This window comes from Negativicoccus succinicivorans, assembly GCF_018372215.1.
Taxonomy (GTDB): domain Bacteria; phylum Bacillota; class Negativicutes; order Veillonellales; family Negativicoccaceae; genus Negativicoccus.
This window is the reverse complement of the sequence record NZ_JAHAJN010000002.1, coordinates 115,344-171,770: the sequence shown is the minus strand read 5'-3', so window position 1 is coordinate 171,770 and position 56,427 is coordinate 115,344. Positions and strand designations below refer to the sequence as shown.

Annotated in this window: 55 protein-coding genes, 1 tRNA gene and 1 riboswitch (2 of these 57 running past the window's edge); of the genes, 29 read left to right on the top strand and 27 right to left on the bottom strand. The window is 53.8% G+C overall.

Annotated elements, in window-relative coordinates; all coding sequences use genetic code 11:
- On the top strand, positions 1-465 hold the 3' portion of the coding sequence (locus KIB08_RS02260; RefSeq protein WP_303989035.1) for a methylated-DNA--[protein]-cysteine S-methyltransferase. The gene continues 69 nt to the left of window position 1, outside the view; 465 of the gene's 534 nt are visible here — the last part of the coding sequence; its start codon lies off the left edge, out of view; the stop codon is at positions 463-465.
- 175 nt (positions 466-640) lie between these two features.
- On the opposite strand, the gene KIB08_RS02255 is transcribed toward KIB08_RS02260, so the two are convergent.
- A complete protein-coding gene (locus KIB08_RS02255) occupies positions 641-1,561 on the bottom strand; it encodes a LysR family transcriptional regulator (RefSeq protein WP_303989032.1) in 921 nt (306 codons plus the stop codon).
- Between the two features lie 125 nt (positions 1,562-1,686).
- Here KIB08_RS02255 and KIB08_RS02250 point away from each other — a divergent pair, with 125 nt between their 5' ends.
- The 8 genes from KIB08_RS02250 (at position 1,687) to dcuC (ending at position 11,008) form a co-directional block, all read left to right on the top strand.
- Positions 1,687-2,061: a CidA/LrgA family protein gene (locus KIB08_RS02250; protein WP_303989028.1), complete on the top strand. Its 375-nt coding sequence runs from the start codon at positions 1,687-1,689 to the stop codon at positions 2,059-2,061.
- Positions 2,058-2,747 (top strand): LrgB family protein, encoded by a 690-nt coding sequence (locus KIB08_RS02245; protein ID WP_303989026.1) that lies wholly within the window; start codon positions 2,058-2,060, stop codon positions 2,745-2,747. The genes KIB08_RS02250 and KIB08_RS02245 overlap by 4 nt, the downstream gene beginning before the upstream one ends.
- A gap of 233 nt (positions 2,748-2,980) precedes the next feature.
- Positions 2,981-4,384: an NAD(P)/FAD-dependent oxidoreductase gene (locus KIB08_RS02240; protein ID WP_303989024.1), complete on the top strand. Its 1,404-nt coding sequence runs from the start codon at positions 2,981-2,983 to the stop codon at positions 4,382-4,384.
- Complete coding sequence (gene purB, locus KIB08_RS02235; protein ID WP_303989021.1) at positions 4,377-5,669, top strand: adenylosuccinate lyase; 1,293 nt, start codon at positions 4,377-4,379, stop codon at positions 5,667-5,669. The genes KIB08_RS02240 and purB overlap by 8 nt, the downstream gene beginning before the upstream one ends.
- A gap of 18 nt (positions 5,670-5,687) precedes the next feature.
- Positions 5,688-6,974 carry an adenylosuccinate synthase gene (locus KIB08_RS02230; RefSeq protein WP_303989017.1) on the top strand — a complete coding sequence of 429 codons (1,287 nt, stop codon included), beginning with the start codon at positions 5,688-5,690 and terminating at the stop codon, positions 6,972-6,974.
- 495 nt (positions 6,975-7,469) lie between these two features.
- Positions 7,470-8,729 carry a dicarboxylate/amino acid:cation symporter gene (locus tag KIB08_RS02225; protein WP_303989014.1) on the top strand — a complete coding sequence of 420 codons (1,260 nt, stop codon included), beginning with the start codon at positions 7,470-7,472 and terminating at the stop codon, positions 8,727-8,729.
- A 344-nt stretch (positions 8,730-9,073) separates the two neighbouring features.
- Positions 9,074-9,418, top strand: a complete 345-nt coding sequence (locus tag KIB08_RS02220; RefSeq protein WP_075939330.1) for an ArsR/SmtB family transcription factor — start codon at positions 9,074-9,076, stop codon at positions 9,416-9,418.
- Positions 9,419-9,625: 207 nt separating this feature from the next.
- Entirely contained in the window at positions 9,626-11,008 is a 1,383-nt protein-coding gene (gene dcuC / locus KIB08_RS02215) for a C4-dicarboxylate transporter DcuC (RefSeq protein ID WP_303989010.1), read from the top strand.
- A gap of 199 nt (positions 11,009-11,207) precedes the next feature.
- Here the strand turns inward: dcuC and thiT are convergent, their stop codons facing one another.
- On the bottom strand, positions 11,208-11,729 hold the full coding sequence (thiT, locus tag KIB08_RS02210; RefSeq protein WP_303989008.1) for an energy-coupled thiamine transporter ThiT: 522 nt from the start codon (positions 11,727-11,729) through the stop codon (positions 11,208-11,210).
- Between the two features lie 318 nt (positions 11,730-12,047).
- Here thiT and KIB08_RS02205 point away from each other — a divergent pair, with 318 nt between their 5' ends.
- The 3 genes from KIB08_RS02205 to KIB08_RS02195 all read left to right on the top strand — a co-directional run bounded on the left by KIB08_RS02205 (position 12,048) and on the right by KIB08_RS02195 (position 16,644).
- Positions 12,048-13,181, top strand: a complete 1,134-nt coding sequence (locus KIB08_RS02205; RefSeq protein ID WP_303989005.1) for a betaine/proline/choline family ABC transporter ATP-binding protein — start codon at positions 12,048-12,050, stop codon at positions 13,179-13,181.
- Entirely contained in the window at positions 13,178-14,755 is a 1,578-nt protein-coding gene (locus KIB08_RS02200) for an ABC transporter permease/substrate-binding protein (protein WP_303989002.1), read from the top strand. Before KIB08_RS02205 ends, KIB08_RS02200 begins: the two co-directional genes overlap by 4 nt.
- Before the next feature lie 305 nt (positions 14,756-15,060).
- Entirely contained in the window at positions 15,061-16,644 is a 1,584-nt protein-coding gene (locus KIB08_RS02195) for an ABC transporter permease/substrate-binding protein (RefSeq protein ID WP_303988999.1), read from the top strand.
- Between the two features lie 80 nt (positions 16,645-16,724).
- Here the strand turns inward: KIB08_RS02195 and KIB08_RS02190 are convergent, their stop codons facing one another.
- From KIB08_RS02190 to KIB08_RS02180, 3 genes are read right to left on the bottom strand one after another with little or no spacing between them, the layout of a single operon-like run.
- On the bottom strand, positions 16,725-17,684 hold the full coding sequence (locus KIB08_RS02190; RefSeq protein ID WP_303988996.1) for a mechanosensitive ion channel family protein: 960 nt from the start codon (positions 17,682-17,684) through the stop codon (positions 16,725-16,727).
- 60 nt (positions 17,685-17,744) lie between these two features.
- A complete protein-coding gene (gene cobN, locus KIB08_RS02185; RefSeq protein ID WP_303988994.1) occupies positions 17,745-21,407 on the bottom strand; it encodes a cobaltochelatase subunit CobN in 3,663 nt (1,220 codons plus the stop codon).
- A gap of 25 nt (positions 21,408-21,432) precedes the next feature.
- Positions 21,433-21,894, bottom strand: a complete 462-nt coding sequence (locus KIB08_RS02180) for a hypothetical protein (RefSeq protein ID WP_303988992.1) — start codon at positions 21,892-21,894, stop codon at positions 21,433-21,435.
- Positions 21,895-22,042: 148 nt separating this feature from the next.
- Here KIB08_RS02180 and KIB08_RS02175 point away from each other — a divergent pair, with 148 nt between their 5' ends.
- The 5 genes from KIB08_RS02175 to KIB08_RS02160 all read left to right on the top strand — a co-directional run bounded on the left by KIB08_RS02175 (position 22,043) and on the right by KIB08_RS02160 (position 24,269).
- The gene (locus KIB08_RS02175) at positions 22,043-22,183 is read left to right on the top strand and encodes a hypothetical protein (protein WP_303988990.1); all 141 of its coding nucleotides are present in this window, start codon (positions 22,043-22,045) and stop codon (positions 22,181-22,183) included.
- Between the two features lie 4 nt (positions 22,184-22,187).
- Complete coding sequence (locus KIB08_RS06930; protein WP_368487376.1) at positions 22,188-22,295, top strand: hypothetical protein; 108 nt, start codon at positions 22,188-22,190, stop codon at positions 22,293-22,295.
- 9 nt (positions 22,296-22,304) lie between these two features.
- Positions 22,305-23,273 (top strand): flotillin-like protein FloA, encoded by a 969-nt coding sequence (gene floA, locus KIB08_RS02170; RefSeq protein WP_075939319.1) that lies wholly within the window; start codon positions 22,305-22,307, stop codon positions 23,271-23,273.
- Positions 23,274-23,424: 151 nt separating this feature from the next.
- Positions 23,425-23,550: a hypothetical protein gene (locus tag KIB08_RS02165; protein WP_273259450.1), complete on the top strand. Its 126-nt coding sequence runs from the start codon at positions 23,425-23,427 to the stop codon at positions 23,548-23,550.
- A gap of 68 nt (positions 23,551-23,618) precedes the next feature.
- On the top strand, positions 23,619-24,269 hold the full coding sequence (locus tag KIB08_RS02160; protein ID WP_303988982.1) for a hypothetical protein: 651 nt from the start codon (positions 23,619-23,621) through the stop codon (positions 24,267-24,269).
- Positions 24,270-24,344: 75 nt separating this feature from the next.
- On the opposite strand, the gene KIB08_RS02155 is transcribed toward KIB08_RS02160, so the two are convergent.
- Both KIB08_RS02155 and nrdJ read right to left on the bottom strand, forming a co-directional pair.
- Positions 24,345-25,217 (bottom strand): HAD family hydrolase, encoded by an 873-nt coding sequence (locus KIB08_RS02155; protein ID WP_303988979.1) that lies wholly within the window; start codon positions 25,215-25,217, stop codon positions 24,345-24,347.
- Between the two features lie 15 nt (positions 25,218-25,232).
- Positions 25,233-27,284, bottom strand: a complete 2,052-nt coding sequence (gene nrdJ, locus KIB08_RS02150; RefSeq protein ID WP_303988976.1) for a ribonucleoside-triphosphate reductase, adenosylcobalamin-dependent — start codon at positions 27,282-27,284, stop codon at positions 25,233-25,235.
- Between the two features lie 275 nt (positions 27,285-27,559).
- On the opposite strand from nrdJ, the gene KIB08_RS02145 reads away from it, so the two are divergent.
- From KIB08_RS02145 to KIB08_RS02130, 4 genes are read left to right on the top strand one after another with little or no spacing between them, the layout of a single operon-like run.
- On the top strand, positions 27,560-28,327 hold the full coding sequence (locus KIB08_RS02145; RefSeq protein ID WP_303988974.1) for an alpha/beta hydrolase family protein: 768 nt from the start codon (positions 27,560-27,562) through the stop codon (positions 28,325-28,327).
- A complete protein-coding gene (locus KIB08_RS02140) occupies positions 28,324-28,839 on the top strand; it encodes a pyridoxamine 5'-phosphate oxidase family protein (protein ID WP_303988971.1) in 516 nt (171 codons plus the stop codon). Before KIB08_RS02145 ends, KIB08_RS02140 begins: the two co-directional genes overlap by 4 nt.
- A gap of 20 nt (positions 28,840-28,859) precedes the next feature.
- On the top strand, positions 28,860-30,131 hold the full coding sequence (gene larA, locus KIB08_RS02135) for a nickel-dependent lactate racemase (RefSeq protein ID WP_303988968.1): 1,272 nt from the start codon (positions 28,860-28,862) through the stop codon (positions 30,129-30,131).
- Between the two features lie 9 nt (positions 30,132-30,140).
- On the top strand, positions 30,141-30,398 hold the full coding sequence (locus KIB08_RS02130; protein WP_303988965.1) for a DUF951 domain-containing protein: 258 nt from the start codon (positions 30,141-30,143) through the stop codon (positions 30,396-30,398).
- A gap of 41 nt (positions 30,399-30,439) precedes the next feature.
- Here KIB08_RS02130 and KIB08_RS02125 read toward each other — a convergent pair whose 3' ends face one another.
- On the bottom strand, positions 30,440-32,401 hold the full coding sequence (locus KIB08_RS02125) for a heavy metal translocating P-type ATPase (RefSeq protein WP_303988962.1): 1,962 nt from the start codon (positions 32,399-32,401) through the stop codon (positions 30,440-30,442).
- Between the two features lie 213 nt (positions 32,402-32,614).
- Here KIB08_RS02125 and KIB08_RS02120 point away from each other — a divergent pair, with 213 nt between their 5' ends.
- Positions 32,615-33,184 (top strand): TetR/AcrR family transcriptional regulator, encoded by a 570-nt coding sequence (locus tag KIB08_RS02120; RefSeq protein ID WP_303988959.1) that lies wholly within the window; start codon positions 32,615-32,617, stop codon positions 33,182-33,184.
- A gap of 173 nt (positions 33,185-33,357) precedes the next feature.
- On the opposite strand, the gene KIB08_RS02115 is transcribed toward KIB08_RS02120, so the two are convergent.
- The 4 genes from KIB08_RS02115 to rpsF form a co-directional block, all read right to left on the bottom strand.
- Positions 33,358-34,617: a YadA-like family protein gene (locus KIB08_RS02115; RefSeq protein ID WP_303988956.1), complete on the bottom strand. Its 1,260-nt coding sequence runs from the start codon at positions 34,615-34,617 to the stop codon at positions 33,358-33,360.
- A gap of 433 nt (positions 34,618-35,050) precedes the next feature.
- Entirely contained in the window at positions 35,051-35,281 is a 231-nt protein-coding gene (gene rpsR, locus KIB08_RS02110) for a 30S ribosomal protein S18 (protein WP_075939308.1), read from the bottom strand.
- A gap of 25 nt (positions 35,282-35,306) precedes the next feature.
- A complete protein-coding gene (locus tag KIB08_RS02105) occupies positions 35,307-35,771 on the bottom strand; it encodes a single-stranded DNA-binding protein (protein ID WP_075939307.1) in 465 nt (154 codons plus the stop codon).
- Positions 35,772-35,786: 15 nt separating this feature from the next.
- Positions 35,787-36,077 (bottom strand): 30S ribosomal protein S6, encoded by a 291-nt coding sequence (gene rpsF / locus KIB08_RS02100; protein WP_303988950.1) that lies wholly within the window; start codon positions 36,075-36,077, stop codon positions 35,787-35,789.
- A gap of 229 nt (positions 36,078-36,306) precedes the next feature.
- Here rpsF and KIB08_RS02095 point away from each other — a divergent pair, with 229 nt between their 5' ends.
- From KIB08_RS02095 to KIB08_RS02085, 3 genes are all read left to right on the top strand, one after another.
- Positions 36,307-37,263 carry a magnesium transporter CorA family protein gene (locus tag KIB08_RS02095; protein WP_303988947.1) on the top strand — a complete coding sequence of 319 codons (957 nt, stop codon included), beginning with the start codon at positions 36,307-36,309 and terminating at the stop codon, positions 37,261-37,263.
- A 51-nt stretch (positions 37,264-37,314) separates the two neighbouring features.
- Positions 37,315-37,403: transfer RNA gene (locus tag KIB08_RS02090), tRNA-Ser, on the top strand.
- A 177-nt stretch (positions 37,404-37,580) separates the two neighbouring features.
- Positions 37,581-37,991: a hypothetical protein gene (locus KIB08_RS02085; protein WP_303988945.1), complete on the top strand. Its 411-nt coding sequence runs from the start codon at positions 37,581-37,583 to the stop codon at positions 37,989-37,991.
- Positions 37,992-38,200: 209 nt separating this feature from the next.
- Here the strand turns inward: KIB08_RS02085 and gyrA are convergent, their stop codons facing one another.
- Entirely contained in the window at positions 38,201-40,651 is a 2,451-nt protein-coding gene (gene gyrA, locus KIB08_RS02080; RefSeq protein ID WP_303988943.1) for a DNA gyrase subunit A, read from the bottom strand.
- 225 nt (positions 40,652-40,876) lie between these two features.
- Here gyrA and KIB08_RS02075 point away from each other — a divergent pair, with 225 nt between their 5' ends.
- Both KIB08_RS02075 and KIB08_RS02070 read left to right on the top strand, forming a co-directional pair.
- Positions 40,877-42,034, top strand: a complete 1,158-nt coding sequence (locus KIB08_RS02075; RefSeq protein WP_303988940.1) for an MFS transporter — start codon at positions 40,877-40,879, stop codon at positions 42,032-42,034.
- A 20-nt stretch (positions 42,035-42,054) separates the two neighbouring features.
- A complete protein-coding gene (locus tag KIB08_RS02070) occupies positions 42,055-42,441 on the top strand; it encodes a hypothetical protein (protein WP_303988938.1) in 387 nt (128 codons plus the stop codon).
- Positions 42,442-42,490: 49 nt separating this feature from the next.
- On the opposite strand, the gene KIB08_RS02065 is transcribed toward KIB08_RS02070, so the two are convergent.
- From KIB08_RS02065 to KIB08_RS02030, 8 genes are all read right to left on the bottom strand, one after another.
- Positions 42,491-43,468 (bottom strand): bile acid:sodium symporter family protein, encoded by a 978-nt coding sequence (locus tag KIB08_RS02065; protein WP_303988937.1) that lies wholly within the window; start codon positions 43,466-43,468, stop codon positions 42,491-42,493.
- Entirely contained in the window at positions 43,465-44,316 is an 852-nt protein-coding gene (gene panC, locus KIB08_RS02060) for a pantoate--beta-alanine ligase (protein WP_303988934.1), read from the bottom strand. Before panC ends, KIB08_RS02065 begins: the two co-directional genes overlap by 4 nt.
- A 54-nt stretch (positions 44,317-44,370) precedes the next feature.
- Positions 44,371-44,763 carry an aspartate 1-decarboxylase gene (gene panD / locus KIB08_RS02055; RefSeq protein WP_303988931.1) on the bottom strand — a complete coding sequence of 131 codons (393 nt, stop codon included), beginning with the start codon at positions 44,761-44,763 and terminating at the stop codon, positions 44,371-44,373.
- Between the two features lie 416 nt (positions 44,764-45,179).
- Complete coding sequence (locus tag KIB08_RS02050) at positions 45,180-45,590, bottom strand: OmpH family outer membrane protein (RefSeq protein ID WP_303988929.1); 411 nt, start codon at positions 45,588-45,590, stop codon at positions 45,180-45,182.
- A gap of 81 nt (positions 45,591-45,671) precedes the next feature.
- Positions 45,672-46,067: a GerW family sporulation protein gene (locus KIB08_RS02045; protein WP_303988927.1), complete on the bottom strand. Its 396-nt coding sequence runs from the start codon at positions 46,065-46,067 to the stop codon at positions 45,672-45,674.
- Between the two features lie 2 nt (positions 46,068-46,069).
- Positions 46,070-46,978 (bottom strand): hypothetical protein, encoded by a 909-nt coding sequence (locus KIB08_RS02040; RefSeq protein WP_303988925.1) that lies wholly within the window; start codon positions 46,976-46,978, stop codon positions 46,070-46,072.
- Between the two features lie 14 nt (positions 46,979-46,992).
- Positions 46,993-47,574 carry a cob(I)yrinic acid a,c-diamide adenosyltransferase gene (locus KIB08_RS02035; RefSeq protein ID WP_303988923.1) on the bottom strand — a complete coding sequence of 194 codons (582 nt, stop codon included), beginning with the start codon at positions 47,572-47,574 and terminating at the stop codon, positions 46,993-46,995.
- A 5-nt stretch (positions 47,575-47,579) separates the two neighbouring features.
- On the bottom strand, positions 47,580-48,740 hold the full coding sequence (locus KIB08_RS02030) for a helix-turn-helix transcriptional regulator (protein WP_303988921.1): 1,161 nt from the start codon (positions 48,738-48,740) through the stop codon (positions 47,580-47,582).
- Positions 48,741-48,935: 195 nt separating this feature from the next.
- Positions 48,936-49,060: riboswitch (cyclic di-AMP (ydaO/yuaA leader) on the top strand.
- A 24-nt stretch (positions 49,061-49,084) separates the two neighbouring features.
- On the opposite strand from KIB08_RS02030, the gene KIB08_RS02025 reads away from it, so the two are divergent.
- Positions 49,085-50,959 (top strand): APC family permease, encoded by a 1,875-nt coding sequence (locus KIB08_RS02025; RefSeq protein WP_303988918.1) that lies wholly within the window; start codon positions 49,085-49,087, stop codon positions 50,957-50,959.
- A 36-nt stretch (positions 50,960-50,995) separates the two neighbouring features.
- Here KIB08_RS02025 and KIB08_RS02020 read toward each other — a convergent pair whose 3' ends face one another.
- The 6 genes from KIB08_RS02020 to KIB08_RS01995 all read right to left on the bottom strand — a co-directional run bounded on the left by KIB08_RS02020 (position 50,996) and on the right by KIB08_RS01995 (position 56,025).
- Complete coding sequence (locus KIB08_RS02020) at positions 50,996-51,334, bottom strand: AzlD domain-containing protein (RefSeq protein WP_303988915.1); 339 nt, start codon at positions 51,332-51,334, stop codon at positions 50,996-50,998.
- The gene (locus tag KIB08_RS02015; protein ID WP_303988912.1) at positions 51,328-51,660 is read right to left on the bottom strand and encodes a hypothetical protein; all 333 of its coding nucleotides are present in this window, start codon (positions 51,658-51,660) and stop codon (positions 51,328-51,330) included. The genes KIB08_RS02020 and KIB08_RS02015 overlap by 7 nt, the downstream gene beginning before the upstream one ends.
- Positions 51,606-52,025: an AzlC family ABC transporter permease gene (locus KIB08_RS02010; RefSeq protein WP_303988909.1), complete on the bottom strand. Its 420-nt coding sequence runs from the start codon at positions 52,023-52,025 to the stop codon at positions 51,606-51,608. Before KIB08_RS02010 ends, KIB08_RS02015 begins: the two co-directional genes overlap by 55 nt.
- Before the next feature lie 830 nt (positions 52,026-52,855).
- Positions 52,856-53,995 carry a M20/M25/M40 family metallo-hydrolase gene (locus tag KIB08_RS02005; RefSeq protein WP_303988906.1) on the bottom strand — a complete coding sequence of 380 codons (1,140 nt, stop codon included), beginning with the start codon at positions 53,993-53,995 and terminating at the stop codon, positions 52,856-52,858.
- Positions 53,992-55,185 (bottom strand): DNA polymerase IV, encoded by a 1,194-nt coding sequence (locus KIB08_RS02000; RefSeq protein ID WP_303988903.1) that lies wholly within the window; start codon positions 55,183-55,185, stop codon positions 53,992-53,994. Before KIB08_RS02000 ends, KIB08_RS02005 begins: the two co-directional genes overlap by 4 nt.
- A 57-nt stretch (positions 55,186-55,242) precedes the next feature.
- Positions 55,243-56,025, bottom strand: a complete 783-nt coding sequence (locus KIB08_RS01995) for a hypothetical protein (protein WP_303988901.1) — start codon at positions 56,023-56,025, stop codon at positions 55,243-55,245.
- A 145-nt stretch (positions 56,026-56,170) separates the two neighbouring features.
- Here KIB08_RS01995 and KIB08_RS01990 point away from each other — a divergent pair, with 145 nt between their 5' ends.
- On the top strand, positions 56,171-56,427 hold the start of the coding sequence (locus tag KIB08_RS01990; protein WP_303988899.1) for a hemolysin family protein. The gene runs 1,096 nt beyond the window's last position; only the first 257 of its 1,353 coding nucleotides appear in the window; the start codon lies at positions 56,171-56,173; its stop codon lies beyond the right edge, outside the window.

Here is a 56,427-nt window from a genome sequence, read left to right as displayed (position 1 = left end):
TCCGAAAACGGTTTGATCGCTTTCACGCCGGCCGCGGCGCTCGCCGCGCGCGCGCATTGGGAAGCTCCCGCCGAACAATTTGATATCGCCGGTTGCGGTTTCGGCATCGAGCAGGCGACCAACTGGCTCGACACCGCGCTCTTGCAAATCGACGAATACCTCGCCGGTACGCGCCAACATTTCATCGTGCCCTTTGACCTTGCCGGCACCGAATTTGATCGGGCGGTCTGGCGCTTGCTGCAGGAAATTCCTTACGGCGAAACCGTCACCTACGGTCGCGTCGCGCAAGCGCTCGGTCGTCCCGGCGCCGCTCGCGCCGTCGCTAACGCCTGCGGCCGCAATCCCCTGCCGCTCTTCATCCCCTGCCACCGCGTCGTCGCGCAAAACGGGCCCGGCGGCTACCATGACAGCGAAGGCGTACAAACGAAATTATTTTTACTGCGCCATGAAGGCGTGCGCATATGAAAAGCATTTTCCGATATCGGAAAGTGCTTTTTTGCTTTTGGTTCTAGTATTTCTTTATATGCTAATACAATAAAAGCCACGGCTTTTTACCGTGGCTTTTCGTTTTCCCAAATCGCAAGGACTGTTTTTCTCCGCGATACGGTCATGATTTCGCGAATTATCTATGCCTCGCGAATTATTTTTTATGCGCGGCGGAAGCGACGGTGTCGAGTCCCTGATACATGCGGAAATATTCGACGAAGAGTTCGACGACGGTGCCGGCGTAACGCTTATCCTGCCAAACGAGCGCGGCGCGCCAGGCAAGGTCGGTGTCGACGAGCGGTCGATCGACGAGATTCGGATACAGTTGCGGCACGAATCGCCCGAGCGGTTCAGGCAGTAAGGTGACGCCGACATTCGCATCGGCAAAGGCCGCGAGCAAACTCCATTCATAGGCCTGAATGGCGATTTGCGGCCGCATTTCACGCGCCTGAAAATTACGAATAAGATTACGATACAAAGTGGTTTCATTCGTAAACGTACTGAGTTTGGTCGTGGCGAGATCCTCAATGGTAAGCGCCTCTTTGGACGCGAGCGGATGGTCTTTGTGCAAAAACGCATGTACTTCTTCGCGCGGCAAAAACAGCGTCTCATGATCGCCGTTAATCGTCGGAACGATGCAAAAACCGCAATGCACCGCACCGCTTTCCAGCAGTTCTTCCACGACCGCCGTCGGACGTTCGACGAGTTCGATGGCGAGATACGGATACGCGGCGGAAAAATCGCGCAGCAGTTCCGGCAGATAAATCGTGCCGACCATCGGCGCGACGCCGAGGACGATTTTTCCCTGACGGCGCAACTCCGGCGAGACGATATCCGCCTCCAGCCGATAGTATTGGTCGAGAAATTCTTCCACTTTCGGCAGGATGACTTCGCCCGCATCGGTCAGCGCGATCGTCTTACCCTGGCGATGAAAAAGTTGCACGCCCCAACGCTCTTCCAACGCGCGGATAGCTTTGGAAATCGACGGCTGACTGATGTGCAGACTTTGCGAGGCGCGCGTGAAAGATTTCCAGTGTGCGACTTCGCTGAAGTATTGTAAATGCAACAACTCCATGAGCTTCCCCTTTACTTTTACCGATGAAGAGAGTAGAATAAATCTGTTATTTTCTTTGGACTTAACAGGCCTTTGCGCCTCATTGTTCTTATTTTACTATATATTTACCATTTTAGGAGAATTTTATGTGGTGGTTTAGGGCCGCTTGGCAAATCGTCCTTTTGAGCGGCATTTTTTATTTGAGTGAACGAATCGTACGCACGATCGGCATGCCGGTACCCGGCGCGCTCTTGGGCATGGCGCTGCTGTTCATCGCGCTCCAATGCAAAATCGTGCGCCTGGAATGGGTGGAAGACGGCGCGGATCTTTTAATTCGCGATCTGCTGCTGTTTTTTATTCCACCGGCCGTCGGCATCATGCAGTATACCGATTTGTTCGGTGTGCTCGGCTCGAAATTGATCAGCGCGGTGGCGATCAGCATTCTGATCGTGCTGTGGATCATTTCGCTCTGCACGGTGCTGGTGATGCGCGCGCGACGTAAAGGATGGAAACGGTTATGATAGCGATTGTACTTTCCCTATGCGGGACGCTGGCGGCGTACTACCTGTTCAAGGCGTTGTACCTGCGCACGGGTTCGCTTTGGTTCATGCCGCTCGTCTTATGTCCGATCGCGATTGTCGCGTTGCTGCTTTTTGCGGGCGTGCCGTATGAGGAATACCGCGGCGGCGGTTCGATTCTGCAGTGGCTGTTGGGACCGGCGACGGTGGCATTCGCCGTACCGCTTTACCGGCAACAAAACTTAATCCGAAAATATCTGGCGGAGCTTTCGATTGTCGGCATCGTCGCGGCCATCACCGCGATCACGACGACGATGGGCATCGTGCATCTCTTCGGCGTGGATGAAAGCTACGTGCTGAGTCTCGCGCCGCGTTCCATCACAACGCCGTTGGCGATGAACGTCTCGGTGATGCTCGGCGGCAATGAAACGATCACGGCGGTGTTCGTCATTTTAACGGGTGTGATCGGCATGTTAATGACAGTTGCGATCATTCGGTTTTTGAATATTCATAATCCCTTACTGAAAGGTCTGCTCTTCGGCTTTACGGCGCACGGCACGGGCACGGCGCGCGCGTACGAAGAAAATGAAAAGGCCGGCGTCATGGCGTCGGTGGCGATGATTTTCATGGGTGTCATCACCGCCCTCATCGCGCCTTTTCTCGTTCCCTTACTCTTGCATATATTTTAAATTTTAACCGGCGCAAGCCGGTTTTTTATTTCCGCAAGCACATCCTATTTTATCTGAGAAATACAAACCGCTTAACGAATTGTGAACGATTTTATATTTCTTTTGTAAATTGTTCGATATTTATTGACAGTCTACCTTCCTACTGGTATTATGTGAAAGGGAAATAACAGAGAGCTCAAAAAAGTCCCCGCACTTTTTTGAGCTGTTTTTATGAGTAAGAAAGGAAGATTTCCTTGGCCGATTACGACGTGGTCATTATCGGCGCCGGACCCGCCGGAATTTTCACGGCGCTGGAACTGGCCGATACCGGACAAAAAGTCTTAATTCTGGAAAAAGGGCATGACATCGCCACGCGCGCGTCGCAAAACGCGGATCGCGCGACGCCGCTCGAAGAACGCCGCCGCAATATCGTTTGCGGCTGGGGCGGCGCCGGCGCGTTTTCCGACGGCAAGTTGACGCTGACGACGGAATACGGCGGCAACTTGGATGACTTCATGAGCAAGGCCGCCCTGCAAAAAGAGAGCGACCATGTCGATGCCGTATACAGTCAATACGGCGGGGCGGATCGCAAAGTCTACGGCGATGAGCACGCGGAAGCGATCGCGCAGCTGAAACGGCGCGCGGCCGCCGCCGATCTCGCGCTGATCCCGGCGCGCATTCGCCATCTCGGCACGGATGTCAACGTCGAAATCCTGAAGAACATGCGCGAAGCGCTCGCGGGTAAGGTCGATATCCGTTGCGATACGGAAGTGACCGAACTCGTGTTCGAAGGCGGACGCGTGCAAGGCGTCAAAGTCGGCGATGAATATATCGGCGCCAAGTACCTCGTCGCCGCGCCGGGGCGCGAAGGTTCGGAATGGTTCGTGACGCAGGCCAAGCATTACGGTCTCGAACTTTCGAGCAACGCCGTCGATATCGGCGTACGCGTCGAAACGCCCGCGGAAATCTTCCAACACATTACCGATATCGTTTACGAGTCGAAGTTCCTTTACTTCTCGCGCTCATTTGACGATCAGGTGCGCACCTTCTGCATGAATCCGAACGGCTTTGTCGTCACGGAAAACAACGGCGGCCTGTTAACGGTGAACGGACACAGTTACGCGCACAAAAAGAGTCCCAACACGAACTTCGCGCTGCTCGTTTCGAAGCGTTTCACGCAGCCGTTCAAAGAGCCGATCGCGTACGGTAAATCGATCGCTCGTCTCGCCAATCTTTTGGGCGACGGCCCGATCGTGCAGCGCCTCGGCGATCTACGTGACGGACGTCGTTCGACGCCCGAACGGATCCGCCGCGGTCTGGTCCATCCGACGATGCCGTCGGCGACGCCCGGCGATCTCTCGCTGGTACTGCCGTATCGTCATCTGGTCGATATTATGGAAATGTTTGAAGCACTGGATGCCGTCGCGCCCGGAGCAAATTCGCGACACACGCTGTTATACGGCGTGGAAGCGAAATTTTACTCCTCGCGTCTGCAATTATCCGATCAATTGGAAACGACTATTCCCAACTTTTTCGCCGCCGGTGACGGAGCCGGTATCACCCGCGGTCTGATTCAGGCATCTGTCGCCGGCGTCATCGTGGGTCGCGAGATCCGCCGTCGGGAAACCGAAGCCAAAGGAGGCCATTCGCATGATTGAACGTTATACGAAACCCGAAATGGGTAAAATTTGGACGGAAGAACACGAATTCCGCCGCATGCTCGATGTCGAAATTTACGCTTGTGAAGCGCAGGCGGAGTTAGGCGTCATTCCGAAAGAAGCCGTGAAAACGATTCGTGAAAAAGCGGATTTCAAAGTGGAACGCATTCATGAAATCGAAGCGGAAATCAACCATGACATTATTTCCTTTTTAACCGCCGTCGGCGAATTTGTCGGCGAAGATTCGAAATACATCCACATGGGTCTCACCTCGACGGATGTCAAGGACACCGCGCTCTGCTCAATGCTCTGCGACGCGACCGATCTTTTAATCAAAGACCTGGAAGCATTCCACGAAGTATTGCGCCGCCGCGCCGTCGAATTCAAATATACGGAAATGGTCGGCCGGACGCACGGCATTCACGCGGAACCGACCACATTCGGTCTGAAATTGCTCCTTTGGTACGATGAGACGGAACGCAATCTGCGTCGTCTGCGTACGGCGCGCGAAGAAATCGCCGTCGGTAAAATTTCCGGCGCGGTCGGAACCTACGCTAACGTCGATCCCTTCGTAGAAAAATACGTTTGCGAAAAATTGGGCCTCACGCCGTCTAAGATTTCGACGCAGGTGCTGCAGCGTGATCGCCACGCGGCCTACATCACGACGCTCGCCGTCATCGCCAGCTCCCTGGATAAATTCGCCACCGAAATCCGTAACCTGCAACGCACGGATATTCGTGAAGCGGAAGAATATTTCTCGCCGAAACAAAAAGGTTCGTCGGCCATGCCGCACAAACGTAACCCGATTACCTGCGAACGCGTCAGCGGTCTCGCGCGCGTCATGCGCGGTTACAGCATTCCGGCGCTCGAAGACGTGGCGCTGTGGCATGAACGCGATATCTCGCACTCCTCGGTCGAACGCGTCATCTTGGCCGACGCGACGATCACCTTGGATTACATGCTGCAGATTTTCACGCGCGTCGTCGATAAACTGCTCGTCTATCCGGATACCATGCGCGCCAACCTGAACAAAACCGGCGGTCTCATCTACAGCCAACGCGTGCTTTTGGCGCTTGTCGACAAAGGCGCGATGCGCGACGACGCGTACCGCTGGGTACAGCGCAACGCGATGAAACGTTGGCTGGAAGGGGAAGATTTCCTCGAAAATCTGTTGAAAGATGAAGATATCCGTCGCTATTTAAATGAAGATGAAATTCGCGCCCGTTTCGATCCGCACGCCATGCTGACGCACGTGGACGAGGTCTTCGCACGCTTCGGCTTATAAGAGAAAGGATGTAACCTAATGACTACAGCAATGGTCATCGGCACCCAATGGGGTGACGAAGGAAAAGGTAAAATCGTCGACTACTTGGCGGCTCGCGCCGATGTCGTCGTACGTTCGCAAGGCGGCAACAACGCCGGCCACACGGTCGTCGTCGACGGCCAGGCGTTCGCGTTGCGCCTGCTGCCGAGCGGCATTATGTACCCGGGCAAAGCATGCGTCATCGGCACCGGCGTCGTCATCGACCCGAAAGGTCTGATTGCCGAACTCGATTCGATTATTGCCAAGGGAATCGACGTTTCCGCGCTCGAAATTTCCGATCGCGCCCACGTGGTTTTCCCGTACCACAATCGCATTGACGAAGCGGAAGAACAGCTCAAAGGCGAGAAGAAAATCGGCACGACAAAAAACGGTATCGGCCCCTGCTACGCCGATAAAGTCAACCGCATCGGCATCCGCATTGCCGATCTTATGGATCGCGATGTGTTCGCGGAAAAATTACGTTGGAATTTGGCATCGAAAAACCGCCTGTTCCGCGATTTCTACCATGTCGAAGAATTTGATTTCGATACGATGTTTGAAGAATATTGCGGATATGCCGACCGTTTGCGCCCCTACGTGCGCGACACGAACTACAGCGTGCATGATTACATCGGCGAAGGCAAAAGCGTGCTCTTTGAAGGCGCGCAGGCGACCATGCTCGATCTCGACCACGGCACCTATCCCTTCGTCACGAGCTCGCACCCGATCGCGGGCGGCGCTTGCATCGGCGCCGGCATCGGTCCGCACCGCATGGAAAATATTTTCGGCGTGGTGAAAGCGTACAGCACGCGCGTCGGCGCGGGTCCCTTCCCGACCGAACTCACCGACGCCACCGGCGACCATTTACGCGAACGCGCGCATGAATACGGCACCGTCACCGGTCGTCCCCGTCGCTGCGGCTGGCTCGACGCGGTCGGCGTGCGCTACGCCGCGATGCTGAACAGCTTGGACTACCTCGCGATCACGCGTTTGGATATCCTCGACGAACTCGAAACGATCAAAATCGGTAAAGCGTACCGCGATTCGAACGGTAACGAAGTCGCGCAGTATCCCGCCGACCTCAACCGCCTCGAAACGCTCGAGCCGGTCTATGAGGAAATGCCCGGCTGGCAGGAAGATATCACCGGCGTGCGCAAGTACGAAGACTTGCCGGAAAACTGCAAAAAATATCTGGAAAAAATTTCCGAACTCACCGGCGTAAAACTCGGCATCATTTCCGTCGGTCCGGATCGTGAACAGACGATTGACCTCGTCAACGTATTGTAAGCAAAAAAGAACGCGCTCGCGCGTTCTTTTTTTGTGCCCGTTTGTACGCTCAACAAACCTGCGCATCATTATGCGTTATAAAAACAGTCATTCCTCGACGAAAAATACACCGCGTAATCGTTCCTATCCGCTCCGACACCGCATTGACAGATCCGAAAACAATTTCTTTCGCGTATCCCCGTCACGCGCATCGTCAAACGGACTCTTTATTTCGTACGCGCAAGCATTTTTTTCGCGCGCAAGAAAGTATATTGTATACAAAGCGCGAATGATTGAGAGCATTTATCTCCGTTTCGTTCCGATTTATTTTTTATGAAATCCCCTAAACACAAGCGAAAGCTCATTTATCAGCAAAATATTTTCTGAATATTATTTGAAATTGTTCGACCCGTTCAAAATTATGTATACAGTATTTTTCAGTATATGCTATTGTTATTCATTCCTCCGCTTTCTATAATGATACTTGTAAGAAATGATAGAAAAGGGGAGAAGGACATGAAAAACTTAGGTTTATCGGTGCGCATTTTCATCGCGCTCATTTTGGGGGTTATCGTCGGTCTCATGTTGCAGGGTAGTCCCGCCATCGCGACCGCTTGGATTAAACCGCTCGGAACATTATTCCTGAACTGTATTAAGTTGATTATTGTTCCGCTCGTATTCGCCTCTTTGATCGTCGGCGTGTGCGGTTTGGGTGACATTAAACGACTCGGCGCGATCGGCGGCAAAGCATTTGGTTTTTACATGCTGACGACAGGTTTCGCCGTCACGCTCGGCCTGGTGCTCGCCAATGTGCTGAGCGTCGGCGCAGGCTTCGTGCTGCCGGCCGGCGAACTCAGCGTGAAAGTGAAGGAAGCGCCTTCGATCGCGTCGGTATTGCTCGGCATTATTCCGACGAATCCGATCAAAGCGCTCGCGGAAGGCAATATGCTGCAGATTATCTTCTTCGCGCTGCTCTTCGGTTGCGGCATCCTCGCCGTCGGCCAAAAAGCGCAGGTCGTGGAGCGTTTCTTCACCGGCCTCGCCGAAGTCATGTACAAAGTCACCGCGTGGATCATGCGACTCGCGCCGATCGGCGTGTTCGGTCTGATCGTGCCGGTTGTCGCGGCAAGCGGTGCGGCGGTCCTGTTACCGTTGATGAAATTGATCGGCGTGGCGGCGTTGGCGAGTCTCATTCATGTGGCCGTTATTTACGGCGGTTTGGTGCGAATGCTGGGCAAACTGAGCCCGCTGACATTTTTCCGCGCCATTTTCCCGGCCATGGCGGTGGCCTTTACGACTTCGAGTTCCTCGGGCACATTACCGGTGTCCATGCAATGCTGTGAAGAAAACTTGAACATCGATAAATCCATTACCAGCTTCGTATTGCCCTTGGGCGCGACCATCAACATGGACGGCACGGCGATTTATCAGGGCGTTTGCGCGATCTTCATCGCGCAGGTTTACGGCATCAACCTCGATATCGCTCACCAATTAATGATTATTCTGACGGCCACGCTCGCTTCCATCGGTACCGCGGGTGTTCCGGGCGCCGGCATGATCATGCTCATGCTGGTCTTGCAAACCACCGGTTTGCCGTTGGAAGGCATCGCGCTTGTCGCCGGCGTCGATCGCATTTTGGACATGATCCGCACCTGTTTGAACGTCACGGGCGATATGACCTGCGCCGCCATTGTCAATCAATGGGAAGGCAAAAATATCGCGCAGGAAAAAACGGAAAGTAAAACGAGCGTCAATGAAGAAGCTGTCGCATTATAAATAGGCCCCTTTTTCAAAGGAGAGCCCGCGGGCTCTCCTTTTGATTTCGCAAAAATAAATCCTTTCAACACTATATCGAAGATTTTGACAACATCGTCAAAATCGGGTAAAGTAGTATAAAGAATATTTTCAATATAAAATCATGCGATTGGAATTTGCGATTTTTATCGGTGACGCGCCGAACAAAGGCAATGCGCTCCCGTAAACGCTTCGGACCGAAACCCGTGAAGTGAATCGCAAGCGCCGGAAAGATCTGCCGCATCGGTTGCGCCGACTTGCGCACGCATGCTCGGAACGCGTCGCTGCAGATCATCCCCGCGACCGATACAGAAAGGAAATTTGACATGGAGCTCACTTACAAAACCTACGCCGATATTTTCAAAGCATTGAGCGACGAAACGCGTCTGCGCATTGTCGATATGCTTTCCTGTTCCGAACTCTCCGCCTGCGATATTCTGCAGAGTTTTTCGCTCTCGCAGTCGACACTGAGTTACCACATGAAAATTCTTGTCGAAGCGAGGATTGTCAAATCCCGTCGCGAAGGTTTATGGACTCGCTATTCAATCAATGAAGAGCGTTTTGAAGAATTGTTGCGCTTCTTGCCGCAACTTTTCCGCGAAAAAGACAAATGTATATGCCAGCAGATTAAGTATTGCAAAGAGGACGCGCAAGTTTGTGATTTCGAATAAAAACCGCCGCACGGCGGTTTTTTTGTGCGTATTTGGCGAATATTCAAAAGCGTAGCGCGTTATTGCAAATTCATATGCGTAAACAGCAAGAAATGCATCCTTATCCCCAAAAATTTATAGCCGTTTGTATTCTTTATCATGCTATAATAATGCCAATATATAAGCTTTGTGAATATAAGCTTAGTAAGGGTTGTGAGGGGTGATGTTGTGAATATTGTATTGGCACTTTTGGTAACCGTCTGGGTGGCCTACTTCATTGTGAAGCGCTATAAACCGCAGACCATTTTATTCATCGGCGGCATGTTCCTGATGCTCGTGTCCGTCATTGCAGGGTACGGGGAAATCTTCCCGGGCGGCAAAGGCAGCACCGGTTCTTTGCTTTTCGATCTCTTTGAATTTATTCGTTCGGTGCTTTCCTCGCGCGCCGGTAAACTCGGCTTGAACATTATGGCCGTCGCCGGTTTCGCCCGCTACATGGATCACATCGGCGCGAGCCGCGCGCTCGTCAACTTGACGATCCAGCCGCTCTTGCGCTTAAAATCGCCGTACCTCGTTTTGTCCGCCTGCTGGGCGCTCGGTATGGTATTAGGTCTGGCTATTAACAGCGCGTCGGGCTTGGCGATGCTCTTGATGGTAACGATGTTCCCGATCCTGGTAGCGCTCGGCGTCAGCCGCCTTTCGGCTGCGGCCGCGATCGCGACCACGCTTTGCCTCGACTGGAGCCCGAGTGACACCGGTACGATTTTGGCGGCGGAACTCTCCGGTATCGATCCGGTAATATACTGGCATGATTACCAGGTGCCAGTAGCGCTCTGCATCTTCCCCGTCGTCGCGATCTTGCATTATTTTACCCAAAAACACATGGATAAACGCGACGGCCACGTAGTCCAACCGATGCGTAAAGACGATGTCGAAGTGTCGACCGATAACGTCAACTTGGACAATGCGCATCCGCCGCTTATTTACGCGTTGTTGCCGATCGTTCCTTTGGCTTTGATTTTAGTCTTCAGCCCATTGATGATCCCCGACATTAAAATGGACATCATCAAGGCGATGCTCATCGGTACCGCCATCGGCATGCTGGCGCAGTATATCCGCAGCCGCAACGGCAAGCAAGTGGCCGAAGAGCTGCAGATTTTCTTTGACGGCATGGGGCGTCAGATGGCCAACGTCGTCACGTTGATCGTCGCCGGTGAAACATTCGCCCGCGGTCTCATGGTCAGCGGCACGATCGACGCGCTGATCTCCGGCACGCAAAGCAGTGGTTTCGGCGCGATCGCGCTTTCGCTCGTCATGATCATCATCATCGGCGTGTGCGCCGTCGTTATGGGTTCGGGCAACGCTCCGTTCTTCGCGTTCGCCAACCTCGTTCCGGATATCGCCGCCAAGAGCGGTATCGCCGCGGTAACGATGATCTTACCGATGCACTTCATCGCTAGTTCCGCTCGCGCGATTTCGCCGATTACGGCCGTTATCATCGTCGTCAGCGGCATGGCGAACATTTCGTCGTTCGATCTTGTCAAACGTACCGCAATCCCGATGATCGGTTCTTGTATCACACTCGTGCTCGCGAACTTCTTGTTGTTCTAAAACTAAAAGCACCGCAGTAGTGGTGCTTTTTTATTGAACGTAGTACGTTCTCTCGGGAACCGATGCGCATCACTTTCCCACCGGCTTGCTCAAGTTCAAAACGCAAATAAAGTGGCCATTTTACTCTGCTTCCTACTCGCCGCTAAAGTTTATCACGCCATAAAAAAATACGCGCTTAAGCGCGTATTTTTTATTTCTGTCAGCGGCGAAGGCGCATGATCGGCGCGTAAATTAACGCCAGCACTACTAAATTGATGATCGCGTCCGGAGGAATCACCGTCGCGTTATACGTGATCGAGTACCACCATGGGTTCATGCCCGCCGGCGCATACGATCCGAACACGATCGCGCCGGACAGCACGCTCATCACATAACGACCGAACATCGCGAGCGCCGACCAAACCAACGCGCTGACGCGATTATGCTCTTTCGCGTAGCCCGCTAGACCAAGCGCGGCGTAAGCAAGCAGGTAATCCAAAATAATGCTCAGCGGATGCAGCGAATACTTCGCCCCCAACAGAAAATGCAACAACCCGTACGTCAATCCGCCCAGCATGCCGACTTTCGATCCGCGCCGCAGCGCCAATAATAAAAGCGGTACCATATGCGCCGCGTGAATCGATCCGCCTTGCGGCATGCGCCAAAAGACGATCATCCCCAAGAGCAAACTCAACGCGATGCAAAGACCGCTTTCCGTTACTACACGTGTCGATAATTTCATGTTTCTCTCCCTTCTTCGCGGCAACGCCCGCCGCTCCGACGGGTGTGCTCCCTACGCAGGTCTTAACCTACAGGTTCAAAGGGTCGGACCTCGTCCTCTCAACCGCGTACGCAGTTCCCCCGCACCATTAGAATCAGTATACCGAGCGGACCCGCGCTTGTCAAAAAACGTGCGCCGCAAGCCCCTGACGTGACGCCAATTCGCATGAATTCTCAAAAAATGTTATAATATTATTACACTTTGTATGTATTTATGCATACTTCGGACCGGTTTACATACTTATTTGATGATTGTCAGCTACGAAAGGAAGTGGTCGTATTGATTGAATTTGACCATATTACGAAACGTTACAAAGGAACCGAAGTATTACGCGATGTCACTCTCACCATTCCCGCGGGGGAAACGGTTTGCCTGATCGGTGAATCCGGCAGCGGTAAGACGACGCTGTTGAAAATGATCAACCGGCTCATTCAGCCGTCATCGGGAGAAATTCGTATTGACGGCGAAAATATCGCGAAAAAAGATGTACTCGCGTTGCGGCGCAACATCGGCTACGTCATTCAGCAAACGGGACTGTTCCCGCATATGACGATTGCCGAAAACATCGAAGTCATTCCGCGCGCGCTGAAAATGCCGGTCGAGCAGATCAAAGACCGTACGGCGCACCTGTTGGATATGGTGGGCTTAGACGCGGAACATTTTCTGCAGCGGTATCCGTCGGAACTGTCCGGCGGTCAGCAACAACGCATCGGCGTCGCCCGCGCCTTCGCCTGCGATCCGAATATAATTTTAATGGACGAGCCGTTTTCCGCGTTGGATCCGCTCACGCGCACGACGCTGCAGGACGAAGTCAGCTCGTTGCAAAACAAATTGCATAAAACGATCGTATTCGTCACGCATGATATGGACGAAGCGATCCGTTTGGGCGATCGCATTTGCATTATCGACAAAGGCGTGATCGCGCAGTATGACACACCGGAAAATATTTTGAAAAATCCGGCCAATCAGTTCGTCGCCGATTTCATCGGCAAAAACAGAATCTGGAATTCGCCGGAACTGATCCGCGCGGAAGACATCATGGTGACCAGCGCGCATACCTGCGGGCCGGATCTGACCGCGTTCCGCGCGCTGGAGCGCATGCGTCGGGCGCACGTCAATGGCCTTTTGGTTATCGATTTGCGCACGCGCGAGCTGCTGGGCTCGGTCTTCGCGCAGAAGTTGCGCGCCTTGGATGATCTGCAAACACCGGTCGCCGACGTGATGGAAACGCATGTGGAAACTGTCGCGCCATCGGATACTCTGGTCGACACCTTGACGAAAATCAACGCGCACGACCTCTATTATATTCCGGTCGTCGACGAAAAACATTCACTGCTCGGTCTGATTACGCAGTCGAGTCTTGTCACGACGCTTTCCCAGCAGTATATCGAAGATGGGGAGGTGCAGGCATGAGCGGTTTTACTTCCTATCTCACCTCCAATTGGTCCTACATTCTTTCTCTTTTGTGGGAGCATATCGAATTAACCGCCATCGCGGTCGCGATCTCGGTCCTCGTCGGCGTGCCGCTCGGAATTTTGATCTCGTACCGGCGCAACCTGCAGTCGCCGGTGTTGCAATCGGCGAACATCATGCAGGCGATACCGAGCATGGCGCTGTTGGGCTTCGCGATTCCGTTTTTCGGGATCGGTCGTCTGCCGGCGATTATCGTCGTTATTTTATACTCGCTGCTGCCGATTATTAAAAACACGTATACGGGCATTTCGCAAATCAGTCCACAGATGCGTGAAGCGGCGATCGGCATCGGTCTTTCGCGCTGGCAGGTATTGCGCAAAGTTGAATTGCCGCAGGCCTTGCCGGTCATCATGGCGGGCGTGCGCATCAGTTCGGTCACCGCGGTCGGCCTGATGACGATGGCGGCCTTCATCGGCGCGGGCGGCTTGGGTGATCTCGTCTTCGCCGGCATTCGCACCGTCGATAACAATATGATTCTCGCGGGCGCGATTCCCGCCTGTATTTTGGCGCTGGCTGTCGACTATATCTTAGGTCTGGTCGAACAACTCGTCACGCCGATCGCCACCCAGCTTTCGCCGACAACGGATCGTAAAGCGGTGATCGGCCGCCACCGTCGCTCCAAAATTCTGATCGCGTCGCTGGCGATTTTACTCGTGCTCGGCGGCGGCTATGCCGGTATCCGACAAGCGTTTGCGCCGAAAGCGGATGTGGTCGTCGGAACGAAAGACTTCACCGAAAACATCCTGATGGGTCACATGATGGCGGAAATCATCGAAGACCATACGGGCCTGAACGTGGAGCGACGCATCAACTTGGGCGGCACCAACGTCGCGTTTGAAGCGCTCAAGAGCAAGGAAATCGACCTTTATCTCGATTACACGGGCACGGTCTACGTTTCGCTTTTGAAAAACGAACCGATCAGCGACATGCAGCGGGTATACGAAGAAGGTAAAGCGGGACTGGCGCCGCTTTCCATCACCATGCTGCCGCAATACGCCTTCAATAACACTTACGCGCTCGCGGTACGCCCCGATTTCGCGGCCGCACACAACCTGGAAACGATCAGCGATCTGCGCGCCGTCGCACCGAATATGAATGTCGGCACGACGTTTGAATTCAAAAACCGTCCCGACGGTTTGGACGGCATGACGCAAATGTATGGTCTGCAGTTCGCCAATGCGCTCGGCATTGACAGCTCCTCGCGTTACATCGCCATTAACAATGATGAAGTCCAGGCGATCGACGCCTTTATGACCGACGGCCTTTTGAAGAAATTCAATTTGAAAGTGCTGGAAGACGATCGGCATTACTTCCCGCCGTACTACGCGACGCCGCTGCTGCGTACGGAAGTCGCCGAAGAGCATCCGGAAGTGGTGGACGCGCTGAATGAACTCGCGCCGCTCCTGACGGATGAAGTCATGCGCGAATTGAATTATAAAGTGGACGAAGAACGTCAGGATCCGGAAAAAGTGGCTCATGAGTTCCTCGCTTCGCAAAACTTATTGAAAAAGTAAACGTCAATAAAAAAGCTCCCGCGGGAGCTTTTTTATTGCGTGAAAACAAAAAATTCATATCATTGTCGAGAAAATAACTTTTCAAAGGGTAAAATTATGCGCGTTCCGTTTTTTTCGTAAATAGCGTGCTATACTGTGTTCAACGTAAACGCCGTGTTTTCGCGCATGCCCGCTCGGAAAACTAAAATCCACCGCCGCGGCGAGAACAATATGGCGATCGCGTCCGAAAACACTCTGTCTGATGACCCATCCGCGGGGATCAGCGCGCGTCAACACTTAAAAAAAGACGGTAAGGAGATACCGAAATGAATCCTTTTCTGAATTATATCGCCACCGCTTGGCCGCATATCATGGAACTCCTGTGGGAACACATCGAGCTGACCGTGATCGCCGTCAGCATTTCGATTTTGATCGGCGTGCCGCTGGGCATTCTGATCGTGAAACGTCGCCCTTTACAAGCGCCGGTATTGCAGACGGCGAATATCATGCAAGCGATTCCGAGCATGGCGCTGCTGGGCTTCGCGATTCCCTTCTTCGGAATCGGTCGCGTGCCGGCGGTCCTCGTCGTCATTATTTATTCCCTTTTGCCCATCATCAAAAACACGTACACGGGGCTGACGCAAATTTCTCCCGAAACCAAAGAAGTCGCCGTCGGGATCGGCCTTTCCTCTTGGCAAGTGCTGCGCAAAGTGGAATTTCCGCTGGCGCTGCCCGTCATCATGGCCGGCATCCGTATCAGCGCCGTCACCGCGGTCGGTTTGATGACAATAGCGGCCTTCATCGGCGCGGGCGGCTTGGGTGACCTCGTCTTCGCCGGCATTCGTACCGTCGATAACAATATGATTCTCGCGGGCGCGATCCCCGCCTGTTTGCTGGCGCTCGCCGTGGACTACCTGCTCGGCCTCGTGGAAGAGCTCGTTACGCCGATGGCCACCCTGATTACGCCGGAACATACGCGCTCGATAATTCGAAAAGAACGCCGCCGCGCCAAATGGCTGATCGGTCTCGTCATGGCGCTTCTCATCATCGGCGCGGGAAACGCCGCCTGGCGCAATTACGCGGAGTCGCAAAGCGATATTATCGTCGGCTCGAAAGATTTCACGGAAGGCGTCATCATGGCGCATCTGATGGCGGATATGATCGAAGACCGCACCGATCTGCGCGTCACCCGCCACACGAATCTCGGCGGCACGCAAGTCGCCTATGAGGCGTTGAAAACGGGCAGCATCGATCTCTACATGGATTACACCGGCACCGTCTATGTTTCCATATTGCGCCACGAGCCGCTGACCGATGTCGATGAAGTATATCGCCGCAGTCGCGATGAGCTCGCGACCATGGGAATCATGATGCTCCCGCAATACGGTTTCGATAATACGTACGCGCTCGCCGTACGGCAAGACACCGCCGAGCGATACCGCTTGCAAACAATGAGCGATTTGATCGCCGCGGCGCCGCATTTGGTCGTCGGCTCTACATTCGAATTTACCAATCGCAAAGACGGACTCCCCGGTCTGACCGCTTACTACGGCATGAATTTCGCAGACACCACCGGACTGGACGGCTCGTCGCGTTACATCGCTCTGCTCAACGATGACGTGCAGGTCGTAGACGCATATACCACCGACGGCTTGGTACGTAAATTCAACTTGGTCGCGCTCGTTGATGATCGGCATTACTTCCCGCCGTACTTCGCAACCCCGCTATTGCGTACGGACGCCGCGGAAAAACATCCGGAAATCATTGCCGTTTTGAACGAATTGGGCTCGCACCTCACGAATCAAGTCGCGCAGGATTTGAACTACAAGGTCGATGAAGAGCAACAGGATCCGACGAAAGTCGCGCGCGAATTTTTAAAGCGTGAAGGTCTGCTGCATAAATTAAAGTAAATAAAAAAGACACCGTACGGTGTCTTTTTTTCATGATATGTTACGACAGTCATCGCCTGCGACGGTCGCGATGCCAAAATCTATTTGGTGTTGCCCTGCTCCGGCGAGACGCCCGTCAGAGGCGGCGCGTCTTCCGCTTTTTCCAAGATGAGCACGCGATGCGGGAACGGAATATCAATGCCGTTCGCATCAAAAGCTTCCTTGATCGATTGCATTAAGCGATGATATGTCGGCCAATATTCCAAGGAATCCACTTCGGGGCGCATGTACACGCGCACGCTGTTATCGGCGAATTCACGCACACCGATCAGCATATCGTCCGCATTCAGAACACCGCCGTCACGTTTGACGACATCTTTCAAAACGCTGACGACCTGATTCAAGTCGGAACTGTACGCCACATCAAGCAAAAGCTCCATGCAACGCGTCGGATATACGGAATAATTGACGATCGCGTTCGAGATCATCATCGCGTTCGGCACGACGGTTTCCTCGCGACCGATCGTGCGCAAGTGCGTATTCATCAACGTAATCTGCGTCACGGTCCCTTCCGCGCTGCTGACCCGCACGTAATTTCCGATCCGAAACGGTCGAAAAACCAGGATCAGAATGCCGGCCGCCATGTTGCTGATATTGTCCTTCAAAGCCAAGCCGACGCCTAAACCGACACCGCCCAAAGCCATGACAAACGAATCTGTCGGCACGCCGATTTTGTTCAGCGCCGCCAACGCGACCAGGATTAGAATGAAAAAATATAAGCCCTGCGTCACGAAGTCGACTACCAGCTGATCCAGGCGGGAGCGTTTCATCACCCGCGCCAAACTGTCACGCAGAAAACGGGCGATGTAGTAGCCGATCACGAAGATCAGAATCGCCATCAGAAAATCGACCAGGTGCGTCAAAAGAAAATCCCATGCGTTGGCGGTCCATTGCGTGGCCGTGTCGACCTGCTCGGTGACCTCGTTGCTGACGCTCGTAGCCGCCTTGCCCACCTTATCTTGTACATTATTGGCCAAATCGGCCGATGTTTTTGTCTCCATAATACCTACCCACCATGTATTGTCTGCCTTCAAGCAAGCATCGTTTTCTTTTTCCAAGGATCATTCGCTGCGTTCTTCCAAATCGCCTTCCGTCGCAAGGTAAATGTCGCGCAGTTCGGCGAGCATTTCGTCCGGCACGTTCCACATGCCGCGTTGTCGCGCTTCGAGCATCGTCTCACTGATTTCGTGCAGCGCCCAGGGATTGACTTTTTGCATCCATTCCCGCACTTCGGGATCGAGCACGTAGGATTCGGTGATGCGATTGTAAAGCGCGTCATTCATAACGCCCGACGTCGCGTCCCAGCTGTAGGAAAGCATCGCTCGCTTGGCAAGTTCCAGCGCGCCTTTATAACCGTGCTGCATCATGCCTTTGATATATTTCGGGTTAAGCGCTTCGGACTGCACGACACGTTGGAATTCTTCGGCGAGCGTGCGCACCTGCACCCGGCTGCGCTGCGAGCTGTCGCCGACGTAGGACCGCGGCGCTTTCCCGCCCAAAGCGCGGCTGGCCGCCACCATGCCGCCATGGTACGCGTTGAAATCGTCCGAACTCATCAGGTTCAGATCGCTCGTGTCTTCGTTTTTCACGGTGACGTCAAGCGTTTTAAGACGTTGCGCGAAGGCTTCTTTCGACGCGTGCGCCGCGCCGTTTTCATCGTAAGCGTAGCCGCCCCATGCCAAGTACGCGTCGGCGAGATCGGATTCATTTTCCCAATTTTTTTCGTCCAACACATTGCCGACACCGGCGCCGTACGCGCCGGGCGGGCAACCGAAGACGCGGTACCGCGCCTCTTTGAGCGCCGCCACGGGATCGGTTCCCGCCGCCGCCAATTCCGCCGCGTCCGCTTCGATATGTTTTTTAACAAAATTGATATTCGTCGGTTCGTCCAGATCCGCGACCAGCGCGACCGCCTGATTAATGAGCGCGACCGCCTGCGGCAACGAATCGCGCACCAAGCCGCTGATGCGCGCAGTCACATCGATACGCGGACGGCCGAGTTCGTTAAGCGGAAGCACTTCGAGCCGTTCCACGCGTCCCGTTTCCGCCCGCCAAACCGGTTTAACCCCGAGTAAATATAAAATTTCCGCGATACATTGCCCGTTGCTGCGCAAGTTCGGTCCGGCCCAAACGATGATGCCGACCTGTTCGGGATACTTGCCTTCTTCCGCCACGTATTGTTCCAAGAGCGCGTCGCCCAGCGCCGTGCCTAATTTCCACGCTGTCGCCGAAGGCATTTTCGTCGGATCGATGCCGTAGAAATTGCGTCCGGTCGGCAGCACTTCCAAATTGCCCGACGCGGCCGAGCCGCCCGGACCCGCCGGCACCATCACGCCGGACAGCGCGTCGACAAGATTTGTCAACTCCTGACCGACGCCTCGAATTTTCGGCAAAATCGATTCGGTGATCAACGCCAGCACCGCGTCCAACGCGGGCGATTGCGGCGTATCCGCGACGAGATCCTGCCAAGTATCCGCCTGCCAGTCACGCGCGGCAAGCGCCTGTAAAAGCTCTTCCGCTTTACGATCGACGTCGCGTTTTTGCGCGAGCTCTTCCGGCGTGGCGAGCGCTTTTTGCGCGATGTCCGCGTAGGGAACGGCGAGCGCCTCCGCGAGCGCGTCAACGAGCGACGGCACATCGCCGTGCGCCACCGCGACGAGTTTACGCACGAGCGCGTATAATTCATCCCCCGTCGGCACTTCTCCCAGAACATGCAGACCGGTATGCGTTTCACTGCTTTCCATATCGTCCAGGAAATTGTGTACTTTAAGCATGTACTCTTCCTGAGTTTCCGCCGTCGGTGTGCCGAACATTTCGGTCATACCCAGTTTTTCCACCAAGGCCGCGATGTCCGCGACCACGCTTGCCGTGTGTTTCGGTTCATAGATTTTGTAATGCCGATACTCATCCAAAAGCGGCGCCAGCGCTTCCCAGTCGCCGTACAGACCGCCTTGCGCCGTCGGCGCCGGCAGGTAGCCGATCAACGCCGCCTGACCGCGTCGTTTGGCCTGAATGCCTTCGCCGATAATCGTCGTTAAATAGGGATAAATATTCGGCATGTCGTCCATCGTAATTTGCGAGTAACATTCATCCGACAGGCCCATTTGTTTGCCGGGCAGCCATTCTTGCGAGCCGTGCGTGCCGAGGTGAACGAACGCATCCGCGCCGAACACGTCGCGCAAGTAATGGTAGTACGCCAGGTAATGATGCGTCGGCGCAAGCGTCGGGCTGTGAATGATCGCCGACGGATCTTCACCGAAGCCGCGCGGCGGTTGCAAAGCGATGTAAATATTGCCGCGCCGTAAGCCCGGCAACAAAAGTTCTTCGTCATTGTTGACAAAGGCGTCGCCCGGCGCGTTCCCCCATGTCTCATTCATCTTTTGGACAACGCTTGCAGGCAATGTTTTTTCATATTTAATCACATCGCTGCCCGCGATTTTCGTCGCGTCGCGTTGCATCGTTTCGCTCAGGTAACGACGGTCATTGGTCATGTGCGCGAGCACTTCTTCCCAAAGCTCCGCCGCCGTGTCCGGCAGCGCGCCGACATCGTAACCGTCTTTTTGCATGGCCTGCAAAAAGCGGAACAAACTCGCCCCCGAGTCGAGATCCGCCGCGCAGCCGATATTGGTATTATTCGCGGGATAATTGTGCAGAACGATCGCCACTTTTTTCGCCGCGTTCGGTTTGTGCCGCAGCGTCGCCCAGCGTTTCGCCTTGCGTACCAAAAGTTCCAAACCGTACGCACAGGGTTCGCGTTGCGACTCGCCGCCCGGTTCGACCTCGCGATGCGACGCGACCGGCCCGTGCAAGATGCCGTCCGTTTCAATCATGGCCACCGTCGCCGAGATTTCCGTCGGCGTGAGGCCGGCGGGATTGGCGCGCCAAGTCGCCTCATCCTGTTTGGAATGGTACGCCTGCAATGTCGGCACGCCGAGTTTTTCCAAAAACTTCGGATCGTTCGCGCGCCCCAGTCGCAACGACATGCGATGGTTATTGATGACGACATCGGGCACGACCTTGCCGTCGGCGTCGTAAAAATATTCCTGCACGCAGGTTTCAAGCGTCCGTTCCTGACTTGCGCCGCTGCCCCAATGCGTGAAAAGCGGCAATGCGTTCATGCCGGCGCATTCAATTTCCGCGATCAGCGCATTGTAAAAGCGCAAGTTGCCCCAAAGCCAATCATCGCGCAAGAAGAAAAATCCGACTGTGTATTTATCCGGATCGAGATGCGCCGCGGCGAATTCCGCAAGCGTTCCGTACGGTTCTTCACCGGGATAGTATAATCCGTCCGTGCGCAGTTGTTGCGGTTCCGCCGTCGCTCCTTTGCCGATATGCAAAATAGTGTTCGCGAGATAGCGCCACAGGTTTTCGATATTGCGCAAACCGCTGTACGCCAAATACCGCGTTATCCGTTCGATCGTTTCCGGTTCTACGCCGTGCGGGCGAGCAGGATTCGCTCCGTGCGCCAGCACCAGGTACGGCACATCGGGATATTCATTCAACGCGTTCAGCGTTTCTTCCTCCAGCGTCTGACCGCCCATGAAGGACATCACGACCAGCGCCGCATCCTGAAATGATGGCGGCGTGAAATCGGTCGCGTCACCGTTTTTGACCCGAATAACCTCGGCCGGAATCGTTTCATTTTTTTCGCGCAACGAGCGCAATGCCCGCGCGACATGGTCAGCCTGACTGTCAATATTGGTCAGCCAATAGACTCGTTTCATAATTTTTCCTTTGTATTTCTAGCCGTTAACTTTCGTGTTTTGCTTCCTGAAAGCGACGCAAAATCACACCGCGATCATGGGCGGAAAGTTCATGCCACGTGACCGGAATCACGCTCATCCCGCCATGGCGATTGACTACATATAATTCGCGCCATGTCTCCGACACGCCGACAACCGATCGGTATTCCACCGTGGCGGTCGTTTTTTTGCCGAACGTCTCCCCAAGCAAACCGCGGAGCGTCGTCGACCGCAACGTGACTTCCATCGTCTCGGCATCGAGCACGACAAGCACGCGCTTAGCGCTGTGAATCAACCAAACGCAAACTAAAACGGCCAGGGCGTATTCCCCTTGTAAAAGGGAACGCGGCGTCATCACCATTTGCATGCCGAACACAATGCCCATCGCCGTGTAAATGAGTTGGAACGGAGCCGCCGCACGCACGGATGTCTCCAAAGTAATTTTCGTTAATGATTTTCGTTCCTGCATACAGCCTCCTTATATTATTGTAACGAACTCCTTCCCGACGGGCAAGGGTCATATGCGATCCGTCGCTTGTCGCGCGTTTGACACTGCTTTTTTCGTCAGGTATATTCAAGGTATAAATGGTATTCTGCAGCGTCAGAAAGGAGCTACTATGATACAACGAATCAGCGCGCTTCTTTGCAGCGCGTGTCTGTTGGGAATCGCCGCTACCGTCGCGGCTCCGCCGCCGCCCGTACCGCAGGCGATGCCCCCGACCGGCGGGCACTGCCAAAATCGACGGCCGTCTCTATGATGTCGTGACGCAGGGCGAGTTCATCCCGCGCGGTACACCGATTATTGTGCGCCGCGTCATCGGTAATCGCATCATCGTTGCCGCGCGCTCCGATAGCGACAACGAATTATAAGGAGGAAATATGGATTTTATTTTTCCGGGCTTCACCATTGTGCTGATTGTCTTTTTTATCCTGATTTTGCAGCATTTCGTGCCGATCGGGTTGTGGATTTCCGCATTGGCGGCCGGCGTTCATATCAGCATCTTCGATCTCATCGGGATGCGCTTGCGTCGCGTGCCGCCGCGCGTGATCGTGTTGCCGCTCGTCAAAGGCTCGAAAGCGGGACTTGAGGTCAACGTCAACCAGCTGGAAGCGCACTACCTCGCCGGCGGTGATGTCGACCGCGTCGTCGACGCGCTGATCGCCGCGCACCGCGCTTCGATTCCGCTGACCTTCGAGCGCTCTGCCGCGATTGATCTCGCCGGACGCAACGTGCTCGAAGCGGTGCAAATGAGCGTTAACCCGAAAGTCATTGAAACGCCGATTATCTCGGCGATGGCGAAAAACGGTATCGAATTGCGCGTGCGGGCGCGCGTCACCGTTCGCGCCAACATCGACCGCTTGGTCGGCGGCGCCGGCGAAGCGACGATCATCGCCCGTGTCGGTGAAGGCATCGTCACAACCGTCGGCTCGTCCGAACGTCACACCGACGTCTTGGAAAATCCCGACCACATTTCTCGCACCGTATTGGAAAAAGGTTTGGATGCCGGCACGGCCTTTGAAATTTTGTCCATTGATATCGCCGACGTCGATGTCGGACGCAACATCGGCGCGGAACTGCAAACCGACCAGGCGGAAGCCGACAAACGCATCGCTCAGGCGCGCGCCGAAGAGCGCCGCGCGATGGCGGTCGCCAAAGAGCAGGAAATGCGCGCTCAAACGCAGGAAATGCAGGCCGAAGTGGTCCGCGCGCAGGCGGAAGTGCCGATCGCGTTCGCGGAAGCGCTCAAATCGGGCAAATTGGGCGTCATGGATTACTATCGTTTACAAAACATCAACGCCGACACGGAAATGCGTGAGGCGATTGCCAAACCGGAAAGTGAGGAATAATCATGGGTGTATTTTTACGAGCCGCGTTCTTTTTATCGTTTTTGCGCTTGGCGCTGTACTTCATCGCCGGTATCGGCATCGCATACGCGATCGCCAAATGGTTAAACCGTCGTTGACGGCTTGCCGTGCTTTCTGAAGGAGGCGCAAACGCATGGGCTTTATCGGCAGTATCATCCGCGTCATCGCGGTAACGACCGCCACTTTACTGCAAGTGTTGCTCTACTTCACGCTCGGCCGCGGTCTCTTCCGTCTGTTTCGCAAAAAACGGAAACACTGATAAAAAATCGAGACGGCAACGACTTGCGTTGCTTTGGCTGAAATTCACCGCACAGGAAAGGACAACCTATGGATTCATTGTTGGGCATCCTGCTTGTCATCGCTATCGTTGTTGTCGATTCATTGCAATCGAAGCGACGTAAAAAATCACAACAAAATCATGCGCTGCCGCCGGAGTACTCGGACCCTTCCGCGCAGCAAAATGCGCAACCGCCCCGACCACGCACGCAGGGAGAGGCAACCGCGGCAAGCCTGCCATCGCTGGAAGAGGCCATCGAGCTTATGAAAAAGCAATGGTTGGCGCCTTTCGAGCCGCCGCTTTCCGATGACGCGGACGATCCTTCGGTCACCGATCCCGTTCCGAAAAAAGATCCGCCACCGGAACGCGCGCCGAAAGAAAAACCGCCTATGGAAACACCGGCGCGGCATTCGGGAATGCCGATCGAAGAACCCGGTCACCCCGCGACATTGGCGCATGCCGGCCACGATCACGCCGGCCATCCGTTGCGTCAGGCGCCTGCCGCCGTACGCGATTTAAAAAAACCGTCGCTCCCGATCGGCAACGACAATCCGCTCGCGACGCTGAAGGCGACGCCCTTATCGGCGCGTCGCGTCGGCATGAAAGGGCGCCGCTTAACGCGCGCTGATTGGCGAAAAGGCATTATCATGGCCGCCATCTTCGGGCCGCCGCGCGGCGATCAGCCGTATGAATTGCCGTAATACAAAAAACCGCCGTACGGCGGTTTTTTTGTGTCTTCTTTTTATTTTTTATGGCGTGATGCTAATTCGGAAAAATTATTGCCCTTGCTTTGCCTTCACGAGTCGGCGCTTCGCGTCATGAAGGTCGGCTACTTTCCGCCGCTCCAGATTTTCACGCGTCGCCGTCTGCGCGATGATCGCGCCGATCAGCTGTTCCAGCGGCGCGCCTTGCCGATAATCCGCCGGCGCTTTGTACTGAATTCGCCCGTCGCGCAGTAAACCGTCCACCATGGCGGTTGATTCGCCCGGCGCATACACGCCGATCGCGTGGCCGCCCGAGCTCGCCACCAGCTTCATGCACGGAATATCCGTCGCGCTGTCGCCGATGTAGACGATATTGCGGAACGGCACGCGCATCTCTTCGTTCGGAAAATATTCGTTGATGCGTTCGTCATTGACATCGAGCACGCCTTTTTTGATGCGAAACAGAAATTGCGTTTTATTCGTGTAATTGACCGCTTGCGCCGGCCATACCGCCACCCCGTCTTCATCATAGAAAAAGGAGCTCGCGTAAATCGCTTTGAATTCGTTCGCGATCGCCGTGCCCGCGATCATTTCCTTCAATCCGGACGAGATGATGTAATGCTCCACCTGCACGCCCGCCGCGTCGCCCAGCGCGTTCACATTGGCGAACCATTCGCGCACGCCGGGATACAACGGCACTTGCGCGCCGTACTCCGCCAGTCGCTCGCGCGTGAATACCACTTTGCCGCGCGCCGTCTTCGCCATCAGGTACATATACGCGAGATTGCGATCCATTTCATTTTGTTCCGCCAGAGATCGCGACTCTCGCCAAAAATCCTCTACGGCGAAGCCGACGGACTGAATATAGCCCGCGGCCTGCATGTCGTCCGGTGAAAGCGTGTGGTCAAAATCATAGCAAATCGCCAAAATCGGCGCTTGTTCCATCCTCAGCACCTCGTTTTATTTAATCGGGCAAACTCCCGACGCGCATTCTTCCCGATCGTCCAAAATCTCAAATTCCTTGCCTTCGTTCCCCGTCGCCTGTTCGTAATAATTCAGCAAATTGGGGTTGAAGTCCTGCATCGTCGCCATCATCGCTTCGTACTCTTCCTTCGTGATCGCTTCGTACGGCGCGAGTTCATAGTGATGATCCGACAGGCTCAAGAACGAGCAGGCGAGCATTTCGTCCCAATGATCGTACACGTTTTGGCAAACGTCGTCCCATTCGTCGTCTTTAATCGAAATCGTATTGGAACTGTTCTGCTCCGTGTAATGCTTCTGGAAATCGTAATACGTCTGCAGCTGCTCGAGCGCCGACACATCGTACTTCGTGCGCTTGACCGGGGAGTAGCACGGGAAATCGATGACTTTCGTGCGCACATTCGGTTCTTCCTGTCCCACTTCGGGATGCACGCTCCAGCCGAGCGCCTCTGCCGTCTTGGCGAGCGGGTCGCTCGCGTTGACGCGGATCCGGCGAATAAAATATTCGCTGTGCGAGTAATGCAATCCCGGACTGACGCCGCCCGCCACCAGCGAGAGCGTTCCTTCCGGTTTCACCGCCGTCACCAACAGCGAATGCGGTGTGCCGAGCTCGTCCGCGTACTCGTCCGCCGCTTCGCGGACCGCCTCATGCAATTCCCGCATCAATTCGATCTGTTGCTCCCGATCGTAGCCGAGCGCGCTCATCGCGTCCTGCCAGCCCGTCATCGAGCAGCCGAGCAAACGGTCGCGCTGATGGGTTTGGTTCCAATTATGCAATTCGAGATTCATGCAGGTCATGCGGTAGCACGCGCGCGCGCTCAACCGTTCCGCCGCCAAAAGTTCCTCTTTCAACAATTTGCCGTCTTTCACGAAGGCGAGAATATTGACCGTCGTCAGGTTACAAACGGAATTGCGCGGCAGCAAAATTTCAAAGCAGGGGTTCAAGCCCTCGAAATCGGCGCGACGGCGTTTGCCCTCCGCCGCATTCACGAAGCCCGGTTCGCCCGTGTAGCGCAAGGTGTGAAAAATCTGCTGCAAGCGTTCGCGCGACGGTTTTTCCGTAAAATAAATGCTGTTGTTGCTCATGAAGCGGTGGAATTTGTTCGGCGTAAGATCGGTTTTGGCCTCGATAACTTCATCGTCGTCCGGCGAAATAATCGCCGTTTCCGCCGTGCGACGTACGCCGCCGACCACCACGTTTTCGCCGATGATATTGCAAATATCGAGCACGTGGATCGGGCGCAACTGCCCTTCGACCGGCGCGGGCGCGAATTCTTCCGTCGTCAGCACTTTATGAATTTTTTCAAACATCGTCGCCAGCGATTCATACCCTGACGCGGTACCGCCGAACGTCACCAGCCGTTCGCCTTTCGGGCGCACGCCGTTGTAATTGATGCGGACCCGCTTAATTTTGCGGTAATCATGGCGCGTGTGAATATCGAGATAGAACTGCAGCGCCTGCACCCAGCCCTCTTTGGAATCGCCGACCACAATCGTCGCGATATCGTCCGTGCGGAAAATAATCGACGTCGGATCGACGCGTTCATTCGACGGCAAAGGCTCAAACGGCAAGTTTTCCAAAATGACGTCATGGCGGAACTTCGGCAACTTCGCCACATCGTCTTTCAAAATGCGGAAGCCCACGCCCGTGCCGACCATCAAGAGGTAAAACAGATCGACAAACGCGTGCACATTATCCATCACCGTAAAAGCGCAATTGAAATTCGCCGTGATCAGACTTTCCGACGCGCTCGAACCGCCGATCCACAAGCTGCGTCCCGAAATAAATTGACGCAGGTTAAAAACATTGTCAAAGAGCGCTTCCGCGTCTTCCTGATTTTCCGCCGCCATTTGGCAATTATACGTGAGCGCGCGCACGACGGTTTCCCGCCATGTTTCCCGCCGCCCCTCTTCCTCCAGCCAACGTGAATACGTGCGATAGTAAACGAACTTCGCCAACTGCGTCATATGCGCCGGAAAATGCGGATATTGCTGAATAAATTCCTCACTGAAACCGGTAAAACGACTCATATTTCTCCTCCATACGATATCTTTGTAACCTGCAAGCAGGTAATCAATAACTTGTATATCTATTATACATCTTCTTTTTTCGGTTACAAGATATTGTATAATGCAAAATTTGTATAAGCATTTTGACAAGCGTCTGACAGCAACTACCACAAGCGCGAATTTTTCCGCCGCTTGCGCCTTCCGCGGGCGCGCGGTTGGCGGCGCATCGTTTTTGTAATAGAATAAAACTAAGCGTAAAACAATACGTTCCCGATAAAATAAAGGAGTCGAATGTAATGAGCGAACAAGCACGCGCGTTCATGGTGAATATTTCCACCATTACGCGCCAGGGCATCGATGCCATCCGCTACACCCCCGTCAATCCGCGCGGCCTGGTGATTTGGTACCACGGCTGGAGCTCGAAGATGGCCGGACAAGAACTGCGGGCGCTGGCCTTTGCGAACGCCGGCTGGGAAGTCATCGTGCCGACGGCGATTTACCATGACAACCGCGGCGAAATCGATTACGAAGATCCGAAATCCTATCCGTACTTTTGGAAAACGCTGTTCCAAAACGTGCGTGAAAGCGATATTTGGATGGACTACGCGCGGGAAAACGGTTACAAACTGATCGTGTCGTCCGGCCATTCCATGGGCGGTTTCTCCGCGCTCGGCGTCGCCGCACAACAAAAAGCGGTGTCCGGCGTGGTCGCGATCAACGGTTCCGGTCATTGGCCGCTGAGCCATCTTTTCTTCCAGGCGCGCTTCGGACAAATGTATCCGCTGGCCGCTGAAATCAATAAAGCTGTGGAGGAAATGTCGCCGCACATGCACGCGCAGGCCCTCAAGAAAAAACCGTTCTACCTCATTCACGGCGCCGCCGACAACTCCGTTGACCCGCGCGCGGATGTGGAATTCGCCACCATTTTGCAAGATGCCGGCGCCGATGTCAAAACGGAATTCATTGACGATCTCGGTCACTTCGTGACGACAGGCATGCTCGTATCCGCCACCGATTGGCTCGGCAACCGCTTTTTATACACGGGCAAAAAGGAGGAACTATGAAATCAGTAGCAATGCGTCGACCGGAACAGGCACTCAGCAATGCAGCGTGCCGGGAAATTTTACAGAAGCACCATGAAGGCGTGCTTGCTTTGATTGATGCCGACGGTCAACCATACGCCGTTCCGCTCAATTATTGGTACCACGATAATACGCTCTACTTTCATGGCGCCCCTCAGGGACATAAAATGAGCGCCATCGCCGCAAACCCGCAAGGCTCATTTTGCGTGATTGATCGCGCCGATATTCATGCGGCGGAATTTACTACGTATTTTAAAAGCGTTATTGCCTTCGGACCGCTCACCGTCGTCCATGACATAGCGGAAATAAAAGCGTTGATGCAGAGCTTCGGCAATCATTACCTGCCGCAACATGAGCACACGGTGGAAGCTTTCGTCGATCAATATCTGAATGAAGTCGCGGTTTTTTATCTCAAAATCGAAACACTGACCGGCAAACAAGCCAGCGGTGTATTGAAAGAAGAAAAACTTCACGCCGCCGCGCAAACGATGTAAATCATTCGGAAAGGAGTCCCATGGAAACTACCTACACCTGGCCCTACGGCCGCCAAGAAATTTCTTTTACATTGCCCGACGAACGGGTAAAAAATTGTTTAACCATGGCACAAATGCAGCCGCTCGCCGATCCGATCCGAGCGATTCGTGAAGCGCTGTTGCATCCGATCGACTCCGCCCCTCTGCCGGAACTGATTGACGCCGGCGACAAAGTCGCGATCATCGTCAATGATACGACACGCATCGCGCACACGGATATTTTTTTGCCGGTCATAGTGGAAATGCTGAACGAGCGCGGCGTGGCGGACGAAGATATCACGATTCTTTTCGCACTGGGCATGCATCGCCCGATGACGGACGAAGAAATGATTTCGCAAATCACGGAAGATCTCTTTCGCCGTCTGCGCACGGTCAACGCGGAAGCGCGGCATGACGCGGATTACGTCAAAATCGGCACGACCTCGTACGGTACGCCGGTCGCGTTTCACAAAGACGCGCTGGCCGCGGATAAATTAATTCTGACCGGCAGCGTCGTTCACCATTTCTTCGCCGGTTTCGGCGGCGGGCGCAAGGCGCTCTTTCCGGGCGTAGCGCATCGGGAAACCATCCGTCACAACCACTCCTTGATGCTCGATCCGCACGCGGTCATTGGTGAGATCAAAACCAATCCGATCTATCTCGATCAGGTCGAAGGCTGTGAAATGCACCGCCCGACCTTTTTGCTCAATACCGTCTTGAATGAAAAGGAAGAAGTCATCGGCGTGTTCGCCGGCGACTACATCACCGCGCACGAAAAAGCCTGCGAGTTGGTCGACCGCATGAACGGCGTCGAGATTCCGCGCGAATATCCGATCGTCATCGTGACGTGCGGCGGCTATCCGAAAGACATCAATATTTACCAGAGCCAAAAAACGATGGACAACGCCGTTTGCGCCGTGCAGGAAGGCGGTGTCGTCATTTTACTCGCCGCCTGTCCGGAAGGTTCGGGCAACAGTGAAGTTGACGCGACGGTGCGCGCGTATCCTTCGCCGGAAAAAATCGAAGCGTACGTGCGCGAAGATTTTCAAATTGGCCGTCACAAAGCGTACGCGGTCACGCGGCTGATGAAAAAAGCGGATTTTTATTTGCTTTCCGAAATGCCCGACGACGCGGCCCGCGCCGCCCTTTTCACGCCGGTGCATTCGGTCGAAGAAGCGCTGGCGCTGGCGGAACAAAAACTCGGTCCGAACGCGGACATTTGCCTCATGCCGCAAGGCAGCTGCACGGTGCCGCGGCTTGTGAAAAAGGCGTAAGGAGAAACCATGGCGTATTTAAAAGTAGATATCGGCGATATTGTCACCATGAAAAAGCCGCATCCCTGCGGCAATAAGGAATGGGAAGTCTTGCGCATCGGCGCGGATTTTCGCATTCGCTGCCGCGGTTGCGGTCATACCGTGCTGATCGCCCGTCCGAAATTCATGAAAGCGGTGCGCGGCGTCGTCACCAAGGTCGCCGATCGCGACGATTTCGCGCCGCCGACCGATCATTCTTTTCCCGCGGACGATGCCGCGCAAAATTAACCAACAAAAAAGACCTCATACGAGGTCTTTTTTTTGCGTCATCAGCCGCGGATGATATCGCGCGATGACGCGCCGCAAGTCGGTCGGGCATCCGCCTCCCGCACGCCGGTCAAAATTTTGGTTTCATAGAGCCAAATCGCGTGCAACGACACGATAATCGAGCCCGCGTTGTGCACGATCGCGCCCGTCACCGGCGTCAGCCAGCCGAAAAGCGATAAAATGACGCCGAGAATATTCAGCGACAACGCGATCGCCAAGTTGATGTGAATCGTGCGCAAGGTCTTTTGCGAAAGACGCGCGAGGTACGGTAAGCGCGTCATATCGCTCCCCGGCAAAATAATATCCGCCGCCTCGATCGCCATATCGCCCGCCGTGCCGCCGATCGCGATCCCGACATCGGCGCGTTTCAGCGCGGCCGCGTCGTTCACGCCGTCGCCGACCATCGCCACGCGTCGGCCCGCTTTTTGCTGCGCGACAATGTACGCTACTTTGTCTTCCGGCAGCAGGCGCGCGTGCACTTCATCAATGCCCACGGTTGCGCCGACGAATTGCGCCGTTTGCGTATTATCGCCCGTCAACATGACCGGCGTGAGTCGAGCGCGTTGCAACGCCGCCGTCACCGCCGGCATCTGTGCGCGCACCGTATCCGCGAAAGCGACCACGCCGATGAGTTGATCCGCTTGCGCTACAAGCACCGCGATTTTGCCGTTGCTGCGTAACTCGTTCAGCACGGCTTCCACCGTCGGCGCGATGTCGATTCCTTCTTGCGCGAGGTACCGTTCGCTCCCCGCGTAAAGAACGCTGCCGTCGGTCAGCCGAACGCTCACGCCGCGGCCGCCCGTCATCACAAAATCGGTATGCGCGGGCAACGTGACGCCGACCTCTCGCGCCTTTTGCAGAATCGCCTTGCCGAGCGGATGCTCGCTTTGTTCTTCCGCCGCCGCCGCCAGCGCCAAAACCTCTTGCGCGGAAACATCAGCCCGCAGCGGCAACACATCCGTCACTGCGAGTTCGCCGGTCGTAATCGTGCCCGTTTTATCCAATGCGAGCGTATCGATGCGCCCCATCACTTCGAGCGCCGCCCCCGATTTGATAATCACGCCGGCCTTTGTCGCCTGTCCGATCGCCGCCACAATCGCCGTCGGCGTGGAAAGCGCGAGCGCGCACGGACAAAAGACGATCAGCACCGTCACGGTCCGATAAATCGTTGCCGTGAGCGGCGTGCCCCACCAAAAATTAAGCGCGAACACGATAAGCGACAGGGCAATCGCCGTTGGCACGAGGTAGCGCACCCACCGATCCACCGTGCGTTGCACCGGCGCCTGCTCGTTTTCCGCTTCGCGCACCAAGCGCACCAGTCTTTGCATTGAAGCATCCGCGCCGACTTTCGTCGCGCGCATTTCAATCGCGCCGAAACCGTTCACCGTGCCGCCGAACACTTCCGAGCCGTCACGTTTATCCACCGGCAGCGATTCGCCCGTGAGCATCGCTTCATCGACCGCCGTCGCGCCCATCAGCACCACGCCGTCCGCCGGAATCGTTTCGCCCGGATGCACGCTCAGGCGATCACCGACGCGGATCTCTTCCGCTGCCACCATTTCCGTTTCGCCCGCGTCATTGATCCGCCGCCCCTGCGCCGGCGTCTGCGCCAAAATTTTCTCCAAGCCGCGGCGCGCCCGTTGCACCGTGCGTCCTTCCAACCATTCGCCGAACGCCATGATCCACGCCACTTCCGTCGCCGCGAACACTTCGCCCAGCGCGACGCAAGCGACCAGCGCGATCCCGACCAAGAGCCACGACGTTAATTCTTTTTCTTTCACGAGATACTCGATCCCGCCGAACAACAACGGTATGCCCGCTAACAAAAGCACGCCCCAACCGGGATCATACATTTGCAAAAAAGCGTTATTGGTCAAATGACCGTATGCGCTCACGAGCAGTAGCACGGTCATCAGTACCATCATGCGCGGTCTAAGCGCCCATTCCCACCAGCGATCCCACATAGTTCCTCCTTGTCAAATCTACTCTGTATCGTTACAATGTAAGTATTTAATGAACACATTGTTTCTTATTTGTCTTCATTGTAAAAAATATTCCACTACTTGACCAGACGCAAACAAGAGGAATCGTTCATTACTGAATAGAATCTTGCTTTTGTTCAATAAAATAATTGCTGTCTCGCGCCGCTTTTGCGTCGGCGCGGAAAGGAAAATGCTATGGATCGCCGTCAAATCAAAACGCGCAACGCCATTTTTCAGGCGTTCACCGAACTTTTAGCCCGCCGCCGTTACGCGCAAATCACCGTGCAACAAATCATCGATGCCGCCAATATCGGGCGCAGTACATTTTACTCCCACTTTCCCACGAAAGAGGCGCTCATGGAAGCGCTTTTGACCGAACTCTTCGGTCATGTTTTCGCCGGCGTCGGCGTGCATTGTCCCATTCCCGAATTCACACCGCAAGGCAACGGTTACCGCGCGTACACCACGCACATTCTCTACCACATCAGCAATCAGCGCGAAGCCTTTATGCGGCTCTTGCGTTCCGACAGTCGTGACATCTTTTTGCGTTATCTCAAAGAGCATTTGAAATTGCAACTCGGCGAATATTGGCTCAATCATGAAGAAGGCGAACGCCCCGCCGTGCCCGCTGATTTTTTGCGCAACCATTTCGCCTGCACTTTCGTCGAGACCATTCACTGGTGGATCGAAAACGACATGCGGCAAACGCCCGAAGAAATCGCCGGCTACTTCACCGCCGTCATGGATCCCCTGCTCGGCCGCTGAAATAAATCGCAATGTGAATGCCTCTACTCGCAGCCTGCGCATGCGAGCGAAGCGCCGCGTAAATCGAGAAAATAATTTACCTTTTCCGCGTCATCGGCTTGCTTTAGTGAAATTCGGGCAAATAAAAAAGGACATCCGCGGATGTCCTTTTTTGATTCCATAGAAAACGGTGCTTACATGCCGACGTGCTGACGAAGCGCCTGCAGTTCCGCCATGATTCTTTCATTTTGTGCGGTAAGCGCGGCATTTTTCGCCTGCAAGTCGGTGATTTCATCCTGCATGACATAGACGGACGAGATCGGGCCGGCTTGGTAACGTTCCGGAATGACTTCGCGGTCAGCGGACGAACCGATTTTCATGGTGACGCCGATGTTGCCCATGAAGTCGTCATCGCCATCGTAAGCGACGCCCGCGTGCAGCATGAGATCTTCTTTCGTGTAGTGAGCGACGCCCAAAGCGAATCCCTGTTCGCCTTCATAGGTCGAAGCGGCCGCCATGATCTGCGTCGGCGCGATGGGATCGTACTGCATCGGTTTCAAACCGGCGAGCGCGCCGGTGAGCGCGCCAACTTTGTCGACACGTTGATCCAATTCGCCGAAACGATCATTGAAGCTGGTGTTCATATCCGCGATCGCCGCTTTGTTGGCCGCGATGCCTTTATCTTGCGCGGCGTCGACTTTGGCCTGAGCGGTTTTATCTACTTTAGTATCGAGCGCCTTGGTGTTGGCCGCGATAGCACCGGTGTTGGTCGTAATTCTCTTGTCCTGCGCGGCATCAACGTTAGCCTGAGCGTCTTTATCTACTTTGGTATCGAGCGCCTTGGTGTTATCCGCGATAGCTTTGGTGTTGGTGTTGACCTGATCAATCGTTTCGTTTACGGTGTTCACCACGCCCGGGAACGCGCCCATCAGTTCCGTTTCCATGCGACGCGCATAGTAACCGGCTTTGGCGGCTTCCACGAGTTTTTTCTCGTTGTCGTTTTCCGAAATGTCGTTGCCCGTGGAGATCGCTTTGATGAGTTCGTCTACACGAAGGCCATCAGAGATGTTAAATTTCTCAGCGAGCGTTCCTTGCATTTTACCGATCACACCTGTATACGCTAAAGTCAATTTGTCTTTGGTGTCCTGGCTTACCGGCAGTTCATTAATCGTATTCAAAATGAAAGAGCCATGTTGCATAGCCTGGTTGTACCCCGCCGCCAAACCGGTTTTGCCCCAGCCGGCATCTTTTTCCAACAAGTTGTTCAGCTTTTCGATATGGCTCAATACCTGATTGTGCGAAACTTGCTGCTGTTTGCCCGAGTAGTAGTAGTTACCGCCGAGATCGATGTGTTTCAACGCTTGCGCTTCCTCCGGCGCCGGCGCGGCGAATGCCATCGTGCTGCCGCCGATGACGGAAAGACCTACCAATACTCCCAACCATTTTTTGCTCATGTAAAAACCTCCTGATAGTTTGACGACCGGGTATTCTACGACGCAATATGAGTCGTTGGCAAACGATTGAAATCGTTGGTGGCGACCCGCTATGCGCTCACAAACGCGTACAGTCTGCCGATTAGTTCCAGTATATTCTTATACTTAGTTTAAGTCAAGGAAAGGTTGCATTAAGAATGTCCCATTTACGGTCAATTATTCTTGTAATTCATTTGGGGATTCCGCGCAAGAAGCCGTTTTTTCGCCATGAAACCGCCTTGCGTTATTTTCGTCGATTGGGCCGTGTCAATCATACGCGCGGTATGCGATTGTATTTCCGACGGCGGTCGCGTCACATGATCGCATTGCGCTTGATAAGAAATAAAAATGCCGGTCACAGGAACGGCTCCCGCCTATTTTTACGTACAAAAAAACCGCCCGAAGGCGGTTTTAATTAATCTACCGAAAACGGCAAGAGCGCAATCGCGCGAGCCTGTTTAATCGCCAGATTGACTTTGCGCTGATGTTTCGCGCAGGCACCGGTCACACGGCGCGGCAGAATTTTGCCGCGTTCGGAAGTGAACCGACGCAGTAAATTGATATCTTTATAATCGACGTGCTGGATTTTGTCGGCGCAAATGGCGCAAACTTTCCGGCGCGGTCGACGTTGACGATCTCTTCTCATAATTTGCCTCCCTATCGGTCTTGCGTTAGAACGGGATATCGTCGTCGTTGCCATTACCGCCGAACACTTGTCCGCTCGGCTGGTTACCAAAGTTGCCGCCGGCTTGCGGCTGAGCCCCGAACTGACTGTAGTCAGCGCGCGGTTCCGGCGCAGCGGACGGCTGCTTGTCGTAATCGACGTTCGGCGCGACAAGGTTCGCTACCACTTCGGTGATGTAGCGTTTCTCGCCTTCCTGCGTCTCATACGAGCGGGTTTGGAAGCGACCTTCGACGAATGTGCGGGTGCCTTTTTTCAGGCGGTTGCCGACGAGCTCGGCAAGTTTGCCCCACGCAACGACCGGAATAAAATCTGTACTTTCTCGTTTTTCCCCCTGCACGCTGACCCAGCTGCGGTTGACCGCAACGGTGAACGATGCGACAGGTTTTCCTGTTTTCGTGTAACGAACTTCAGGATCCCGGGTGAGGTTGCCGATGATTTGTACGGAATTCATAGTCTACCTCCGGACTTATTTGTCCTGTTTGACAATCAAATGACGAATGATTTTTTCATTGATCTTGATAACGCGGTCGATTTCTTTGATCTGCGCCGGATCAATGGCAAATTCGATGAGCACATAGTTGCCGTCGATCTGCTTTTTAACTTCGTAAGCGAGACGACGTTTACCCATGCGGTCAATGTTGTTCACCGTGCCGCCATTTTTGGTGATGAGGTCTTCGACGCGCTTCACAATCGCGTCCGCCGCCTCTTCATCCAGTCCGGCATTGATGATGAACATGACTTCGTAGTTTTTGTTCATTTGGACACCTCCTCTTTTGGACATATGGCCCTTTCGTACAAAGGGCTAGGAGCGGTATCTTTCGATACACAGCTTATATATTATAGCGTATTTATTTTTACTTTACAAGTTTTCTTCGGCGCGGCACTTTTGTTTTGCGCCTCCGTATTGTATAATAAGCATGTCTGCGCGGGGAGATTTTCGCCCGCGGAGCGTTCATGACAAGACGGAAATGAAAGGATGTGGAACGGTGCTCATCGCATACAAACATGACGAAGATCAAATTCTGCAGGAGGTCGTGCCGGAAGCGGCGGAAAAAGGCTCCTGGCTTAACGTCGTGCATCCGACGGAAGAAGAATTGGTCCGCCTGGCCAAGATCACACCGATTCCGATTGAAGATTTCCGTTCGGCATTGGACCCGGAAGAACGTTCCCACGTGGAGTTGGAAGACGATTACATTTTCGTCGTCATCAATACGCCGGTCGTGCGGGAGACGGAAGACAGCTATGACGCGTTGCCGCTCGGTATTTTTATTACCGAAAAATATTTTATCACGGTGGGCCTGGAAGAAAACAATGTGCTCGCACCGTTTCGCGGCAATACGTACAGCACGTTTCGCACGTACAAGAAGACGCGCTTTCTGTTCCAACTGATGAACCGGACCGCGACGCTCTTTTTGCAAGCCTTGGGGAAAATCAACAAGCGCACCGACGTCATCGAAGCCCGCTTGCGGGAAACGGCGGAAAACAAAGAATTTTTCCAGCTGCTGGAGCTTTCGAAATCACTCACGTATTTCACCAGCGCGCTCAAAGCGAACGGCGTCGTGATGGAACGCCTCCTGCGTCTGCGCAACAACGTGCAGCCGCGCCCGCTTTTGAAGATGTACGAAGAAGATGAAGATCTGCTCGAAGACGTCATCATCGAAAACAAGCAGGCGATCGAAATGGTTCAAATGTATTCGCAAAACTCGAACAGCATGATGGACACGTTCGCCTCCATCATCAGCAACAACTTGAGCCAGGTTATGAAGCTGCTCACATCAGTGACGATTTTGCTCGCCGTGCCGACGTTGGTATTCAGTCTGTGGGGAATCAACACGGACGTGCCGTGGGAAGGTCAGATGAGCGGTTTCTGGGGTGTCATCGGCATCTCTTTTGTATCAACGGTAGTGGCGCTCTTCATTCTCTGGCGACGTCATTATTTATAATTTTCTTTCTTTTTGGTAACGATTTCGGTAAAATAGAAAAGTCACAACTTTGGAGAGGTGTCCGAGTGGTTTAAGGAGCCGGTCTTGAAAACCGGTGATCCCGCAAGGGGCCGTGGGTTCGAATCCCACCCTCTCCGCCATTGAACCAAACCGTAGCGCGACCATGTCGCGCTTTTTTGCTGCGCGAAATAAACACTGCGAGTTAAATTTTTTATAAAATTGCATCTTCCTTTTAAGATTATATAATTAAAACATAATAAATTGTTGTGATGTTAAAAACTTATCATTTTAACATCTAAAAAACTTAGGAGGACATTATGATAAAAAAGCTGGTAGGTTTCTTAACGGTACTATGCATGTCCTTCTTTATTGCCGGTTGCAGCAGTACGCCGGATGTGTCGGGAACATATTTACGTTTAGATTCAAATAACAAACCGTCCGGAGCAGTGGTCTTAAAAAGTGTTGGTGATAATGCCTATGATTGTTCGCTTTTTATAAATAATTATGAACAAACAAAAATGGAAAAAGATTGGGCGGGCCGGGTAGTATTAAATGTCGAACAAAAAACTTTAGAGCAGGATAAAATAACTCCCCCAGATTTATTTTTTAATAAAGATTATACTTCGATAACCAGAACAGCCCGTTCTTTCAGTGGCGAGCGCGTTGAATATATCTACAAAAAACTTAGTAATTCAGAAATAAAGCAATATCAGCATCTTTTTGAATAAAATCGTGTATTTTAAAAGGACGGGCTATCCGTCCTTTTTTGTTTGCTTAAATATCTTAACATCTTAATATTTAAGAATGACAAAATGCTAGAATTATAGATTTTTAGAAAGATATATATTTAAGATTGTGAAGTTATTTCTTCGGTGCGGCAAAAGTTTATGAAAACAAAAAGCCCCCGCGGGGGCTTTTTCTATTGCGTATTTATTTTTCAGTCTTCGTCCGTTTCTTCCATAGGAGCGAGAGCGACGGAGGCGATACGATCGGTTTCGTCCAAACGTTGGACTTTGACGCCGATGGTGTTCTTGCCCTTTTTCAGACTGATGGAGTCGACCGGAACGCGGATGACGATGCCGCTTTCGGTGATGACGAGCATTTCCTCGTTTCCTTTGACGGTCAGAAGACCGACAACGGTGCTGCCTTTCTTGAAGTTGCGCGCGCCTTGGCCGCCGCGTTGCTGTACGCTGTACGCGGTGGCTTTGTTGCGTTTGGCGTAAGCGTCACTGCTGAGCGTGAGGACTTCATCGGTCGAGGTCAAGACGTCGGCGCCGACGACTTCATCTTGACTGCCCTGCTTGAAGCGGACGCCGATGACGCCGAGTGAAGCGCGACCGGTCGGATTGACATCGGCTTCGGAGAAGACAATGGCCATGCCGGTCTTGGTGCCGATGATGATGTGATCATCGCCGGTGGTGGTGACGACTTTGATGAGTTCGTCGCCTTCGCGCAGGTTGATGGCGATCAGGCCGCTCTGCCGTACGTTGGTGTATTCGGAAAGGAGCGTCTTTTTGACAAATCCTTGGCGGGTGACCATGAGCAGGTATTCGTAATTCGCGAACGAAGAGATGTCGTAAATTTCGGTGACCTGTTCATCTTTTTCGAGCGCCGGAATGCAGTTGACGAGGTGCGTGCCGCGAGCGGTACGAGTGGACGCTTTCGGAATATCGTTGGCGACCAGTTTGTAAACGCGACCGGCGGTGGTAAAGAAGAGCAGCGTGTTGTGCGTCGATGTCGTGAGCACTTTAGTGACAAAATCGTCATCTTTTGTCTTGATGCCCGTGATGCCGGCACCGCCTTTGCGCTGCGTGCGGTAAGTATTCGCATGCATGCGTTTAATATAACCCTGCTGCGTGAGCGTGATGATCATCGGTTCGTCGGGGATCAGATCCAAATCGTCCAAACCGGATTCATCGCGGACAATTTCACTGCGACGTTCGTCCGTGAAGCGCTGTTTGACGTCGAGCAGTTCTTCTTTGACGACCTGCATGACTTTGGCTTCGTCGCCCAAAAGGCCGAGCAGGTATTCAATCCGTTCTTTCAAGTCCTGATATTCCGCTTCGAGTTTTTCACGTTCGAGTCCGGTTAAGCGACGCAAGCGCATGTCGAGAATCGCAAGCGATTGTTTCTCGGACAGTCCGAAGTTTTCCATCAACGCGTTTTTCGCGATCTCATCGGTTTCGGACGCGCGGATCGTTTTGATGATGGCGTCGATATGATCGAGCGCGATCAACAAGCCTTCGACGATGTGCTCGCGAGCGCGGGCGCGGTCGAGTTCGTACTGACTGCGACGGGTGATGACTTCTTTTTGATGCAGGAGATAGTACTCGAGCATTTGTTTCAACGTCAAGACGCGCGGGTGGCCGTCGACCAGAGCGAGCATAATCACGCCGAATGTTTCCTGCAGCTGCGTATGCTTGTACAGGTTGTTCAGCATGATCTGCGGGTCGATGTCGCTGCGCAGTTCAATGACGATGCGCATGCCGTTGCGGTCGGATTCATCGCGCAAGGCGGTGATGCCGTCCAAGATCTTGTCGCGCGAGAGTTTCGCGATCGTTTCGACGACGCGCGCTTTATTGACCTGGTACGGAATTTCGGTGACGACGATGCGGTTTTTCCCTTTCGCCATCTCCTCGATTTCGACGCGCGCGCGAACTTTAATCGCGCCGCGGCCGGTGGTATACGCTTTCTTGATGCCTTCGCGGCCCTGAATCAGACCGCCGGTCGGAAAGTCCGGTCCCTTGATGTGTTTCATCAGGGTTTCGATCGGCGTATTCGGATCGTCGATCAAAAGGCAGAGACCGTCGACCACTTCCCCCAAATTGTGCGGCGGAATGTTCGTCGCCATGCCGACGGCGATACCGTACGAGCCGTTGACCAAAAGGTTCGGAATCTTCGACGGTAAAACGACCGGTTCCTGCAAGGATTCGTCGTAGTTCGGCATGAAATCGACGGTATTTTTTTCCAAATCTTCGAGCATTTCCTGCGCGATTTTGGCCATGCGGACTTCCGTGTAACGCATCGCCGCCGGTGAGTCTCCGTCGACGGAACCGAAGTTGCCGTGACCGTCAACCAGCGGATACCGCGTCGAGAAATCCTGCGCCAAACGCACGGTCGCGTCGTAAACGGACAAGTCGCCGTGCGGGTGGTATTTACCTAAGACGTCACCGACGACACGCGCGGATTTGCGATACGGTTTGTTGGCGGTGAGGCCGCCTTCATGCATCGCGTAAAGAATGCGCCGGTGCACCGGTTTCAAGCCGTCGCGGACATCCGGTAGCGCGCGCATCACGATAACGCTCATCGCGTAATCGATGTAGCTGGTGCGCATTTGTTCTTCAATATCCACGGGTACGATGGCGCCGTGTTGCCATTCTGTTGCCATATAAACCCCTTTCTCGCTAAAAATTGAATATATGTTGATTATAGCACATTTGTGAGGAAAAAATATTTTTATTAAACGTATTTATTTATATTTTTTAACTATGTGAAAATTTCGCAAAAATTCCGCGTAAATTCAAATTTTTATTCTTGTGTCGCGAGAACTTCATCATGTTTGACAGAATGCCCGCGCTTTTATACGATAGAGATATCGATTAAGGAGTGTAAAATGAATTTACAACATGGCGTGGTGTTGGGTTGGAGCACGCTGCATTTACGCGCTTCGTTTTTGATGCTGACGCCGTTGTTGCCGGTGTTGCAGGCGTACTTCGATCTGTCGCACGCGACGGTCGGGATGCTGACGACACTGCCGCTGCTGGTATTTGCGGCGGTATCGCCTTTTGTCGGCAACTGGATTCCCCGTTGCGGCATGACGCGATTGTTCGGCGGCGCGATGGCGTTGTTAGCGGCAGGCGCCGTCCTGCGTTCGTACGCGGGCATCACCGGTCTCTTTGCAGGGACCGTGTTGCTTTCGGCGGGGGTTGCGATCGGCAATGTGCTTTTACCGACGCTCACCAAAGCTTGGTATCCCAAACATACGGCGCTGGCGACGGGCATTTTTGTCGTCGCGATGAACGGCATGAATGCCGTCAGCAATGCGATTGTGATTCCGCTCGCCGCGCATTACGGCTGGCAACTTGTGTGCGCCTCCTGGGCGGCGACGGCGTTTGTAGGCGCGTTACTGTGGTTTTCGTTGCCGAACCGGCGACCGACGGCGCGCGCGCATAAAGAACTTTCCATTCGCGCGGTCTTTTCCCACTATGCAGCGTGGTGGGTCGCGTTGTTTATGGGTTTGCAATCGCTGGTCTATTTTTCGCTGGTCACGTGGTTGCCGTATTGGGTCGTCGCGAAGGGTTATGATATGGCGCTCGGCGGTTACTATTCGTTTCTGTTTCAGCTGATCAGTTTGCCCGCTTCCCTTTTGACGCCGCTTTTGGCGCAGGGACGCTATCGTCGTCACTACGGCGCGGCGGCGGGTCTGATGTATCTTACGGGTTTTTATTTCGTATTTGCCGCGCAAACGTCACTGTGGTTGACGGCGGCGATCATTTGGATCGCGCTGGCCGCCGGCGCCACGTTCAGTCTGTGCATGCTCGCCTTCGCGGTACGCGCCGCGAACCCTCTGATCGCGTCGCGCCTTTCCGGCGTCGGTCAGGCGATCGCGTATCTTTTAGCGGCGATCGGACCGGTCGGTGTGGGCGCGTTGTACGGCATGTACGGAAGCTGGCCGCCGCTGCTGTCGTATTTTATCGGCGCGTGCTTGTTGCTCGCGTTGTGCGGCTACCATGCGTTGCATTTTACCAAAGTGGGCGAAGACGCTCGCTGATATTTTGAAAAGAGGTATATATGGCTACCCAATCGGATTATCAAAACGGCTTTGGCCGCACGACATATATCTGCGGTCTTATCACAGGTGTCGTAATGGGCGCAATGACGCTCATGGATCTTATCCCCACATCCTTCCCCCTAAATCTCATCGGCAACATCGGCGTGGCAATTCTTTTCTTCGCCGTCGGCATGCGTCTCAGTCGCGTCGGTCGGCCGGTGGAATACGTGTACATCATGCTCGTGCCGATTCTGTCGCTCGCGTACGCGATTTTTCTGATTTGGCTGCCAGATCGACCGCAGCCGCAAAATAAAAAATTTCACGTGCTGCACATTGCCGCCGCGTTCGCAATCTACATCGGCATCGCGCGCTTGATTCAAATTTTCGTGTATCCGATGTTTATCTGAATTTGACGCAACAAAAAAGACTCTCCGCGGAGAGTCTTTTTTTATATGCTTACTCTGTTTCCCAGGGCAACTGTTCGACCGAATCCTTTGCTGTATCCGGTTCTTCCCGACGACGATAGCTGGCAAAGAGCGAGCCGGAAATATTGTGCCAGACGCTGAAGATCGCGCCGGGCAAAGTCGCCAACGGGTTGGCCGCGAAGTTCGCCGTCGCGAGCGCAATCGCAAGACCGCTGTTCTGCATGCCGACTTCGATCGCGATCGCCGTTGTTTTGGCGTACGACGCTTTCGCCTGCCGCGCGGCCAAGTAGCCGAGGCCGAGACCGACCAGGTTGTGAATCGCCACTAAACCGATCACAATCAGACCGCTCGTCAACACTTTTTCGCGGTTCACCGCCACGATACCGGCGATGATGAAAACGATCGCCGCGACCGAAACCAACGGGAAAACATCCTGTACCGGTTTGATTTTGGAACGGAACAGCGTGTGCAGCAAAAGACCGAGCAAGACCGGAATCAAGACCACTTTGACGACGGAAATAATCATCGCCCAAAGCGAAACATTGACCCACGCACCGGCGAGACCGAACACCAAGAGCGGCGTGGCCAGCGGCGCCAAAAGCGTCGAGACGATCGTCATGCCGACCGAAAGCGCGACGTCGCCGCCGGCGATGTACGTAATGACGTTACTCGCCGTGCCGCCCGGGCAGCAACCGACCAAAATGACGCCGAGCGCCAAGTCCGTCGGCAATCCCAAGCCGGCCGCCAACGCCCACGCGGCGACCGGCATCACCGTATACTGCAACGCCACGCCCAAAAGCACTTCCCGCGGACGGGCGAACACGACGGCGAAATCTTCGGCGTGAATGGAAAGCCCCATGCCGAACATCGCCGCACCTAAAAACCAAGCGGTATACTGTACCGCCCAGCCGAATAATTCCGGTTGCCAAAATGCCCACGCGGTGAAAACGATGATAATGGCGCCGATGTAGCGTGTGAGCGCGCCGGTGATCTTCACGATCGTTTTCATCGCGCACCTGCTGGATCGAACGAGAAATTATCAATGAGACGCGTTTTGCCGATGTACACGGCCATCGCGACCAAAACAGCCCTGTCAACGCGATCTACGGGCTGCATGGTTTGCGCGTCCACCATTTCCAAGTAATCCACGCGGGCGAACGGTTCGTTTTCCAAAATCTCGCGCATCGGCCGCAACACATCGGCCGCCGCCATCTTCGGCGCGATCGTTTGCTGTCCTTTTTTCACCGCTTGCGACAGACACAATGCGGCGCGACGTTCCGCCGCGCTCAAATACGTGTTGCGGGACGATTTCGCCAAACCGTCCGCTTCGCGCACGATCGGGCAACCGACAATCGTCACTGGAAAATTCAAGTCCGTGACCATCTTGCGAATAATCGCTAATTGCTGGGCGTCTTTCTCACCAAAGTACGCCCGCTCCGGCCGGACAATATTAAATAATTTGCTGACGACCGTGCACACGCCGCGAAAATGAATCGGGCGCGACTTACCGCACAATGTCGACGACAATCCCTCGATATTGACGTACGCCGCCGGATCGTGGTACATCTCTTCCGGCGTCGGATGAAAAATCGCCGCGGCGCCGTTTTTTTCACAGCGCGCTTGATCCTGCGCGAAATCGCGCGGATACGCTTCCAAATCTTCCTGCGGTCCGAACTGCGTCGGATTGACAAAGTCGGAAACGACTACGCAGTCATTTTCCGCGACCGCTTTTTGAATCAAGCTTTCATGGCCTTCATGCAGAAAGCCCATCGTCGGCACGAGACCGACGGTTTTTCCTTCTTTGTGCCAAGCGTCGACTAATGCGCGCACCTCGGCAACGGTAGTACAAATTTGCATGGATATCCGTCCTTTTCAGTAGATTGGAAGATAGCCTCTCTTGACCCCGCAGTCCTATGCCTGGTCGCTTAACCTGCCGTGCTGTTCATAATCGGTTACGCGATGAATACGGTTGTCTTCCTCTACAAATACGACGGTCGGTCGGTGCTTTGACGCCTCTTCGGGTGTGAGATCGGCGTACGCCATGATAATCACTTTATCTCCGACGCTGACGCAGCGGGCGGCTGCGCCGTTTAAGCAAATCACGCCGCTGCCGGCTTCACCGGCGATGGTATAGGTGCCGAAGCGTTGGCCGTTATTCACGTCCACGATCTGCACTTCCTGGTATTCTTGAATACCGGCGGCTTCTAATAATGCGCTGTCTACCGTAATGCTTCCTACATAATCCAATTCCGCCTGGGTTACGGTGGCCCGGTGGATTTTTCCCTGTAACATGGAAATCGTCATGGGTTCCCCCCTTGCAATAAAAAAATCATGCGCGCTCGAAAAGCGCCCATGACTACTTACGGAGGGCATGAACTACGGGTCGAAAAGAGTATAGTTTCAAGCGAATACTATCTCCGTTGTTCAGTATAGCACAGATCATTTTTATGTAAAGTCGGATGCGGAATTCGCACGCCGAAAGAAATCGTATCGCGCGCTCTTTATTGTCTTAGCGCCGAAAATTTCTACCAAGTCCTCACACAAGCAGTGGCGAACGCTTGTTTAGGAAAATATTTTTGAACCCGCCGCGCTGCACGCGCGTTAATTTTCTGCTACCTGTTGAAAATAACCCTTTGTGTTCGCAAAAATTTTACTGTCCGGCGCAAAGTCTTTCGCCGCACAAAAAAACACCTCATGTGAGGTGTTTTTTATGTTACGACTTAAAATTTTTTCTGCACGTCCACGGTCACGTCTTGGCCGCCGGCCACTACCGCGTCACGATCCAAAATGGCGTCCAAGCCTTTTTCCTGACGGGTTTTTTCGATCGCTTTTTGAACATCCCGCATGATCGGTCCCATCAGTTCCTGTTCTTTTTGCGATAATTCTCTCTGCAATTTCATGTAGAGATCGCGTTTCGCATTATCGTCTTTCAGTTTGACGACTTCTTTATCAAACTTCTGCTGCTGTTTTTGCGTTTCCGTTTTCAGCGTCAACTGGGCTTTCATCATGCGCGGATGCGCCTGCATCAAAACTTGCTGATTGACGTAGCCGATACCCGCGGCCGCCGCGGTCAACATCGTGCCGCATGCAAACACTCCGGTAAGCGCGAGCGCTATCATTTTTTGTTTCATTCGTGCCTCCTTTTGGCATTATGCCTTGCGTATATTGTAGCGTATCGAGATACAGCGCGCAAATTAGGGGCGCGTGAGATCTCAAGGATGAAGTTCTTCGTCTTCCTTAATGTAAATAAATTTGTCTTTGCGCATTTTGTCAATAATTTCCGGCACCATGTTGAGCAATTTTTCAAATGCGCCGCTCTTGTTGCCGTCTTTCACGGAGAAGAGTTCCACGCGGTCGCCCTTGATGACCAAAATCGCGGTCGGTGTCATTTTGCCGCCGCCGCCCGCGCCGTCGCCTTTCGTTCCCGCGCCGCCGGTACCGAAACCGAATGCCACGTCGACAAAAGGCACGAGCGTGGTGTCTCCGATATGTACCGCTTCGCCAACGACGGTTTCCACCGAAATCATGTGTTTGAAGCTCTGGAACAGCGCCTCCATTTTGTCACTCGTATAGGTTACCGTCGGTTCGTTCGTTTTCTTCGTTTCCATTGTCATTCCTCCTTATTGATGACGTGACGCCAGTAGTACCATGCTGTCTTGCGGACCGGTGCCGCACAGACAAGTCGCAGTGAATCCCAAACAACAGCCAGCGGTCGAATGCCGCCGCCGGTGCGAAAGCGACCTTCGATCACTTCCTCGTTGAAGACAAATCCGACACGCGACGCAAGCGTGGGCAACGACGCATACATCGCGCCCATCAAAAGACCTTGCGTGTACGGATCCGCCAACCCGACCGTCGCTTCGCCTTCCGCGTAACGCGGTTTGGCTCGTCCCCATAAACGGGAAAGATACGTTGCCAGCGGTTGTAAAATATCTTGCGCCAAGGCGTAACGGACTAATCCGAGATAGTCTTTTACGCCCGGTTGCGGCTTTGCTTTGTCGTCCTCGTCGCGCGCTTCCTGCCGTTCGCGATGGCGTTCGGCTTCACGCTCCAGACGATCCCATTCGGCGGCGTCGTCGGAATCCGTTTTTTTACGCAGCCGTTCTTCTTCCGCGTAGTAATCGGCATCGGCTTTGGCGGCTTCGGCGCGCTCCGCCGCCTTTTGACGAATCGTTTCCGCGTCTTCGTTTGCTTTTTTGCGCCGTTGTTTACCTTCTTTGGCCTGTTCTTCCATTTGCTTGGCCCGCGCTTCAATACCTTCCGCTTTGGATTCCGGGTGCGAATTCATGCCGCCGAACGGCCATTTCACTTCCCAGAAAAGTCCGGCGCCGCTGTCATATCGCGCCTGCGCCGCCAAAAGCTCCCACGCCCAATCGATTTTGACGCGGGCCGCCATGCCCTCATATTTTTGCACGGCGAATTCATAATCGACGCGCTGCCACAAAAGAATCAGCAGCAGGACAAAAAAGAGGACAATCAGCGCAAGCAGAACCCAAAGGATCGAGATCACCAGCTCCATCGTCCCCCTCCCCTTCAGTCTTCAATGCCGCGACGATTCGCGACACCGGCGTCATAATAATGTTTCACGTTGCGCATTTCGGTCACGAGATCCGCGCGGTCAACTAACCATTGCGGCGCTTTGCGACCGGTGAAAACAAGTTCGGTGCCGGCGGGCTTGGCGGCGATTAACGCTTCACAATCCTCCCGCGTGACCAAACCGAAATGCAACGCGACATTGATTTCATCCAAGATCACGACATCGTACTCGCCTTTCGCCAGCGTTCGCGCGGCGATCTCCACACCGTTGCGACACGCTTCGACGTATTCGGCGGGCGGATTTCCCGGCGGAAACACCACGACATCGGTGAGCGCTTTTTTAGTTTCTTCGGTGAGCGTTCCTTCCGGCGCGATGAAATACGGCTTCCCCAGCGACTCCCGGTAGAGAAGCGGTGAAATTCCGTCCAAAATTTTCTGCTCGCTGTAATATTCTGATTTCATAAACTGCAGCAACCAGACTTTCAGACCGGCGCCGACGGCGCGAATCGCAAGTCCGATCGCGGCCGTGGTTTTGCCTTTCCCGTCTCCCGTATAGACTTGGATATAGCCTCGTTTCATCGACGTCACCTCATCTCGACACGATCAAAATATAACGGTTCTTCGCGGCGATACGCGTTCGCCATCGCGATAGCCGTTCGTTGCAGGTCCCGCACCAGCGATTCCGGCGCCAGCACTTTCACGGCCGGACCGAATTGCAACGACCAGTGGAAGAGCGCAGTAGCGTTCACGGTGACTCCGACGACCACGGTTTTGTCCGTAACTTCGCTGATCGTGCAGGAGGTTCCGAAATCGTCCATGACGGCGTCCAAGATCTCGCGATCACATCGGAATAAACACGGTACCGCCGGTCCGGCGAACATGTTGACATGCTCCGCCAGATGCTTCGGTAAATGCAATTCGTCATCGCCCGACTGCGTCACTTCGCGCAACGGACGAACCTCACGGTTTTTTTCGATTCGCACATCCTGCATCCGATCGACGCGGTAATGCGAAATATCATCATGCCCTTCGGTATTACCGATCAGGTAGAAACGACCGTTCGTCGCGACTACCGCGTACGGGCTCACCCGGTAGCGATGCGGACGTTTGCGATGCCGACGAATGCGCGGCCGCTGCTGCTTGTCCGGACCGTATTGCAGGTAATGGAACATGACCGGTTGCCGCGCTTCGATCGCCTCATTCAAAACTTCCAACGAATACAGCATCTGCTCGTTGGCGGGACTTTCCTGTTGCCAGTTGAGCCAGTTTTCATTCGGAATGTTGTGGACTCCCAACGTGGGATTCGTATAATACCGACTTTGCAACCGCAGCAGTTTTTGGATCATGTCCTCGACCTGCCGGGCCGGTAAATGCGAAAACAACAGACCGTCAATGAGCGTGGTCAGTTCCACCGGCGCGAATTCATGCTCGTAATACCACGAACCGTAGACATTTTCCACTTGTTCGCGGCTCGCACTCTTGCGTTGCCACGGTTTGTAACCGAGCGGATAGCCCGCTTCCAAGAGATTGACCAGGTTGCGTTTGACGGCTTTACGATCCAACACCATTCCATAGTCTTCTTTCAGGTGCGTCAGAATCTGCTGCTGCGACAGCGGATGTTCGGGGTCGGAAAAGCGGCGCAATATCGTCAAGATGTATAATACGCTCAGCTTCTTCGCCGGAATCTCGGACGGCGACGTCATCACGCGCAACCCCTGTTCGGTTGCTTTCGTTCCTTTTTGCATGGGCACACCTCCTTGCCGCAATGCCATCTGTAATTTCAGTATAGCACGATTTAACGCCATAAAACAGTCATAAAAGAGCATTTATGAACTTTTTAGCGGCGACGGAGTCCGTTTTGCCGACGGATTTATGTTGCGTCGCCAGCCGCTGTTTTTTCCTATTTACAAGACATTTCCGCGGCGTTATAATGTGGTGGTAAAAACGAAATTCCGAATTTCCTGACGGAAAACGGGGGAACCAACTCTTGGGGTGAATCGAAAGAGGAAGACAACCTTATGCTTCTAACCCGACAGCTAACCTCGTAGGCAAAAGGTAAGGTCCCATAGGACCGGGAGGTCTATTTTTCATGCGCAAATTTACATTTTCTTCATTTTCTCAATTGCTTTTAGGGCGTCCGCTCAAGAGCACGGAGCTCAGTCACGAGCAGCTGCCGAAGTGGAAAGCGTTGCCGATTTTTTCGTCCGACGCTCTTTCCTCCATCGGTTACGGTCCGGAACAAATCGCGCTCATTTTGGTATTGCCGGGACTGATTTTATATGACTATTTTCCGTGGATTATCGCGGCGATCGTGGCATTGCTTTTCATCATTACGATTTCCTACGCGCAGGTCATCAAAGTATATCCCAAAGGCGGCGGCTCGTATGCGATCGCCAAAGAATATCTCGGTGAATATCCGGCGCTGCTCGCGGCGGCGAGTTTATGCGCGGACTACGTGTTGACGGTCGCGGTATCGGTATCGTCCGGTACGGCGGCGCTGATTTCCGCGTGGCCGGAGCTTGCGCCGTACCAAATTTCCATTGATCTTTTCGCAGTGTTTGCGATATTGATGCTGATCAATTTGCGCGGTTTGCGCGAAGCGTCCAACGCCTTTGTGTGGCCGACGTATGCTTTTTTGGTCACCGCGCTGCTGCTCGCCGGATCGGGTCTCTACCAAATTTTTGCGCTCGATCGACCGCCGGTCATTTTGCCGCAAGCGACGACTACGATCACGCCGGCCGTTCTTTACTTTTTACTGTTGCGGGCCTTCGCCAACGGTTGTTCTTCGATGACCGGCGTGGAAGCGATCGCGAACGGCTCGGGCGCGTTTCGGGAACCAGCGGCAAAGAATGCAAAAGAAACGATTGCCATGATGGCGATTATTTTGGCGACGCTGCTGCTCTCCACGGGTTTTCTCATCGTGCATTTCGGTTTGCTGCCGAGCGCGGACCGCACCTTGCTCTCGCTTTTGGCGGAGACCGTGTGGGGACGCGGAACGGGTTATTTCATCTTCCAACTGCTGACCACGGTAATTTTATATTTAGCCGCCAACACCGCGTACAACGGTTTACCGCCTCTGATGTCCATTTTGGCGCAGGACGGTTACCTGCCGCGCTACCTCGCGCACCGCGGTTCGCGTCTTTCCTTTGCCAACGGCATCGTTTTACTGTCGCTTTGCGCCGGCGGACTGATCGTCGCGTTCCACGGCGATGTGGAACATTTGATCTCGCTGTACGCATTGGGCGTATTTCTTTCCTTCATGCTGGCCCAAGCGGGTCTTTGCGTGCATTGGTTCCGCCAACAGCCGCGCCCGCACGGACGACTCTTGCTGAACGGTTTCGGCGCGCTGGTCACGGCGACCGTCGTGAGCATTATTTTAGTCACCAAATTCATTCACGGCGCCTGGATCATTTTAATCTTCCTGCCGATTTTAATGCGCATATTTAAGGCGATTCATACACACTACGAAAAGGTACAGGAAGCGCTGACGCTTTCCTCGAAAGAACTGACGGAAATTCTGGCGCAGCCGGTCAACGACCATCATGTGCTGTTGCCCGTCGCAAGACCCACGCGCGCCGTCGCGCGAGCCTTGCGTTACGCCCGCGCCATTACCGACGATGCGCACATTCACGCGCTTCATATCGCCATTGACGCGGAGGCCGGCGAACGCCTCCGCCAAAAATGGCAACGACTTTTGCCCGCTATTTCGATGGCGGTAGTTCCGTCACCGTATCGGGATTTCTCCGAGCCGCTGTTGGATTACATTAAAGAATTTCGCGACCGCCACCCCGACGCGTCGATTACGATATTAATTCCGGAATTTGAGGTCGGTATGGGTTGGGAACGCCTGCTGCATAATCAGCAGGGTTTACAGCTGCGCTGGCAGCTTTTAAATCGATTTGACGTGATCGTGACAACCGTCCCGCTGTTATTGACGGATCCTCATGATAAAAAAGGTAAATAAAAAGAACGGACAGAAATGTCCGTTCTTTTTATTTGCTTATGTGGCCGGCGCGGCGATGAGTACGCTCAGACCGTAATGCACCAAAATACTCGCGAGCACGATGAGCACTAAATTCGCACGGTAAAACGCGAGCCCGATCGCGACCAGTAACGCCACCGTCGTGGCGAGCAACGGCGTCTCCTCCATGCTGACAAATACGCCGGGCACGATCAACACACCCAACACCGCAAAGGGAATCAAGGCGAGCGCAAAGGAAAGTTTTGGCGGCACTTTATCCGCTCGCCAAAAGAACGGCGGCGCAATGCGTGGCACCAAAGTAACGAGCCACATGCCGATCAGCAAAAGAATATAAAAGGCATCGCTTTGATTTACCATTGTAATCGCTCCTTTGCCGCCGTGACCAATGCGACCGCGCTGACTGTCGCGATGAAAATCGTCAAACCGTGGCCGATGCCGAGCAAACTCGCCAACGCGTACAACAGCAAATTCATCGTGACCGCGATCAGCGTCACCAAACGCGCCTGCAGCTGTTCGCGCAGCGCCGGCACCAGCAGGCCGAGAAACATCGCGTATAAACCGATGCCCATGGAGCTTGCGAGTGCGGGCGGCAATAAATCGGTCAGTCCGATGCCGAACGCCGTACCGACTACCCAAGAGAGATATCCCGACAGACCGATCCCGATGACATACTCCGGAGGCAACACCTGATATTTTCCAGTAGCGCGACGGAAAATAATTCATCGGTCGTCAACGAACCGACCGCCAAACGCTCTGACTTCGTCGCCCCCGCTTCCAAATTATGCGCGAGCCCCGCCGCCAAAAGCAGGTTGCGGGAATTCACTACCAGCGTGGTTAAAATAATTTCCCACACGCCCGTGCCGGTAATCATCAAGTTCGCCGCCATAAACTGCGCGGAACCGGCGTAGACGATCGCGGATGACGCCAGTACGAACCACGCGGGCATGCCGTACACGGAGGATAAGACACCGTACGCGATCGCGATCGGCATATAGCCGATAGCAATCGGCACTCCTTTTGCCAAGCTGCGGCGAAAATGCTTATTCATTGGCGTTTCCTCCTTTTCGTAATCAGTTAGCTAATGGTAACAGAAAGCGTCTCATGACGCAAGATTTACCGCTCTCATGCCGATTTTGCATCCACGCGCAACGGAAACGAAAATAAACCGCATTAAAATAAAATGTACGTTGTTCTTTCATGTTCTCCGTAAGGATGTACATTTCTCGCGGCCGGATATTTCCGAGCGCAACACGACGGAATCCGTTTCCATCGTGTTGCGGATCCGTCTAGCGTATTGGCGCATGATCATGCGCCGACTTGGCAACTTGTCCACGACATCGCCGCGAAACGCAATAAACGGTGGAGAACCTTCTCGAAAAATACATTTTTACCTAAGCCGAACATGTGAAAGCACCTATTTTACATGTTTTTCTCATTTTTATGGATTTTCGCTGGGCATGAAAATCAGTTATCCACATAACTATCCAAGTTGTCCACTCTATTTTTTTACTGTATTTTATTTTCCAATGATCGTCTTAACCATTGTATTGCAGTCGTTTTTATTTTTATCTCGACAGTTATTATGATGAGCGCACAAAAGTTTTCCACAGATACCTCTGTCTACTGACAGTGTATTTTTTGCAGAATCCGCCTGTTTACGGAATTCTCATTAAATTTATTGTGCTTTTGACACGGACAAGTGGATAAACGTGGACAAGTATGTGGATAAACCTTAATCTTTTTCACTTATCCACATGGTTTCCACAAATTTTATTTTGACGACGAAAATACATTGATTTCTTTTTATTCCGCAGTATTCCACAAAAAAAGAGCCGCGAGGGCTCTTTTTCAATGCTTAAACGGATAATTATCGGCGTCTCAGTGATGCGCGTGCGGCAACTGTTCAATAATGCGATATACCCATTCACCGGTTTGGTAGAGGTGTTCTTCCAATAGGCATTCTTCCGGCGTGTGAACTTTGGTCATGCCGGTCGCAAGTACGACTGCCGGGAAGCTGTGTTTATTGAAGTTGTTGGCGTCACTGCCGCCGCCGGTCGCGCCGACATTCGGTTCTAAGCCCGCTTCTTTCGCCGCGCGTTTGGCGACTTCGATGCAGAGGCTGTTTTCATCCACCAGGTACGGCTGATAAATTTCTTCCACTTCAACTTCCGCTTTGCCGCCCGAAAAATCTTTTTCCACAGACATGAACGCTTCCTTCATTGCGTCCGTCTGCTGTTTCAATTTAGCCAAATCACGGCTGCGCGCTTCGGCTTTGACGCTGCATTTATCCGCCACGATATTCGTCGCGATGCCGCCGTCGATGAAACCGACGTTCGCGGTGGTTTCTTCATCAATGCGACCGTACGGCAGACGCGCCAGCGCCGTGCCCATCATGACGATGGCGTTCACGCCGTCTTCCGGCGCCAGGCCCGCGTGTGAGCGTTTGCCGTGCATGGTGACGCGAATCGCGTTTTGTCCCGGTGCCTGGTTAATGATTTTACCCGGCGCGCCGGACGAATCCATAACGTAACCGAAGTCGATGCCTTGGGTAAGTTTCGTGTCGATATTGCGCGAGCCGCGCAAGCCGCCTTCTTCCGCCACGCAGAAGATGACAACGATCTTGCCGTGCGGCAGAGAGTGTTCTTTCATCAGGCGCAAGCCTTCCAAAATCGCGGCCACGCCAGATTTGTCATCGCCGCCCAAAATCGTATCGCCTTTCGATGTAATCACGCCGTCTTTCAAGACCGGTTCGATCCCCGCGCAGGGTTCGACGCAGTCCATATGCGCCGTGAAAGCGACCGTCGGCAAACCTTCCATCGTCGCGCCGAAAGTGGCGATAATATTGCCGGCATTGCCGTTAATTTTGCTGCCCGCATCATCTTCTTTAACATCTTGCGCGCCCAGTTTTTTCAGGCGTTTTTTTAATACATCGGCGACTTCGCGTTCGTCACCTGTCGAGCAAGGGATGCGAATCAATTCGTAAAATTCGTTCAACATGCGTTCTTTATTAACGTTCATCGTTTCTTTCCCCTTTCATCACCGGTGGTTGTCTCACTGTCCCACCAAAATCCTCTGCGAATGGCCGTCGGGCCATATTTGTCCTGGAGCTTGTCGATCGTTTCCTGCGCTTTGCGCTCGCGCGCCGTGCCGTCCGCGAAAAGCGACATCGGCTCCGTTCCCGCCGGCAACAGCCCCGATACGGTCACGCCCAGGAGTCGTATACCTTCTGTGAGTTTAAGTTTATTATACAACGAGAAAACCGCCGCCGACAACGCCTGCGGTAAATCAATCGGATCGGCGAGCGTCACGGAGCGCGTGATCGTCTTGTACGAACCGTAACGCAATTTCAGCGTGACCGTGCGGGCGACCAGTCCTTTTTGGCGTAAACGGCGCGCGACGGTATCACTCGCCTGCAAAAGGTAACGGCGAATATCCGCATCCGCATGGAGATCCCCCGCGAACGTTTCCTCTTCCCCGATCGATTTGCGCGGCGCGTGCGCGACAATCGGACGATCGTCGCGAGCATGCGCCAATTCCCAGAGCGTTTTCCCCTGCTGACCGATTTGCCGCGCCAATTGATCCGGATCGGCCGCCGCCACATCGGCGATCGTGACATAGCCGAGCGTTTCCAGCTCCGCTTCCAGCTTCGGACCCACGCCCCAAAGACGACGCACCGGCAACGGCGCGATCATTTCCTGCGCCTGTTCGTAAGGAATAATGACCAAACCGTGCGGTTTTTCCAAATCGCTCGCAAGCTTCGCTAAAAATTTATTGCCGCCGATGCCGACCGACGCCGACAAACCGACCGCATCGTAAATATCACGTTGCACGCTGCGGCCGAGCGCTTTGAGCGTCGGAAACTGCGTCCCCATGCCGGAGATATCCAAAAACGCTTCATCGAGCGACAGCGGCTCGATTTCGGGCGCGTATCGATATAACACTTCATGAATCAACGCGGATACTTCACGATACACATGCATGCGCGGACGCACAAAAATCCCCTGCGGACAACGTTGGCGCGCAATGCTCCCCGCCATTGCGGAGTGCACGCCGTACGCGCGCGCTTCGTAGGAGGCGGTCGCCACCACGCCGCGCCGTTCCGAGGCGCCGACAATTACGGGCAGTCCTCGCCATTGCGGGTGGTCGCGTTGCTCGACGGAAGCGTAAAACGCGTCCATATCCACATGCATAATCCAGCGTCTGCGCATCGTATCTCCTTTCTAAAAAGATTCACCCGCCGCTCGACGGGTGAATCTTTTACTTGCTCATTTTTTCGACGCGACCTTCGGTTTCGCCGCGGGTTTTACCGCGGTTTTTCTTTTTGCTTTTGTCGTCGCGGCAGAACGTTTCGCTGCCGCTTTTCTCGTCGGCTTTTTCTTCGCGGCTCGGCTTTCCACGACCGTCGTGACCGTCGCTTGCGAGCCTTCCTCTGCTTTTTTCAGTTGTTTCGCGTCGACTTCACTTTTATTTTTAGACTCTTTTTCTTTGTGCTTTTTTTCCTTTTTGTCTTTCTTTTTATCTTTCTTTTTGTCTTTCTTTTTGTCTTTTTTCTTTTTCTTCAGCGACCATTCCTGCACGCGATCGCTTTCTTCATCGGGATCATCGTCCCTTTCGTAATTGTTGTCGTCATCATCGTCGTCATCATCGTCTTCTTCATATTTATCATCGTCATCTTCCGATTTACGCTTGATTTCCTGCCATTCCAACCAATCCGCGTCCCCCGTATAGGAAAACGTCTCACCGATTTCGTCATCATCATCTTCCGCGAGCGCTTCATCCGCCAATTCATTATACAGAGTAATAATCTCATCAATCCGATCGCCGAGCTCCCGATAGCGTTTCAGACGCAAGCGAATCTGCTCTTCGGCAAATTCATACACCGCCGGTGCATTGGGGCCGTCCGCCGCCTGATCCATTTCCTGATGCTCACGACGTTGGGCGGAAAGATCTTCGAGCATATCCTGCCCGTCCAAAAGTTCGACACACACTTCGTGCAATAATTCACTTAATGTCAAACGGTATGTGTCTACATCTCTGCGCTGTGTCATAGCTTCCTCCTTTGGCCATTGCCTTACTAACGTATTCGTCGCGCGACGGCGGATTCCTTTTTGCACTTCCCGTTTTTCTCTGTGTTATACTTCTACTATACTATAAATATGTAAATATAGTATTTTTTCGACAAGGAGAATGAATATGGACAGCGACCATCCCGGATGGCAAATCGCATTACTGTTAATTTTAATCATTGCAAACGGCGTTTTTTCCGCCACGGAACTCGCCATCGTCAGCGCGAAAAAGCCGCGTCTCGCCCAGCGCGCGAGCCAAGGTGACAGCGGCGCGAAAGCGGCTCTTAAAATCGCGCAGGACCCGAACCAATTATTTTCGACCATTCAAATCGGCATCACCGCGATCGGTATCATCACCGGTATGGTCGGTGCGTCCACCTTATC

What these genes read in the sequence shown, in the direction of transcription:
- KIB08_RS02255 (WP_303989032.1), bottom strand. Translation starts at nt 1,561, where the DNA reads ATGGAGTTGTTGCATTTACAATACTTCAGCGAAGTCGCACACTGGAAA.
- KIB08_RS02250 (WP_303989028.1), top strand. Translation starts at nt 1,687, where the DNA reads ATGTGGTGGTTTAGGGCCGCTTGGCAAATCGTCCTTTTGAGCGGCATT.
- KIB08_RS02245 (WP_303989026.1), top strand. Translation starts at nt 2,058, where the DNA reads ATGATAGCGATTGTACTTTCCCTATGCGGGACGCTGGCGGCGTACTAC.
- purB (WP_303989021.1), top strand. Translation starts at nt 4,377, where the DNA reads ATGATTGAACGTTATACGAAACCCGAAATGGGTAAAATTTGGACGGAA.
- KIB08_RS02230 (WP_303989017.1), top strand. Translation starts at nt 5,688, where the DNA reads ATGACTACAGCAATGGTCATCGGCACCCAATGGGGTGACGAAGGAAAA.
- KIB08_RS02225 (WP_303989014.1), top strand. Translation starts at nt 7,470, where the DNA reads ATGAAAAACTTAGGTTTATCGGTGCGCATTTTCATCGCGCTCATTTTG.
- KIB08_RS02220 (WP_075939330.1), top strand. Translation starts at nt 9,074, where the DNA reads ATGGAGCTCACTTACAAAACCTACGCCGATATTTTCAAAGCATTGAGC.
- thiT (WP_303989008.1), bottom strand. Translation starts at nt 11,729, where the DNA reads ATGAAATTATCGACACGTGTAGTAACGGAAAGCGGTCTTTGCATCGCG.
- KIB08_RS02200 (WP_303989002.1), top strand. Translation starts at nt 13,178, where the DNA reads ATGAGCGGTTTTACTTCCTATCTCACCTCCAATTGGTCCTACATTCTT.
- KIB08_RS02195 (WP_303988999.1), top strand. Translation starts at nt 15,061, where the DNA reads ATGAATCCTTTTCTGAATTATATCGCCACCGCTTGGCCGCATATCATG.
- KIB08_RS02190 (WP_303988996.1), bottom strand. Translation starts at nt 17,684, where the DNA reads ATGGAGACAAAAACATCGGCCGATTTGGCCAATAATGTACAAGATAAG.
- cobN (WP_303988994.1), bottom strand. Translation starts at nt 21,407, where the DNA reads ATGAAACGAGTCTATTGGCTGACCAATATTGACAGTCAGGCTGACCAT.
- KIB08_RS02180 (WP_303988992.1), bottom strand. Translation starts at nt 21,894, where the DNA reads ATGCAGGAACGAAAATCATTAACGAAAATTACTTTGGAGACATCCGTG.
- KIB08_RS02175 (WP_303988990.1), top strand. Translation starts at nt 22,043, where the DNA reads ATGATACAACGAATCAGCGCGCTTCTTTGCAGCGCGTGTCTGTTGGGA.
- floA (WP_075939319.1), top strand. Translation starts at nt 22,305, where the DNA reads ATGGATTTTATTTTTCCGGGCTTCACCATTGTGCTGATTGTCTTTTTT.
- KIB08_RS02165 (WP_273259450.1), top strand. Translation starts at nt 23,425, where the DNA reads ATGGGCTTTATCGGCAGTATCATCCGCGTCATCGCGGTAACGACCGCC.
- KIB08_RS02160 (WP_303988982.1), top strand. Translation starts at nt 23,619, where the DNA reads ATGGATTCATTGTTGGGCATCCTGCTTGTCATCGCTATCGTTGTTGTC.
- KIB08_RS02155 (WP_303988979.1), bottom strand. Translation starts at nt 25,217, where the DNA reads ATGGAACAAGCGCCGATTTTGGCGATTTGCTATGATTTTGACCACACG.
- nrdJ (WP_303988976.1), bottom strand. Translation starts at nt 27,284, where the DNA reads ATGAGTCGTTTTACCGGTTTCAGTGAGGAATTTATTCAGCAATATCCG.
- KIB08_RS02145 (WP_303988974.1), top strand. Translation starts at nt 27,560, where the DNA reads ATGAGCGAACAAGCACGCGCGTTCATGGTGAATATTTCCACCATTACG.
- KIB08_RS02140 (WP_303988971.1), top strand. Translation starts at nt 28,324, where the DNA reads ATGAAATCAGTAGCAATGCGTCGACCGGAACAGGCACTCAGCAATGCA.
- larA (WP_303988968.1), top strand. Translation starts at nt 28,860, where the DNA reads ATGGAAACTACCTACACCTGGCCCTACGGCCGCCAAGAAATTTCTTTT.
- KIB08_RS02130 (WP_303988965.1), top strand. Translation starts at nt 30,141, where the DNA reads ATGGCGTATTTAAAAGTAGATATCGGCGATATTGTCACCATGAAAAAG.
- KIB08_RS02125 (WP_303988962.1), bottom strand. Translation starts at nt 32,401, where the DNA reads ATGTGGGATCGCTGGTGGGAATGGGCGCTTAGACCGCGCATGATGGTA.
- KIB08_RS02120 (WP_303988959.1), top strand. Translation starts at nt 32,615, where the DNA reads ATGGATCGCCGTCAAATCAAAACGCGCAACGCCATTTTTCAGGCGTTC.
- KIB08_RS02115 (WP_303988956.1), bottom strand. Translation starts at nt 34,617, where the DNA reads ATGAGCAAAAAATGGTTGGGAGTATTGGTAGGTCTTTCCGTCATCGGC.
- rpsR (WP_075939308.1), bottom strand. Translation starts at nt 35,281, where the DNA reads ATGAGAAGAGATCGTCAACGTCGACCGCGCCGGAAAGTTTGCGCCATT.
- KIB08_RS02105 (WP_075939307.1), bottom strand. Translation starts at nt 35,771, where the DNA reads ATGAATTCCGTACAAATCATCGGCAACCTCACCCGGGATCCTGAAGTT.
- rpsF (WP_303988950.1), bottom strand. Translation starts at nt 36,077, where the DNA reads ATGAACAAAAACTACGAAGTCATGTTCATCATCAATGCCGGACTGGAT.
- KIB08_RS02085 (WP_303988945.1), top strand. Translation starts at nt 37,581, where the DNA reads ATGATAAAAAAGCTGGTAGGTTTCTTAACGGTACTATGCATGTCCTTC.
- gyrA (WP_303988943.1), bottom strand. Translation starts at nt 40,651, where the DNA reads ATGGCAACAGAATGGCAACACGGCGCCATCGTACCCGTGGATATTGAA.
- KIB08_RS02075 (WP_303988940.1), top strand. Translation starts at nt 40,877, where the DNA reads ATGAATTTACAACATGGCGTGGTGTTGGGTTGGAGCACGCTGCATTTA.
- KIB08_RS02070 (WP_303988938.1), top strand. Translation starts at nt 42,055, where the DNA reads ATGGCTACCCAATCGGATTATCAAAACGGCTTTGGCCGCACGACATAT.
- KIB08_RS02065 (WP_303988937.1), bottom strand. Translation starts at nt 43,468, where the DNA reads ATGAAAACGATCGTGAAGATCACCGGCGCGCTCACACGCTACATCGGC.
- panC (WP_303988934.1), bottom strand. Translation starts at nt 44,316, where the DNA reads ATGCAAATTTGTACTACCGTTGCCGAGGTGCGCGCATTAGTCGACGCT.
- panD (WP_303988931.1), bottom strand. Translation starts at nt 44,763, where the DNA reads ATGACGATTTCCATGTTACAGGGAAAAATCCACCGGGCCACCGTAACC.
- KIB08_RS02050 (WP_303988929.1), bottom strand. Translation starts at nt 45,590, where the DNA reads ATGAAACAAAAAATGATAGCGCTCGCGCTTACCGGAGTGTTTGCATGC.
- KIB08_RS02045 (WP_303988927.1), bottom strand. Translation starts at nt 46,067, where the DNA reads ATGGAAACGAAGAAAACGAACGAACCGACGGTAACCTATACGAGTGAC.
- KIB08_RS02040 (WP_303988925.1), bottom strand. Translation starts at nt 46,978, where the DNA reads ATGGAGCTGGTGATCTCGATCCTTTGGGTTCTGCTTGCGCTGATTGTC.
- KIB08_RS02035 (WP_303988923.1), bottom strand. Translation starts at nt 47,574, where the DNA reads ATGAAACGAGGCTATATCCAAGTCTATACGGGAGACGGGAAAGGCAAA.
- KIB08_RS02030 (WP_303988921.1), bottom strand. Translation starts at nt 48,740, where the DNA reads ATGCAAAAAGGAACGAAAGCAACCGAACAGGGGTTGCGCGTGATGACG.
- KIB08_RS02025 (WP_303988918.1), top strand. Translation starts at nt 49,085, where the DNA reads ATGCGCAAATTTACATTTTCTTCATTTTCTCAATTGCTTTTAGGGCGT.
- KIB08_RS02020 (WP_303988915.1), bottom strand. Translation starts at nt 51,334, where the DNA reads ATGGTAAATCAAAGCGATGCCTTTTATATTCTTTTGCTGATCGGCATG.
- KIB08_RS02010 (WP_303988909.1), bottom strand. Translation starts at nt 52,025, where the DNA reads ATGAATAAGCATTTTCGCCGCAGCTTGGCAAAAGGAGTGCCGATTGCT.
- KIB08_RS02005 (WP_303988906.1), bottom strand. Translation starts at nt 53,995, where the DNA reads ATGAACGTTAATAAAGAACGCATGTTGAACGAATTTTACGAATTGATT.
- KIB08_RS02000 (WP_303988903.1), bottom strand. Translation starts at nt 55,185, where the DNA reads ATGCGCAGACGCTGGATTATGCATGTGGATATGGACGCGTTTTACGCT.
- KIB08_RS01995 (WP_303988901.1), bottom strand. Translation starts at nt 56,025, where the DNA reads ATGACACAGCGCAGAGATGTAGACACATACCGTTTGACATTAAGTGAA.